Raw genomic sequence first — 57335 nt, 5'->3', positions numbered from 1 at the left:
CGCAATATTGTGACGACCCTGGGCAATATCGGGATATAACCCGAAACCAAGCCAAACGCAGAACCAAAATGTGGGAGGGGGCTTGCTCCCGATAGCGGAGTGTCAGGCACAGTATTTGTGCCTGACCCACTGCAATCGGGAGCAAGCCCCCTCCCACATTTTTTTGTATTAAGGCTACTGACGTGCCAGGCGCACGTTCTGGAACGGCATGTCTTCCGTGCTGCGATACGGGTTGATGTCCAACCCACCGCGCCGCACATACCGCGCATACACCGTCAATTTTTCCGGCTTGAGCAAGCGCTGCAGGTCGAGAAAGATCCGCTCCACGCACTGCTCATGGAAGTCCGAGTGCTGGCGAAAGCTTACGATGTATTCCAGCAGGCTGGCGTGATCCAGGGCCGAACCACGGTATTGCACCGCCACACTGCCCCAATCGGGCTGGCTGGTAACCGGGCAGTTGGATTTGAGCAGGTGGCTGTGCACGCTCTCCTCGACAATGCGCAAATCATCGCAGCGCAGCAGTTCCGGGCGCGGGTGTTCGTAGTTGCTGACGCTGATGTCCAGGTCATCAATGCACACGCCCGGCAGGGCCTGCACACCTTCGGCCTCAACCTCGGCCAAACGGCGGATACGCACGCTCACCGGTTTGCCGGCGGCGGCGCTGAGGTCGGTGCGCAAGGTCGCTTCCAGGCTTGCCGTATCGGCAAACGCGGTCTGGTTCAGCGAGTTGAGGTACAGCTTGAAGGACTTGGACTCGATGATGTTCGGCGAGTCGGCCGGAATGCTGAATTCACCGATGGCCACCACCGGCTTGCCCGACGGCAGCAGCCAGGACAATTCGAAGCAGTTCCAGAAATCCACGCCTTTGTAAGGCAGGGTTTCGGCGCTCAGGCCCAGCTCGGCCCATTTGGCGGCGCGAGGGATCGGGAACAGCAACGACGGGGTGTAAGTGGAGATGTATTCACTGGACTTGCCCAGCGGCGAATGTTCGGCTGCGGGATGCATGGCGGAAACCTGGCTAAATAAACCGCGCCAGTCTACCAGCCTTTGCCCCCGCCCCTAAAAAACACCCGATCAATCGACGTTGAGCTTGCCGACCATGCCCGCCTGATAGTGCCCGGGGATATTACAGGCGAATTCCAGACCCGTGGCCTTGGTGAAGGTCCAGGTCAGCTCGGCCGTTTTGCCGGGCTCTACCAGCACACTGTTGGGGTCGTCATGTTTCATGCCGCCCATGTCACCGTGGCCCATGGCGCTGTGGTCCATCTTGCCCATGCCGGTGGCGGTGAGCATGCCGCTGGCCTGCATCTGCAACATTTCCTTCTGGTGTGCGGCATGCATCGCCGCGTCGCCCAGGTTGAATTCATGCAGCAACTGGCCCTTGTTGACCAGCACAAAGCGCACGGTCTCACCGGCTTTTACGTCCAGCGACTTGGGTGAAAAGGAAATATCCTGCAGCACCACTTCCACGCTGCGCGTGGCTTTGTCAGCCGACGCCGCATGGCCGAAGGCAAATGTGTGGGCCGTGTCAGCCACCGCATCGAAACTCAAGGCCAACAGGCAACCCGCCAGCAATAGGGGTGTACGCAACGCCATCTCGGTTCTCCAAAAGTGTGTGAACAGCTTGGGCAGCACTCTAAGATGGCGCCGCTGCCAGCCAGCTGACTGCTAGATTACAACTTTGTCAGGTTACGCCCCTGCCCTGGCGCCCACGGTATAAAGCCCGCTGCTCCCGCTGCCAAGAGTTGCCCATGAAACTGCTGATCGTCGAAGACCAACCGAAAACCGGCCATTACCTGCGCCAGGGCCTGACCGAGGCGGGCTTTACCACCGAATTGGTGGCCGACGGCACCACCGGGCAACATCTGGCATTGACCGGTGATTACGACCTGCTGATCCTCGATGTGATGCTGCCGGGCCGCGACGGCTGGCAAATCCTGCAAGCCGTGCGCAGCGCCGGCCTGGACATCCCGGTGCTGTTCCTCACCGCCCGCGATGCCGTCGAAGACCGCGTGCACGGCCTGGAGCTGGGCGCCGACGATTACCTGGTCAAGCCCTTCGCCTTTTCCGAACTGTTGGCCCGGGTGCGCAGCCTGTTGCGCCGTGGCAGCAGCACACCGCAGGAAACCGCGCTGCAACTGGCCGACCTGCGCCTGGACCTGATCCGCCGCCGCGTCGAGCGGGACGGTCAGCGCATCGACCTCACCGCCAAGGAATTCTCCCTGCTGGAACTGCTGCTGCGCCGCCAGGGCGAAGTGCTGCCCAAGTCGCTGATCGCCTCTCAAGTGTGGGACATGAATTTCGACAGCGACACCAACATCATCGAAGTGGCGATTCGCCGATTGCGCCTGAAAGTCGACGACCATTTCCCCAACAAGCTGATCCACACCGTGCGCGGCATGGGCTATGTGCTGGAGGAACGGTGCAATTGATCAAGCGCCTGTCCCTGGCCAGCCGACTGGCGCTGCTGTTTGCGGCGTGCACGGCGGTGGTCTCGCTGATCGCAGGCGTGTTGTTCAACCAGGCCAGTGAGGCGCACTTTGTCGAACTCGACCAACAGTTGCTCGACGGCAAACTGGTGGCCTTGCGCAGCACGTTGCAGGGTGTGGATACGCCGCAGTTGTTCGCCCAGCGCGAAGCGCAATTGCGCACCGAACTCAACCGGCAACCCGACCTTGCGTTGCGCATCACTGCCGACGGCCAGCGCTGGTATGACGGCGCACCGGGCGTCGCACTGCCCGCAGCGCCCGGCCTGCACAGCCTGCAAAACGCCGGCACCGACTATCGCGTGTACAACGTGCCGTTGCTGCCAAACCAGCCGGGCTCGCCGCAACTGAGCCTGATGCTCGACATCACCCATCACCAGCACTTCCTGCAACGCATGCAGCATCTGATCTGGCTGACCGTCGGCCTCTCGGCCCTGGCCACCGCGCTACTCGGCGCCTGGGCGGCACGCAGTGGCTTGCGGCCGTTGCGGCGCATGAGTGAAGTGGCTGCCGGAGTATCTGCTCAGTCATTGACCCAACGCCTGCCCCAGCAGCAAATGCCGGTGGAACTGGCCGAGCTGGCCCAGGCCTTCAACGCGATGCTGGGCCGCCTGGACGACTCGTTCCAGCGCCTCTCGGCCTTCTCTGCTGACATCGCCCACGAACTGCGCACGCCGCTGTCGAACCTGCTGACCCACACCCAAGTCATCCTCACCCAGCCGCGCCCGCTGGAGGATTACCGCGAGGCGCTGCACAGCAACCTGGAGGAGCTGCAATGGATGGCGCAGTTGGTGAATGACATGTTGTACCTGGCCAAGGCGGATCACGGGCTGCTCATGCCCAAGCGCGAAGCCTTGGTGCTGGAAGATGAAGTGGAGGCGCTGCTGGAATTCTTCGCCTTGTTGGCGGAGGACGCCCACGTGAGCCTGGTGCGCGAAGGCACCGCCCATACGGCGGGTGATCGCGGCATGTTGCGCCGGGCATTGTCGAATTTGCTCGATAACGCACTCAGGTTTACCCCGGCCGGTGGCGAAGTGCGGGTGCGGATGGTTGAAAGCAAACGGGGCGTGAGGCTGACGGTGGAGAATACGGGGGAAGGCATTCCGGCGGCGTTGTTACCGCGGTTGTTTGACCGGTTCTACCGGGCGGACCCGGCGCGCCGTGAAGGCAGCAGCGAGCATGCAGGGCTGGGGTTGGCGATTACCCAGTCGATTGTGCGGGCGCATGGGGGGAGGATTTATTGTGAGTCTGGGGCGGGGTGGACCAGGTTTGTGATTGAGTTGCCAACAGCAGATTGATGCAGGCCGGGCCGGCCCCTTCGCGAGCAAGCCCGCTCCCACATTCGACCGCATTCCAAAGGATGTACGCGGACAAATGTGGGAGCGGGCTTGCTCGCGAAAGCGGTCTTGAACGTTACGAATATCTCAAAGCATGCGCCGGCTCAATCTTCGCCGCCCGATACGCCGGGTACAGTGTCGCCAAAAAGCTCAGCACAAACCCCGCCGAGCAAATCAGCAGCACGTCGCCGCCCTGCAGTTCCGAAGGCAGGTTGCTGACAAAGTATACGTCCGAACTGAAGATATGCTGGCCGCTCACGCGCTCCAGCCACCCCACCAGTTCACTCACGTTCAACGCCGCGATCACGCCCAACACGCCGCCGATCAAGGTGCCGACGATGCCGATCACCGTGCCCTGCACCATGAAGATCGCCATGATCTGCCGTGGCGTGGCGCCGATGGTGCGCAAAATCGCGATGTCAGCGCCCTTGTCGTTCACCACCATGATCAAGGTGGCAATGATGTTGAACGCGGCGACGGCGACGATCATCAGCAACAGCAGGCCGATCATGGTCTTTTCCATCTTCATCGCGCTGAACAGGCTGCCCTGGGTGTGGGTCCAGTCATCCGGCTTGTAGGCCGCGCCCAGGCTGGCGGCGATGTCCGCCGAGACCTTGGACGCTGCGTACAGGTCCTTCACCGCCAGGCGCACGCTTTGCACCTGGTTCGGCTGCCAGTGCTGGATCTCGGCGGCGTCGGCCATGTTGATCAAGGCCATGGAGCCATCCAGCTCGGCGCCGACCTTGAAGATACCGACCACGTTCAAGCGCTGCATACGCGGGGTGATGCCGCCCGGCGCGGTGCTGATTTCCGGGACGATCAGGGTGAGCTTGTCGCCCACGTTCAGGCGGAAACGCCGTGCGGTGATGTCGCCGATGACCACGCCGAATTCGCCGGCTTTCAGGTCTTCCAGCTTGCCGCGCACGATATGCTGGGCCACGATCGACACCTTGCCTTCCTGGGCCGGGTCGACGCCGCTGATCTCGATCGGCTGCATCGCGCCTTTGTAGGAGAACATGCCGTCCATCTGCGTGAAAGGCACCGCTGCGGTGACTTCCGGGTTCTTCAACGCGGCAGTGGCCACGGGCTGCCAATCATCAATCGGGTTTACGCCGACGATGGTGGCGTGGGGCACCATGCCGAGAATGCGCGTGCTCATTTCGCGCTGGAAGCCGTTCATCACCGACAACACCACGATCATCGCCAGCACGCCCAGGGCGAGGCCGATCATCGAGGTCATCGAGATAAACGAAACAAAACGGTTGCGGCGCTTGGCGCGGGTATAGCGCGTGCCGATGAAAATCGATAACGGTCTGAACATTCGCGGGCACCGTTTAAAAAAATGAAAAAGCCCAGCGCCAGGCGCCGGGCTTGAAACGGGTCAGATGGCGACCAAGTGACCTTCCTGCAGGTGCAACACACGGTCCATCTGGCGGGCCATGCTCATGTCATGGGTCACCACCAGGAACGCGGTGCGCATCTGGGTGCTCAGTTCCAGCATCAAATCCTTGATGCCCTGGGCGGTGTGGGAGTCGAGGTTGCCGGTCGGCTCGTCGAGCATCACCAGGCCTGGGTTGTTCACCAGGGCGCGGGCAATCGCCACACGCTGGCGCTCACCGCCGGACAGCTCGGCCGGCTTGTGCTCCAGGCGATGGCCGAGGCCGACGCGCTCCAGCAACGCCTTGGCGCGCTGGCGGGCTTCCGGGATCGCGGTCTTGCCGATCAGCAGCGGCATGCACACGTTTTCCAGTGCAGTGAATTCCGCCAGCAAATGGTGGAACTGGTAGACAAAACCCAACGAACGGTTGCGCAGTTGACCGCGCGCCTTCTCACCGAGGGCCGACAACTCTTCGCCAGCCAGCCATACGCTGCCCTGGGACGGCGTATCCAGGCCGCCCAACAGGTTGAGCAAGGTACTTTTGCCCGAACCGGAACTGCCGACGATCGCCACGCGCTCGCCCGGGTGCAGTTCCAGCTGCAGGTTGGACAACACCACCACCGACTCCGGACCTTCCTCGTAGGATTTGCCCAGGTTGCGGCAGCTCAAAATCGCTTTTTCACTCATGCCCGATTCACTCATAACGTAAGGCCTGTGCTGGCTGGGTACGTGCCGCGCGCCAGGCTGGATACAGGGTGGCAAGGAAACTCAATAGCAACGCGGCGCCGCCCACCATCAACACGTCCTGGGCCTGAACCTGGGACGGCAGGTAGTCGATGAAGTAGACGTCGGCGTTGAGAAACTTGTGGCCGATGACTTTTTCCAGCGCGGCGATGGCGGCACTGACATTCAACGCGGCCAAAATGCCGACGGCGGTGCCGATCAAGGTGCCGACCACGCCAATCACGGTGCCCTGCACCATGAAGATCGCCATGATCTGCCCCGGCGTGGCGCCAAGGGTACGCAGGATGGCAATGTCGCCCTTCTTGTCGTTCACCACCATCACCAGGGTGGAGATGATGTTGAACGCGGCCACGGCAACGATCAGCAGCAACAACAGGCCGATCATGGCTTTTTCCATGCGGATGGCCTGGTACAGGTTGCCGTGGGTACGGGTCCAGTCGCGGGCGTAGTACTTGGATTCACCCAGGTGTTGGGCGATTTCCCAGGCGCCGCGCGGTGCGTCGAACAGGTCGTTGAACTTGAGGCGCAGGCCCTGCACCTGGTCCGGCTGCCAGCGATGCAGGCGCGCCAGGTCGGTGAGGTTGGTCAGGCCGAGGTAGCCGTCGATCTCGCCGGCGCCCACGTGGAACGTGCCGACCACGGTAAAGCGCTTCATGCGCGGGAACATGCCGGCCGGGGTCACGGTGACTTCCGGCGCGACGAAGGTCAGCTTGTCGCCGATGCCCACGCCGAGCTTGGCCGCGGCCTTGTCGCCGATCACGATGCCGAAGCTGCCGGGCGCGAGGTCGTCGAGTTTGCCCTGCAACATGAACTTGTCGATGATCGACACGTTACGTTCCTGGGCCGGATCGATGCCATTGAGCAGGATTTTCTGCACCTTGCCGTCGTTGGTCAGCAACCCCTGCATCTGGGTAAACGGCGCAACGGCCACCACCTTGGGGTTCTGCTTGACCTTGTCGGCCAGGCTTGGCCAGTCACTGATGGGCTCATCGGACTCGATGGTCGCGTGGGGCACCATGCCCAGCACGCGGGTGCGCATCTCATGATCGAAGCCGTTCATCACCGACAGCACCACGATCATCACGACCACGCCCAAGGCGAGCCCAATCATCGAGGTTAGGGAAATGAACGACACAAAATGATTGCGGCGCTTTGCACGGGTATAACGCGTGCCGATAAATACGAAGAGAGGTCTGAACATGTCGGGGCTTGTTCGGAGGAAAAGAAGACGTCCCGGTGGCGGGGTCAGGTAAGCAGCTTTACACTCAGACCATTACCGCTACTTTGGGTTCGCCATGTCGACATTAGATGAAGAAGAACGCCGCGAATACTACCGTATCGACGACATGATCGCACTTCAAATCAGCACACTGTCTGCCCCGGAGGCGGCGAGCAAGGAAGTGTTGCTGGATGATTCCCCGCTGTTCAATCTGCTCAGCGAACTGCACCTCAGCGAATTCGAAGCCCAGCACCTGCTGCGCCAGATCAGCGAGAAAGATCGCAGCCTGGCAGCCTTCCTCAAAGTCCAGAACAAACGCGTGGACCTGCTCAGCCAGATCATGGCCCGCGGCCTGCTGGATGAGGTGGGCGCGCCGCAGCCGGTGATCATTTCCGAGGGCGGCATTGACTTCATGCACCCCACGCCCCTCGCGCCCGGCGCTCACCTGGCCGTCAAGCTGGTGCTGATGCCTCAGGCGCTCGGCTTGCTGCTGCGCGCCCGCGTCACCCATTGTGACCCCAAGGGTGACGCATTTGAGGTGGGCACTGAGTTCGAATCCATGACCGACGCCCAACGCCAGTTGCTGGCACGCTATATCTTGCAGAAACAAGCCCAGGAACGACGCCTGGCACGGGAACAGAGCGACGCCCAAGACACCTGAATTCGTATTCACCCCGCCAGACAACCTGGCGCAAAGGAGCAACTGTGACCCTGATTTACGGCCACCGCGGTGCCAAAGGCGAAGCACCGGAAAACACCCTGACCAGCTTCCAGGAGTGCCTCAAGCACGGTGTACGCCGCTGCGAACTGGATTTGCACCTGTCCATGGACGGCGAGCTGATGGTCATCCACGACCCCACCCTCAAGCGCACGGCCGACCGGCGCGGCAAAGTCGTCGAGTATTCGGCGGCCGATCTTGTGAAGATGGACGCGCGCAAAGGCGGCCCAGGCTGGGTCAGCCCGTGCCCGATCCCGCGCCTGGAAGAACTGTTCGAGAAATGCGACTTCGATCACTGGCAACTGGAAGTCAAAAGCGCCTCACGCACCCGCGCCGCGACCACGGTGTTGGCGATTCGGGAGATGGCCGTACGTTTCGGCCTGATGGACAAGGTCACGGTGACCTCAAGCTCGCGGGAAGTGCTCAAAGCCGCCGTCGAACTCACCCCGGACCTGTCACGCGGACTGGTCGCCGAATACGCCTGGCTCGACCCGTTGAAGGTCGCGCAAAACTACGGCTGTGAATTTCTGGCGTTGAACTGGACGTTGTGCACCCCCGAGCGTCTGGAAAAAGCCCAGCGCCAGGGTTTGCATGTGTCCGTGTGGACAGTCAACGAACCTGCGCTGATGCGCAGGCTCGCCGACTTCGGCGTAGATAGCCTGATTACAGACTTTCCCGGTTTGGCCACTGCCACCCTCGAGAATTACTGAAATCGGTCTCCCCGGCCGGCTCAGGCCACCGGCCGGAGCCGCTCAAAAAAGCCGGTTGAGGCCGTCGTAGGCCGCTACCCGATAGGCTTCGGCCATGGTCGGGTAGTTGAACGTGGTGTTCACAAAATACTTGAGGGTATTTTGCTCACCCGGCTGACTCATGATCGCTTGGCCGATGTGCACGATTTCCGAGGCCTGGTAGCCGAAGCAATGCACGCCGAGGACTTCCAGGGTTTCGCGGTGAAACAGGATCTTCAGCATGCCTTGCGGCTCGCCGGCGATCTGCGCACGCGCCATGCTCTTGAAGAACGCCTTGCCGACTTCGTAAGGCACCTTGGCCTTGGTCAGTTCGTGTTCGTTTTTACCGATCGAGCTGATCTCGGGAATCGTGTAAATCCCGGTCGGCACATCGTTCACGTAACGCCAGCTGCCGTTGTCGACAATGCTGCCGGCCGCCGAACGGCCTTGGTCATGCGCGGCACTTGCCAGGCTTGGCCAGCCGATCACGTCACCGGCGCCGTAGATGTTGGTCACGCAGGTGCGGTAGTTCTCGTCCACTTCGATCTGGCCACGGCTGTTGACCTTGACCCCGATGTTTTCCATGCCCAGCTTGTCGGTGTTGCCGGTACGGCCGTTGCACCACAGCAAGGCGTCGGCCTTGATCTTCTTGCCGGACTTGAGGTGCAGGATCACGCCGTTGTCCAGGCCTTCGACCCGCTCGTACTCTTCGTTGTGGCGCACGGTGATGTTGTTGTTGCTGAAGTGGTAGCTCAACGCCTGGGAAATTTCCGAGTCGAGGAAGCTCAGCAACTGATCACGGTTATCCACCAGCTCCACCAGCACACCCAGGCCGCTGAAGATCGAGGCGTATTCACAGCCAATCACGCCGGCGCCATAGATGATCAGTTTGCGCGGGGTGTGGCCCAGGCTCAGGATGGTGTCGCTATCGTAGATACGCGGGTGGTGGAAATCGATATCGGCCGGGCGATACGGGCGCGAACCGGTGGCGATGATGATGTGCTTGGCCACCAGCTTCTCGACCACGCCGTTGGCGCAGACCACTTCGACGGTCTGCTCGTCGGCGAAACTGCCGGTGCCGAAGAACAGGTCGACACGGTTGCGGGCGTAGTAACCGGTGCGCGACGCCACTTGTTTGGAGATGACTTTCTCGGCGCTTTTCAACACGTCCGGGAACGAGAACCAGCGCGGCTCACCAATGGCCCGGAACATCGGGTTGGTGTTGAACTGCATGATCTGGCGCACCGAGTGACGCAAGGCCTTGGACGGGATGGTACCCAGGTGGGTGCAGTTACCGCCGACCTGGCGACGGCTATCGACCATCGCCACCTTGCGCCCAGCTTTGGCGGCGTTCATCGCCGCACCTTCTCCAGCCGGGCCGGAACCCAGTACCACCACGTCGTAGTTGTAGACAGCCATGCGTACTCCTCAGAACAGGCCAGGCGCACGGTTGGACGCCTGGCTAAATCATGCCGCGGCCAGCGGGCATGAAGGACAATTTGGCTCAAGTGTGTGAGCCGGGGCACAGTCTATATAAGCCTCAACGCCGCGAACATTAACCCTTGGTCGCGTCGTAGGCCAGTCTTGCCTTTACTACAGAACACGGAATTTGGAATTAGACTACTGACACTCACCTTTGCAGGACGAACCATTATGCGGCATGTCGTTTTCTGTTTAATGATGATTTTTTCGCTTGCGGTGCAGGCCAGTGAGGCTGATCGGCTCAGGCAGGCCGCTTTCCCCGCGCAATCTCATGAACTGGTGCTGAAAAACCAGGCCGTGCTGGTCTATCTGTGGGCCGATGTGTACGCCGCAGCGCTCTACACCCCGGCTGACCTGCGCGCAAAACAGGCCTGGGACCAGCAAAAGGACCTGCGCCTGGCGCTGTTCTACTTTCGCGACATCGATCGTAATGATGTGATCAAGGCTGCCAACACGGCGCTGGAACGCCAGCAAAGCAGCGCCACCCTGGCCCGCTTGAAGCCTGAACTGGACCAACTGCATGCCAGCTTTCGAAACATCCGCAGCGGTGATCGTTATGCCCTCGACTTTCGTCCTGGCCGTGGGTTGAACCTGGAGATCAACGAGCAGGTGGTGTTCAGCAGTCGCGATGATGAGTTGGCAAAAGCCTACCTTGGCATCTGGCTGGCGCCGAAAGGCCTGTCGGACAGCCTGCGCAAAAGCCTCCTGAATTAAACGCAAATCCCGTGTGGGAGCGGGCTTGCTCGCGAAAGCGGTGGGTCAGTTATTCATAAGTTGACTGACACACCGCTTTCGCGAGCAAGCCCGCTCCCACATTGTTTTTTCGCTGCCCTCTGATGTTGCGGCAATTAGTCAGCTTGCTATCAGTTTTTATTGCCTGTAGTAGCCAATACACATATGGTTACAAAACTGCAGGCAGGACGAATGATGACCAAGGATCACTAATAAGACAGCCAAAATGAGTGCATGACATGTCCACTACAACGGGCAAAGGCAAAGCGATTTTTCGCGTTGTCAGCGGCAACTTCCTAGAGATGTTCGACTTCATGGTCTATGGCTTCTATGCCACGGCCATCGCCAAAACCTTCTTCCCCAGCGACAGCGCCTTTGCTTCGCTGATGCTGTCCCTGGCGACCTTCGGCGCCGGGTTCCTGATGCGGCCCCTGGGCGCAATCTTCCTCGGTGCCTACATCGACCGCCACGGCCGCAAGAAAGGCCTGGTCATCACCTTGGCCTTGATGGCCGCCGGCACCGTCCTCATCGCCTGCGTACCCGGCTATGCCACATTGGGTGTGGCCGCGCCGCTGATCGTGCTGTTCGGTCGACTGCTCCAGGGTTTCTCGGCAGGCGTCGAGTTGGGCGGCGTGTCGGTGTACCTGGCGGAAATCGCCACACCGGGCCGCAAGGGCTTCTTCGTCAGTTGGCAGTCCGCCAGCCAGCAAGCCGCCGTGGTGTTCGCCGGTTTGCTCGGCGTGGGCTTGAACCACTGGCTAAGCCCCGAAGAAATGGGTGACTGGGGCTGGCGCGTGCCGTTCCTGATCGGCTGCCTGATCGTGCCGGTGATTTTCGTGATTCGTCGCTCGCTGGAAGAAACGCCTGAGTTCCAGGCGCGCAAACACCGCCCTACCCTGCAGGAAATCGTCCGCTCTATCGGTCAGAACTTTGGCATCGTCATCGCCGGTATGGCCCTGGTAGTAATGACCACTGTGTCGTTCTACCTGATCACCGCCTACACCCCGACCTTCGGCAAGGCCGAATTGCACCTCTCGGATTTCGATGCGTTGCTGGTGACGGTGTGCGTGGGCATTTCCAACTTCATCTGGCTGCCGGTGATGGGCGCGGTGTCGGACAAGATCGGGCGCAAGCCGCTGCTGCTGGGTGCGACGATTCTGGCGATCCTCACGGCTTACCCGGCGCTGTCCTGGCTGGTGGCCAACCCGAGCTTTAACCACCTGCTGATTGTGTTGTTGTGGTTGTCGTTCCTGTACGGCTCGTACAACGGTGCGATGGTCGTAGCGCTGACCGAGATCATGCCGGTGGAAGTTCGCACAACCGGCTTCTCCCTGGCCTACAGTTTGGCAACCGCAACGTTCGGTGGCTTCACGCCGGCGGCCTGCACCTATCTGATCCATGTGCTGGACAACAAGGCGGCACCGGGAATCTGGCTCAGTGGGGCGGCGGTGTTGGGGTTGATTGCCACACTGATCCTGTTCAAGGGCAATCGGCATGAACTGCGCACGGCGCAGGCTTCGATGGTGGGTGGCGCCTGATAAATCGCCTTCGCGAGCAAGCCCGCTCCCACATTTAGCCGCGTATATCCTGAAGAAATGCGGTCGAATGTGGGAGCGGGCTTGCTCGCGAAGAGGCCCTGCCAGCCACTACACAACCCGCAGGCACAAAAAAGCCCCGAACCAGTCGGGGCTTTTTCATTCACCGCAGAGGCTTAGCGCGGGAACGCAGGCGGGTTAACCCCAGCCATGTCTTCCATCACACGAACCACCTGGCAGCTGTAGCCGAACTCGTTGTCGTACCAGACGTACAGTACAACGCGGTTGTCCTGGGTGATGGTCGCCTCAGCGTCCACCACACCGGCGTGGCGCGAGCCAACGAAGTCGGTGGAGACCACTTCCTGCGAATTAACGAAGTCGATCTGCTTATGCAGGTCGGAGTGCAGCGCCATGTAGCGCAGGTACTCGTTCATCTCTTCACGGGTGGCGGCTTTCTCAAGGTTCAGGTTGAGAATGGCCATCGACACGTTTGGCGTCGGAACGCGGATCGCGTTACCGGTCAGCTTGCCGGCCAGCTCAGGCAGGGCCTTGGCAGCAGCGGTGGCAGCACCGGTCTCGGTGATAACCATGTTCAGCGCGGCGCTACGGCCACGGCGATCGCCTTTGTGGAAGTTGTCGATCAGGTTCTGGTCGTTGGTGTACGAGTGAACCGTTTCAACGTGACCGTTAACGATACCGAACTTGTCATTCACAGCCTTCAGCACCGGCACGATGGCGTTGGTGGTGCAGGAAGCAGCGGACACGATCTTGTCGTCGGCGGTGATTTCAACGTGGTTGATGCCGTGAACGATGTTCTTCAGCTTGCCTTTGCCAGGCGCCGTCAGCACAACGCGATCGATACCCGGGCAAGCCAGGTGCTGGCCCAGGCCTTCGGCATCACGCCATACGCCGGTGTTGTCCACCAGCAGGGCGTCCTTGATGCCGTACTGGGTGTAATCCACCTCAGCCGGGTTCTTCGCGTAGATCACCTGGATCAGGTTACCGTTGGCGGTGATGGTGTTGTTTTCTTCGTCGATGACGATGGTGCCGTTGAACGGACCGTGTACCGAGTCGCGACGCAGCAGGCTGGCGCGCTTGGTCAGGTCGTTCTCGGCGCCTTTACGTACCACAATGGCACGCAGGCGCAGGCCGTCGCCGCCACCGGTTTTTTCGATCAGGATGCGCGCCAGCAGACGGCCGATACGACCGAAACCGTACAGCACGACATCAGTGCCTTTGCGGGCAGCAGCGTTTTGCTGGCCAACCACATCGGCCATTTCTTCACGCACGAACTGCTCGGCGCTGCGGCCAGCACCTTCTTTGCGAAACTTGTAAGCCAGCTTGCCCAGGTCTACCGAGGCCGCGCCGAGCTTGAGCTCGCTCATGGCTTTAAGCAGAGGGAATGTTTCGTGGACGGAGAGTTCGCTGTCGTCGGCAGAACGATGGCGAGCAAAGCGATGCGCTTTGAGAATCGCGATGACTGACTGGTTGATCAGGCTGCGGCCATAGATCGAGCTCACCACATTGTTATTGCGGTACAGCTGACCGATAAGCGGAATCATCGCTTCAGCGAGCGCTTCACGGTCGATCCATTCACCAAGACACTGGTCGGGCTTCTGAGTCACGGGAACCTTCCACATGTAGGGGCAGAAAAAAGGGGCTACATTATGCCGCCCGACCGGCCTCGGAGCAATGCGCGTCAGGCAACAAAAAGTGCTTGCGAAAAAATCACACCCCGCTGCAGCCCAGTAAATACGCGGGTTCCAGAAGGCCGTTCGTTGAGCGCCAACCCCGACTTGTCCGTAACCCTCCGAAACATCTGCACAAAATGGCACTACATATTGAGTCAAAACACGCCATTGTTTGTCTTAGCCACTACATTTCCTACAAACCGTAATAGGCTCAGTCAGCAACTGACAGGCGGCACCTCAGGCCGTTACAATTACCGACTTTGTCGCAACGCTTGGAGCTCAACCTTCCGTGCCCGTTCTGCGTCTACCGCTTCTCCCTGCCGCGGCAGGTAAACAGCACTGGGGCAACCTGCCCGGTGCCGCCCTGAGCCTGGCCATTGCCGAGGCTGCCAGCGCAGCCAAGCGCTTTACCCTGCTGCTCACCGCCGACAGCCAAAGCGCCGAGCGGCTGGAGCAGGAGCTGAGCTTCTTCGCCCCCGATTTACCGGTGCTGCATTTTCCCGACTGGGAAACCCTGCCCTATGATCTGTTCTCGCCGCACCAGGACATCATCTCCCAGCGCATCGCCAGCCTTTACCGCTTGCCGGAACTGGCTCACGGCGTGCTGGTGGTGCCGATCACCACGGCCCTGCATCGCCTGGCACCGACCAAGTTCCTGCTGGGCAGCAGCCTGGTGCTGGATGTCGGCCAGAAGCTCGACGTGGAACAGATGCGCACGCGCCTCGAGGCCAGCGGCTACCGCTGCGTCGACACGGTGTACGAACACGGCGAGTTCGCCGTGCGCGGGGCGTTGATCGACCTGTTCCCGATGGGCAGCAAATTGCCGTACCGCATCGACCTGTTCGATGACGAAATCGAAACGCTGCGCACCTTCGATCCGGACAACCAACGCTCCATAGATAAAGTGGACTCGATCAAGCTGCTGCCGGCACGGGAATTCCCGCTGCAAAAAGACGCGGTCACGCGCTTCAAGGCACGTTTTCGTGAACGCTTCGACGTGGACTTCCGCCGTTGCCCGATCTTCCAGGACTTGAGCAGCGGGATCACACCGGCCGGTATCGAGTACTACCTGCCGCTGTTCTTTGACGAAACCTCCACCCTGTTCGATTACCTGCCCCAGGACACCCAAGTGTTCTCGCTGCCGGGCATCGAGCAGGCAGCGGAAAACTTCTGGAACGACGTGCGCAGTCGCTATGAAGAGCGCCGCGTCGATCCGTCGCGTCCTTTATTGCCGCCCGCCGAGCTGTTCCTGCCGGTGGAAGACTGCTTCGCCCGCCTGAAAAACTGGCCGCGCGTGGTTGCCAGCCAACAGGACGTGGACACCGGCAGCGGCCGCGAGCGCTTCCCGGCGGGCACACTGCCGGATCTGGCGATCCAGGCCAAAGCCACGCAACCGCTGGAGGCGCTGTCCAACTTCCTCGGTGATTTCCCCGGCCGCGTGCTGTTTACCGCCGAATCCGCCGGCCGTCGCGAAGTGCTGCTGGAATTGCTCGAACGCCTGAAGCTGCGCCCGAAAACCGTCGACAGCTGGCCGGATTTCGTCGCGAGCAAAGAGCGCCTGGCGATCACCATCGCGCCGCTGGATGAAGGTTTGTTGCTGGACGACCCGGCCCTGGCGCTGATCGCCGAAAGCCCGCTGTTCGGCCAGCGCGTGATGCAGCGCCGTCGCCGTGAAAAACGCGCGGACGCCAACAACGACGCGGTCATCAAAAACCTGACCGAGCTGCGCGAAGGCGCGCCGGTGGTGCATATCGACCACGGCGTGGGCCGCTACCTGGGCCTGCAGACCCTGGAGATCGATAACCAAGCCGCCGAATTCCTCACCATGGAATACGCCGAAGGCGCCAAGCTTTATGTGCCGGTAGCCAGCCTGCACTTGATCGCCCGCTACACCGGCAGCGACGATGCCCTGGCGCCGTTGCACCGCCTGGGCTCCGAGACCTGGCAGAAAGCCAAGCGCAAAGCCGCCGAACAAGTGCGCGATGTGGCTGCCGAATTGCTCGACATCTATGCGCGCCGTGCGGCCCGTGAAGGTTACGCCTTCGCGGACCCGAAGGCCGACTACGCCACCTTCAGCGCCGGCTTCGCCTTCGAAGAAACTCCGGACCAGCAAACCACCATCGAAGCGGTGCGCGCCGACATGCTCGCGCCCAAGCCGATGGACCGCCTGGTGTGTGGCGACGTGGGCTTCGGCAAGACCGAAGTGGCCATGCGCGCCGCCTTTATTGCGGTGCACGGCGGCAAGCAGGTGGCGATTCTGGTGCCGACCACCCTGCTCGCCCAGCAGCACTACAACAGCTTCCGCGACCGCTTTGCCGACTGGCCGGTGAGCGTCGAAGTGATGAGCCGCTTCAAGTCCGCCAAGGAAGTGAATGCTGCCGTCGCCGATTTAGCTGAAGGCAAGATCGACATCGTGATCGGCACGCACAAGCTGCTGTCGGACGACGTGAAGATCAAAAACCTGGGCCTGGTGATCATCGACGAAGAGCACCGCTTTGGTGTGCGTCAGAAAGAACAACTGAAGAACCTGCGCAGCGAAGTCGACATCCTCACCCTCACCGCCACGCCGATTCCGCGCACGCTGAATATGGCCGTGTCGGGCATGCGCGACCTGTCGATCATCGCCACGCCGCCCGCCCGTCGCTTGTCGGTGCGCACGTTCGTGATGGAGCAGAACAAAAGCACGGTCAAGGAAGCACTGCTGCGGGAATTGCTGCGCGGCGGGCAGGTGTACTACCTGCACAACGACGTGAAGACCATCGAGAAGTGCGCCGCCGACCTCGCCGAGCTGGTGCCGGAAGCACGCATCGCCATCGGCCACGGGCAGATGCGCGAACGCGACCTCGAACAGGTGATGAGCGATTTCTACCACAAGCGCTTCAACGTGCTGATCGCCTCGACCATCATCGAGACCGGCATCGACGTGCCGAGCGCCAACACCATCATCATCGAGCGTGCCGACAAGTTCGGCCTGGCGCAGCTGCATCAACTGCGTGGCCGCGTCGGGCGTAGCCACCACCAAGCGTATGCCTATTTGCTGACGCCACCGCGCCAGCAAATTACCGGCGACGCCGAAAAGCGTTTGGAAGCCATCGCCAACACCCAGGACCTCGGTGCCGGGTTTGTACTCGCCACCAACGACCTGGAAATCCGTGGCGCAGGCGAACTGTTGGGCGACGGCCAGAGCGGGCAGATCCAGGCCGTGGGTTTCACCCTTTATATGGAGATGCTCGAGCGCGCGGTGAAAGCCATCCGTAAAGGCGAGCAACCGAACCTCGATCAACCCTTGGGCGGCGGCCCGGAAATCAACCTGCGCTTGCCGGCATTGATTCCGGAAGACTACCTGCCGGACGTACACGCGCGACTGATCCTGTACAAGCGCATCGCTTCGGCCACCGACGAAGACGGTCTCAAGGACCTGCAAGTGGAGATGATCGACCGCTTCGGCCTGTTGCCCGAGCCGACCAAGAACCTGGTGCGCCTGACCCTGCTCAAATTGCAGGCCGAGCAGCTTGGCATCAAGAAGGTCGATGCCGGACCGCAAGGCGGGCGTATCGAGTTCGAAGCGCAAACGCCGGTGGACCCGCTGGTGTTGATCAAGCTGATTCAGGGCCAGCCCAACCGCTACAAGTTTGAAGGGGCTACGCTGTTCAAGTTCATGGTGCCGATGGAACGCGCCGAAGAACGCTTTAATACATTGGAGGCGCTGTTTGAGCGCCTCATCCCGAAATCTGCTTGAAGGACGCCCCAATGCGCCTGTTCCGCATTTTGAGCTTGTTATTGGTGGTCGTTGCCCCTTCGGCGTTTGCCGACAGCCCGTACCTGGTGGAAATGATCCTGGTCCGCCAGAACGCCGAGCCGGTTATCAGTAGCCGCGCGGCACCGGAAAACTGGGACGCCGGGGCTTCACGGTTGCCTGCGGACAAAATCAGCCCGCCGCGGTTGGGCAACATCGTCGACAAACTCAGTGCCGACAACAGTTACACCGTGCTGCTGCACCGGGCCTGGGACCAAAACCTGGGCGAACAACCGGTGAAACTGGCCATCAGCGATGGCCAAGAACAGTTCGGCCAGTTTCCCATCGAAGGTACCCTGAACCTGCAACTGGGGCGCTTTACCGACATCGACGCCGACTTCTGGATCAACCAGTTCGACGCCAACGGTAGCGTCATTGCCAGCGAACACCTGAGCCAGCAAGACGTGCGCACCAAAAACAATCAGCTCAACTACCTGGACGGCGGCCACCTCGCCCTGCTGATCAAGATCACTTCGCTGACCGCCAAACCACCCAGTGCGCCACCGCCCGACATTCAGGACTGATCCAGCGCCATGCCCCTGACGTCGTCGTTGACCAAACCCCTGGCCCCTTCGTGGGCCAATCGCTTTAAAGAGCAAAGCCTTGAGCGCGGGCGGCGCTACGCCCTGGAAAACCGCGTGCGCATCGTCGAGTCCGGCGACAGCACCATCGTGGCCAGTTGCGAAGGCTCGGGCGGTAACGTTTACCGGCAGACCATCTCGCTGCGCGAATCGGCCAAAGGCACGCTGATCCTGGTGGACAGCCGCTGCACGTGCCCGGTGCACACCAACTGCAAACATATTGCGGCAGTGTTGCTCAAGGTCCAGGAAACCCTGGCCTACCCGGCGGCGGCGCAGGATGCCGAACTGCTGGAAAAGCTCCAGGCCGTGCTGGATAACCGCGTGGTGTTGCCGCAAGTGGTGATGGAAGAGGTGCGGCCCGTGCCGCGCCTGTGGCTGGCCAGTGTTGAGTTCAGCGCGTTTGAACCGCGCAATGGCAAGATGCAGCGCTATATCCAGCACCGTGCCGCGCTGTCATTCAACTACCTGGGTAACTATGTCAGCGGGCAGAAGAACGCCGATATCGTCGTGCGCCAGGACACCCAGAGCCTGCGCATCAAGCGCCACCCGGAGCTGGAGCAGCCTTATCGCGAGCAATTGCGCCTGCTGGGCTTCAAGATCGCCACGCGCCAGAGCAAGGCGTTGCCGGAGAGTGCCGGTGAATTGTTTGAGATGGTCAATGACAGCGCCTGGCTGAACTTTACCCTTAACGCATCGCCAGCCCTGCGCGCCGAGGGTTGGGAGCTGCAGATCGATGAGGATTTCGGCTTCGACCTGAGCGCCGTCGACGACTGGTACGCGACGGTCGACGAGGGCCCGGAGCGTGACTGGTTCGACCTGGAACTGGGCATCATCGTCAATGGTGAGCGCCTGAGCCTGTTGCCGATCCTGCTGAACCTGATGCGTTCGCACACCGAGATCCTCAACCCGGAAAAACTTGCCCGGCGCCGCGATGACGAGCTGATCCTGGTGAATATTCCCGGCCTGCCCAACGGCCACGGCCCGCTGCAGGTGGCACTGCCCTACGGCCGATTGAAACCGGTGCTGGCCACCCTCGGCGAGTTTTACCTGCAGGAAACCGGCACCACCACCTTGCGCCTGGCCAAGGCCGATGCGATTCGCCTCAACCCGCTGGAAGACCTGCCGCTGCAATGGGAAGGCGGCGAGAAGATCCGCAACTTCGCCCAGCGCCTGCGCGACATCAAGGATTTCAGCTGTGTGGCGCCCGAGGGTTTAAACGCGACCTTACGCCCCTACCAGCTGGAAGGTTTGAGCTGGATGCAGTCGCTGCGCCAACTCGAGGTGGGCGGGATTCTCGCGGATGACATGGGCCTGGGTAAAACCCTGCAAACCCTGGCGCATATTCTTACTGAGAAAGCCGCCGGGCGCCTCGACCGGCCATGCATGGTGGTGATGCCCACCAGCCTGATCCCGAACTGGCTCGACGAAGCGGCGCACTTCACGCCGCAACTCAAGGTGCAGGCGCTGTATGGCGCCACGCGCAAAAAGCACTTCGCCAACCTGCAGGACTATGACCTGCTGCTGACCACATATGCATTGCTGCCCAAGGACATCGAACCACTCGCTGCCCTGCCCTTGCACATACTGATTCTCGATGAAGCCCAATACATCAAGAACCCCAACAGCAAGGCCGCCCAGGCGGCCCGCGAACTGAATGCGCGCCAGCGCCTGTGCCTGAGTGGCACACCGCTGGAAAACCACTTGGGCGAACTGTGGTCGCTGTTTCACTTCCTGCTGCCGGGCTGGCTGGGTGACGTAAAAAGCTTCAATCGCGATTACCGCGTGCCCATCGAAAAACGCGCCAGTGACGTGCGCTTGCAGCACCTCAACGGTCGGATAAAACCCTTCCTGCTGCGGCGCACCAAGGAACAGGTGGCAACGGAACTGCCGCCCAAGACCGAGATCATCCATTGGGTTGACCTCAATGAGGCCCAGCGCGACGTGTACGAGACCATGCGCCTGGCCATGGATAAAAAAGTGCGCGACGAAATCACCCGTAAAGGCGTCGCGCGCAGCCAGATCATCATTCTTGAAGCGCTGCTCAAGCTGCGCCAGGTGTGCTGCGACCTGCGCCTGGTCAACGACGCCACCCTGCCTGCCCGGGGCAGCAGTTCGGGCAAGCTGGACAGCCTGATGGAAATGCTCGAAGAGCTGTTTGCCGAAGGGCGCCGGATTCTGCTGTTCTCCCAGTTCACCTCAATGCTCAGCCTGATCGAAGCCGAACTGAAAAAACGCGGCGTGGCCTACGCACTGCTGACCGGCCAGACCCGCGACCGGCGCACGCCAGTGAAGGATTTCCAGAGCGGCAAGCTGCAGATTTTTCTGATCAGCTTGAAGGCTGGCGGCGTGGGCTTGAACCTGACCGAAGCCGACACGGTGATCCACTACGACCCATGGTGGAACCCGGCCACGGAAAACCAGGCCACCGACCGAGCGTATCGCATCGGGCAGGAGAAGCCGGTGTTCGTCTACAAGATGATTGCCCGGGGCACGGTGGAGGAGAAAATCCAACACCTGCAGAAGGAAAAATCCGACCTGGCGGCAGGTGTGCTGGACGGACGCAAGACGGGGGATTGGCAGTTGGGTAACGAGGATATCGAGGCGTTGTTTGCGCCGTTGCCCCACAAGCAAGAGAAGCGCTGACTGACACACCGCCTTCGCGAGCAAGCCCGCTCCCACATTTAATCGCGTACATCCTTTTGGAATGCGGTCGAATGTGGGAGCGGGCTTGCTCGCGAAGGGCGCGCCACGGTTATCAGTCGATCAACTGAGCATCCCGCAACGCAGTAAGCGCCGCCAACCAACGCGGGTCCTGCTTATAGTCCGTAGAGGCAATCGCCTGCCCACGCATACGCGCGATTCGGGCAGACGCCGTGACCTTCATGCGTTGCGCAGCCGTCAGCGCCAGTTCGGCAGCCGCGCGGTCATTGCACACCAGGCCCATATCACAGCCGGCCGTCAACGCCGCCTCGATTCGACTGGCCGCATCACCGACCACATGCGCACCCGCCATAGACAGGTCGTCGCTGAAAATAACCCCATCGAACTGCAACTCGCCACGCAAAATATCCTGCAACCAGCGACGCGAGAAACCGGCTGGCTGGGCGTCAACCTGTGGGTAGATGACGTGGGCAGGCATCACGGCCGCCAACTGTTTGCTCAGGCGCGCGAAAGGCACCAGGTCATTCGCGCGAATCTGTTCCAGGCTGCGCTCATCATTGGGAATCGCGACGTGGGAATCGGCCTCAGCCCAACCGTGGCCAGGGAAGTGTTTACCGGTAGCGGCCATGCCGGCGCTGTTCATGCCGCGAATGAAGGCGCCTGCGAGCACGGCGGCGCGCTCGGGGTCGCCTTCGAACGAACGCGTGCCGACCACGGCGCTGCGCTGGTAATCCAGGTCCAGCACCGGGGCGAAACTCAGGTCAAGGCCGACCGCCAGCACTTCAGTGGCCATGATCCAGCCGCATTGCTCGGCAAGGTATTCGGCATTCGGTTTATCCGCCAATAAACGCATGGCTGGCAGGCGCACAAAGCCCTGGCGCAGGCGCTGCACGCGGCCGCCTTCCTGGTCGACGGCCAGCAGCAGGTCCGGGCGCACGGCACGGATCGCCGCGCTCAATTCGCGCACCTGGCGTGGGTGCTCGATATTGCGTGCAAAAATGATCAGCCCGCCCACTTCAGGCTGGCGCAACAGGTGGCGATCCTCGGCCGTCAGCCAAGTACCGGCCACATCGACCATTAAAGAACCTTGCAGGGCAGCAGTCATAAACCTTCCTTAAATAACGCACACAACCCGTTGCCCTCACGTGGCGCCCTTAATAACGGGTGCTCGGTGAAAACAACGGGTTGCGAGTAAATAGCTGAAATCGGCATGGCGGCTAGCTTAGCGGATGCAAGCGGCCGCGCACACCCGGGCAGGTCACGCCTTGGCGACAGCCGGTGTCGATTTGCTGCGTGGGCGCAATTGCGCGGCGGCCATGGCCTGGTCGGTCACGCCGGTTTCGGCGCGCATGCCGGCGGCAAGGAACGGCACCATCAGGCGCATCACTTGCTCGATGGACGTGTTCACGCCGAAATCGGTTTCGGCGATCGCTCGCAACGCCTTGATCCCGGACATGCTGAACGCGGCCGCGCCGAGCATGAAGTGCACGCGCCAGAACAGCTCAATCGGCGGAATACGCGGGGCAGCTTCGTTGACCAGCAACATATAGCGGCGGAAAACCTTGCCGTACATGTCTTCCAGGTAACGCCGCAGGTGACCCTGGCTCTGGCTGAAGGCCAGGCCCAACAGACGCATGAAGATCGACAGGTCGTTGCCGCTGCGTGGTTGCACCACCAGCGCCTGCTCGACCAGGATTTCCAGCAGGTCTTCCAGGCTTGGCTTGTTTTCAGGCTTGGTCTGGCGGCGCTCCAGCTCACGGTCGAGGCTGGCGCAGAATGGCCCCAGAAAGCGCGAGAACACAGCCTGGATCAGGGCTTTTTTCGAGCCGAAATGGTAGTTCACTGCGGCAAGGTTGACCCCAGCCTTGCTGGTGATCAGCCGCAATGAAGTTTCAGCAAATCCTTTTTCCGCGAACAATTGCTCGGCAGCATCGAGAATGCGTTCAACGGTTTCCGACTGGGCCATGGCTACTCCGCCTGACAAACACTTGTTTGAAACATACGTTTCAGTGTGTGTCTTGTCAAGCCTGCGAGTCCGTTTTCCGGCCGGGCAGTCATCTAATTCGCCGCTATTTAATCACATCCTTTCCGGTCTGTAGGCAGCGCTGTCTCTGCCTTGCAGGACGGGTGACGAATGACCGTCCAGCGGAGTGCCAAAAAAGGATGATTGCCAAGTGCAGTTCACTGTATATAATCCCAGTCACTGTATAAAAAGACAGAGCGATCAACATGCTAAAACTGACGCCACGCCAAGCTGAGATTCTGGCTTTTATCAAGCGCTGCCTCGATGACAACGGCTACCCGCCGACACGAGCGGAAATTGCGCTGGAACTGGGGTTCAAATCCCCCAACGCTGCCGAAGAACACCTCAAGGCCCTCGCTCGCAAAGGCGCGATCGAGATGACCCCAGGGGCTTCACGCGGCATTCGCATCCCTGGCTTCGAAGCCAAGGCCGACGAGTCGACGCTGCCGATCATCGGTCGCGTCGCCGCCGGTGCGCCGATCCTGGCGCAACAGCACGTCGAGGAATCCTGCAACATCAACCCGACCTTCTTCCATCCGCGTGCCGACTACCTGTTGCGCGTACACGGCATGAGCATGAAGGACGTGGGGATATTCGACGGCGACCTGCTGGCCGTCCACACCACCCGCGAAGCCCGTAATGGCCAGATCGTCGTCGCGCGTATCGGCGATGAAGTCACCGTCAAACGCTTCAAGCGCGAAGGCAGCAAGGTCTGGCTGATGGCCGAGAACCCTGAGTTCGCCCCGATTGAAGTGAACCTGAAAGATCAGGACCTGGTGATCGAAGGCTTGAGCGTTGGCGTCATTCGCCGCTAAAGGAGGCACCATGCAGCTCGTGCACACCCCACAACACACACAACTGTCGCTGTTCGAGGCCTTTATGGCCCAACCCCTTGCGCCCATCCTCAAGGAAACGGTCGAAGCCCCTTGGGGCTCCGAACCTGAGGCGTTCAGTGAGCTGTCGTTGCGCGGTGCTGCCGGGAGCTGCCTGAGCCTGCTGGCGCCGATCCTTCGCGAATTGAGCGAGGAGCAGGACGCGCGCTGGCTGACGCTGATCGCCCCGCCAGCCAGCCTGACCCAGGCGTGGCTGCGGGATGCCGGCCTCAACCGTGAGCGCATCCTGCTGCTGCAACCGCGCGGCACGCAAAGCGCCCAGCAATTGACTTGCGAGGCCTTGCGCCTAGGCCGCAGCCACACCGTGGTGAGCTGGCTGAACCCGCTGAACGCTACCGCCAAGCAGCAGTTGATCAGCGCCGCACGTACGGGCGATGCACAGAGCTTGAATATTCGATTGGGGTAATCAGGCTAGCTGCTTGCCTATGTGGCAGAGGTACGCCTGTGGCAATGGGGTTTACCATGGAATGTAGGCTTGCTGTGGCGAGCGGGCTTGCCCCGCATTGGGCTGCGAAACGGCCCCAAAACCAAGCACCGTGGAATACCTGATACACCGCATTAAATCTATTTAGGGTCGCTTTGCAGCCCATCGCGGGGCAAGCCCGCTCGCCACAAAAGGCCAACTGCAGCAGCAAGCCCCTTCACTGGAACGAGCCAACGCGCCACAAAAACTCAGTGAAGAACCCGCGGGCCGTCATCCTTCTCCGGTTCGCCTTCTGCCAGGCGACCTGCCATCTGCACGCCCACGCTCAACATGGCTTTCGCTACTTCCACGTGCTGGCCTTGCAGGAACGCTTTTGCGTCCTCGGAAAAATCCAAGATAACCAGAGAACCCTCGTCCTCAGCCCGGCGCAGCTCGATTCGGCCGTCAGGCAATTCAACAATTTCCAGAAAGGACGTTGGCATAAAAGTCTGTTCTCCACGAAAGGCCGGGATTATATCAGTCATCCACCCCGCCTCGCTGCGGATCTGAACAGGTTTCTTTACGGCTTGATGAATGGTGCTTATTGAAGGTTGCGAGCCCTGTGCCGGATGTACTGCCTGCTCGGTTCAACTGTGGGAGCGGGCTTGCTCGCGAATGCGGTGGGTCAGTAATGAAACTGTTGACTGATACTCCGCTTTCGCGAGCAAGCCCGCTCCCACAGTTTTGAATGCAGCTTAGCGAAAACGCCTCAGCACTCGTTCAACCCTTCACGAAACCGCAGCGCCATCTTTTTGAGCGCCTGACGCCAGCTCTCCAGCTCTTCCCGGCTCAATGGCTTGGGCTCATCTTCTTCCAGAGCCACTGCCACGATCAGCGGCTGTGTCACATCGCCCTTGGGCACATGGGGAACACGTGGCGGCTGGAACATATCGGCATGCGCCTTGAGCAGACGGGCTACCCAACTGTCGGGGCTTTGGGCCATTTCTACCAACTCGGCCAGTTCAGGGATGGCCATGCTCGCCAGCACGTCGTGATTCATGATCATTTCTGCACGCGGCGAACCAGCCTGGGGCAGACGGTAGAACCCGGCAATCTCATGACACAACCCCAACAGCGCGCCGTACAGGTGGAACAACGCCGCTTCACGCCCGGCCTGGACCAGCGCGATGGCATTCATCTCCTTCCCTTCCTCGGCCCGGCCAAGGGCTTCCAGGGACAAACCCGCGAAGTAAATTTTCTGATTGGTACGGGTATAGAGTTCGTTGGCCATAACGGCAATCTCCACAACGAATAAGCGTGATGCTGGCTGAACAGTGTCACGGATCAGCCGAACGCACTGCAAGCGCAAAAAAAGGCCGCCTATGCAGGCGGCCTTTTTATTTCGCAGATGAGCCGATCAAGCGCCCTGGCGCTTGTCCTCGACCTTCCACTTGCCACCGTCGTAGAACGCTTTCCAGCCGGTAGGCTTGCCGTCCACTTCGGTCTGCACGTACTGCTCCTTGGTTTTACGGCTGTAACGGATCACCGCCGGACGACCGTCGGGGTCCTTCTTCGGCGCTTCACACAGGAAGTGGTACTTAGGATCGATTTCGTCCTTGTGCGGCACGATCTCCAGCACCAGCGGCGCGCGGGTCTCGCGGTTTTTCGGGAACTGGCTTGCGGCCAGGAACAGCCCCGATGCGCCGTCACGCAGGATGTAGGTGTCGTTGACCTTCTCGCACTTGAGTTCGGGCATCTTCACCGGGTCCATCTTCGGCGGCGCCGCGTCACCGCTTTTCAGCAGTTTGCGGGTGTTCTTGCAGGTCGGGTTGGTGCAACCAAAGAACTTGCCGAAACGGCCGGTCTTGAGCTGCATCTCGCTGCCGCACTTGTCGCATTCCAGGCTCGGGCCTTCGTAGCCCTTGATGCGGTAGCTGCCCTCTTCGATCTCGTAGCCGTCGCAATCCGGATTGTTACCGCAGATGTGCAACTTGTGCTTCTCGTCGAGCAGGTAGGCATCCATTGCCGTGCTGCAGATCGGGCAACGGTGCTTGCCGCGCAGTACCAGCGACTCGGATTCACCCTCGTCGTCTGCCGCGATTTCGTCACCCGGCACCAGATTGACGGTGGCCTTGCAGCGCTCTTTCGGCGGCAGGCTATAGCCCGAGCAACCGAGGAACACACCGGTGGACGCCGTACGAATCTGCATCGGGCGCCCGCAGGTCAGGCACGGGATGTCAGTCATTACCGGCTGGTTGGCACGCATGCCGCTCTCAGGGCTTTCGGCCACTTCGAGTTTCTTTTTGAAGTCGCCGTAGAACTCGTCGAGCACGTTTTTCCAGTCGCGCTCGCCCTGGGCCACGTCATCGAGGTTCTCTTCCATGCCGGCGGTGAAGCCGTAGTCCATCAGGTTGGAGAAACTCTCGGACAGGCGCTCAGTGACGATGTCGCCCATCTTTTCCGAATAGAAACGACGGTTGTGCAGGGCCACGTAGCCACGGTCCTGAATGGTCGAGATGATCGCCGCATAGGTCGAAGGACGACCGATACCGCGCTTTTCCATCTCTTTCACCAGGCTGGCTTCGGAGTAACGCGCCGGCGGCTTGGTGAAGTGCTGGGACGGGTCGAGCTTGATCAGCTTGAGCGTATCGCCCTGGGCCATGTCCGGCAGCACGTCGTCATCGCCTGGCTTGGCAATTTGCGGCATGACGCGGGTGTAGCCGTCGAACTTGAGGATACGGCCCTTGGCACGTAGCTCGAAGTCGGAAGCCGCCACACTGACGGTGGTGGACAGGTATTGCGCCGGCAGCATCTGGCACGCCAGGAATTGGCGCCAGATCAGCTCGTAGAGGCGCTCAGCGTCGCGTTCCATGCCACTCAGCTTGCTTGGCTCGGTGTTGGCGTCAGAAGGACGAATCGCTTCGTGAGCCTCCTGGGCGCCTTCTTTGCTGCTGTAGACGTTCGGCTTCTCCGGCAGGTATTTCTTGCCGAACTCGCTTTCAATATAAGTGCGCGCCATCGCCACCGCGTCTTGCGACAGGTTGGTGGAGTCGGTACGCATATAAGTGATGTAGCCGGCTTCGTACAGACGCTGGGCCATCATCATGGTTTTCTTCACACCGAAACCCAGGCGGTTGCTCGCGGCCTGTTGCAGGGTGGAGGTGATGAACGGCGCCGACGGCTTGCTGCTGGTCGGTTTGTCTTCACGCTTGACGATGCTGTAGCTGGAAGATTTGAGCTTCTCCAGCGCAGCCATGGCCTGGGCTTCATTCAGCGGCTTGAACGCCTCGCCTTTCTCACGGGCCACTTCAAAGCGCACGTTGGCGCCCTTGGCAGTGCCGAGGTCAGCGTGCACTTCCCAGTATTCTTCGGGGTTGAACGCACGAATCTCGCGCTCACGCTCTACCACCAGCTTGACCGCTACCGATTGCACACGGCCGGCGGACAGGCCACGGGCGATCTTGGCCCACAGCAATGGCGAGACCATGTAGCCCACGACGCGGTCGAGGAAGCGACGGGCCTGCTGGGCGTTTACACGGTCGATGTCCAGCTCGCCCGGCTTGGAGAAGGCTTCCTGGATGGCTTTCTTGGTGATTTCGTTGAACACCACACGCTTGTAGCGGCTGTCGTCACCGCCGATGGCTTCCCGCAGGTGCCAGGCAATGGCTTCCCCTTCGCGGTCCAAGTCCGTCGCGAGATAGATGGTGTCAGCATCTTTGGCGAGCCGGCGCAGCTCTTCGATGACCTTTTCCTTGCCGGGAAGGATTTCGTACTTGGCCTTCCAGCCATGTTCCGGGTCCACACCCATGCGGGAGACCAGCTGCTTGCGCGCTTTCTCTTTAGGGGTGAGCACCGGACCTTCGCCCGCAGCCGCCTTGCCGCGCTTGGCGGCCGGCTCCTTGCTGGCGCTAGCCGAACCGCTGGTGGGCAGGTCTCGGATATGGCCGATACTCGACTTCACCACGTACTCGTTACCCAAGTACTTGTTGATGGTCTTGGCCTTAGCCGGGGATTCCACAATGACCAGCGATTTGCCCATGGATCGGAAAATTCCTGAATTCGAGAAGTGAAAGGCAGTTGGCGCCTGTCGCGGCAACGCTATATATAGTGGCAACAAGGTGAGGTCAAGCGCAGCATTCTGCGGGACCTGCCGTTATTGCCTTGAAAAAAGACTGGGTTCGGCCTGGACCAAAGCAAAGCGCGGGACCTGCTCGCCGTCAACTTCGACGGTCTCCAGGAACATGCTCAAAGGGCGCACCCAAAAGCCGTAATCGCCATACAGTGCTTGGTAAAACACGACTTCTTCTTCGGTCTCGGAGTGCCGCGCCACGTTAAAAACGCGGTACTGCGGCCCCTTATAATGTTGGTAGAGCCCGGGTTCGACTTTCATGCTCTGGCCCTCTTACAAAATTTGTTGAAAAAAAATATTAAAAATTCCAAAAAACAAAAACCGGGGCACTGGGCCCCGGCTTCCGTCAACTCAACGCTTAGAGGCGTTCGAAGACGGTGGAAATGCCTTGGCCGAGGCCAATGCACATGGTTGCAACCCCAAGGTTGCCGCCATTTTGCTTCATCACGTTAAGCAAAGTGCCGGAGATACGAGCACCGGAGCAACCGAATGGGTGGCCCAGGGCAATCGCACCGCCGTGCAGGTTAACCTTCTCGTTCATCTTGTCGAGCACTTTCAAATCTTTCAGCACTGGCAGGGCCTGTGCGGCGAAAGCTTCGTTGAGCTCGAAGAAGTCGATATCGGAGATGGTCAGGCCCGCGCGCTTCAAGGCTTTTTGTGTGGCCGGTACTGGACCATAGCCCATGATTGCCGGGTCCACACCCGCAACGGCCATCGAACGAATCACGGCCATCGGCTGAATACCCAAGTCCTGGGCACGCTGCGCCGACATCACGATCATGCATGAGGCACCGTCGGTGATTTGCGACGAACTACCGGCAGTCACGGTGCCGCCCTTTGGATTGAAGGCAGGCTTGAGGGCCGCCAGGCTTTCCAGGGTGGTATCCGGACGAATGGTTTCGTCGTAATCGAACAGTTTCAGGAAGCCGTTCTCGTCGTAGCCGTTCATCGGGATGATTTCATCCTTGAACTTGCCTTCCACGGTCGCCTTCTGGGCGAGTTGGTGGGAACGCAGGGCGAACGCGTCCTGGGCTTCACGGGTAATGCCGTGCATTTTGCCGAGCATTTCTGCGGTGAGGCCCATCATGCCCGACGCTTTTGCCGCGTACAGCGACATGTGCGGGTTAGGGTCGACGCCGTGCATCATGCTGACGTGGCCCATGTGCTCCACGCCGCCGACGACGAACACATCACCGTTACCGGTCATGATCGCTTGCGCAGCGGTGTGCAGCGCGCTCATCGACGAACCGCACAGGCGGCTTACAGTCTGACCGGCCGCCGTGTGCGGGATCTGCGTCATCAAGGAGGCCATGCGCGCGATGTTCCAGCCCTGCTCCAGGGTCTGGTTGACGCAGCCCCAGATCACGTCTTCGACTTCGTTCGGGTCGACCTTGACGTTGCGTTCCAGCAACTTGCTGATCAGGTGCGCCGACATGTCTTCGGCACGGGTGTTGCGGTGCATGCCGCCCTTGGAGCGGCCCATTGGCGTGCGACCGAAGTCGACAATCACCACGTCTCTTGGATTCAAGCTCATAAATATTCTCGCTCTAGTCGTCTGGGCGCTTAACCGAAGAAGCTCTGGCCATTTTTGGCCATCTCACGCAGCTTCGCGGTCGGGTGGTACAGCGGGCCCAAATCAGCGTATTTGTCAGCCAGGGCAACGAACTCGGCCAGACCGATCGAGTCGATGTAACGCAGCGCACCACCACGGAATGGAGGGAAGCCAATACCGTACACCAGGCCCATATCGGCTTCGGCGGCGGTTTCAACGATGCCGTCTTCCAGGCAACGCACGGTTTCCAGGCACAGGGCGATCATCATCCAGTTGATGATGTCCTCGTCGGACACCTCACGCTGTTCGTAGATAACCGGCGCGAGCACTTCGTGAACCGATGGGTCGGCCACTTTCTTCTGCTTGCCCTTCTTGTCGGCCTCGTAAGCGTAGAAGCCTTTGCCGTTCTTCTGGCCCAGGCGCTTGGCTTCGTAGAGCGCGTCGATCGCCGAACGGCGGTCGTCTTTCATGCGGTCCGGGAAGCCTTCAGCCATTACGTCGCGACCGTGGTGGCCGGTGTCGATGCCGACCACGTCCATCAGGTACGCCGGGCCCATTGGCCAGCCGAATTTTTCCATGACCTTGTCGATGCGCACAAAGTCCACACCAGCACTGACCAGCTTGGCGAAACCGCCGAAGTACGGGAACAGCACGCGGTTGACCAGGAAGCCCGGGCAGTCGTTGACCACGATCGGGTTCTTGCCCATTTTCTTGGCATAGGCAACGGTGGTGGCAACCGCCAGTTCGCTGGACTTCTCGCCACGGATCACTTCCACCAGCGGCATCATGTGCACCGGGTTGAAGAAGTGCATGCCGACGAAGTTTTCCGGACGCTTGAGGGCCTTGGCCAGCAAGCTGATGGAAATCGTCGAGGTGTTCGAGGCCAGGATGGTGTCGTCTTTAACCTGGGCTTCCACTTCAGCCAGTACAGCCTGCTTGACCTTAGGGTTCTCGACTACCGCTTCGACCACCAGGTCGACGTGACCGAAATCGCCGTAGGACAGCGTAGGACGAATACCGTTAAGCACTTCAGCCATTTTCGCAGCCGTCATACGGCCTTTATCAACGCGGCCTACCAGCAGCTTGGCGGCTTCCGCCAGGCCTTGCTCGATACCGTGCTCGTTGATGTCTTTCATCAGGATCGGCGTGCCTTTGGACGCCGACTGATAGGCGATACCGCCGCCCATGATACCGGCGCCGAGTACGGCAGCCTGTTTCACGTCTTTGGCGATTTCGTCGTAGGCCTTGGCCTTTTTCTTCAGCTCCTGATCGTTCAGGAACAGGCCGATCAGGCTCTGGGCCGCCGAGGTTTTCGCCAGTTTGACGAACCCTGCCGCTTCCACTTCCAGGGCTTTGTCGCGACCGAAGTTCGCAGCCTTCTGGATGGTCTTGATCGCTTCAACCGGCGCCGGGTAGTTCGGGCCGGCCTGGCCAGCCACGAAACCTTTGGCGGTTTCGAACGACATCATTTGTTCGATGGCGTTGAGCTTGAGTTTTTCCAGTTTCGGCTGACGCTTGGCCTTGTAGTCAAATTCGCCGCTGATGGCGCCTTTGATCAGGTTCAGTGCGGCTTCGGCCAGTTTGTCCGGAGCAACCACAGCATCGACGGCACCGACTTTCAGCGCGTCTTCAGCACGGTTTTCCTTGCCGGAGGCAATCCACTCGATGGCGTTGTCGGCACCGATGATGCGCGGCAGGCGGACGGTGCCGCCAAAACCTGGGTAGATGCCCAGTTTGACTTCAGGCAAGCCGATTTTGGCGGTGGCCGACATGACGCGGAAGTCTGCGGCCAGACACATTTCCAGGCCGCCGCCCAACGCGATGCCATTGATCGCGGCAACGGTCGGCACGTTGAGGTCTTCAAAATCGCTGAAAATCTTGTTGGCTTCGAGGTTGCCAGCCACCAGCTCGGCATCGGGCAGCTTGAAGTTGTCTACGAATTCGGTGATGTCAGCGCCGACGATAAACACGTCCTTGCCGCTGGAGACGATCACGCCCTTGACCGAAGCATCTGCTTTGATGGTGTCTACGGCCTGACGCAGTTCGTTCAGGGTTAGACGGTTGAACTTGTTGACGGACTCACCCTTGAGGTCGAATTTCAATTCGACGATGCCACTTTCAAGAGCCTTAACCGTGATGGCTTTACCTTCGTAAATCATCAACTGATCTCCACGATATGGAAGCTGAACAGTACACATTGGACGCTGGCCTATGGTTGGACATTGATGATGACGTCAATGCTCACGCCAATCCGCCAGGCACACCCGCCAATGCGATAGTCGGGGTTATGTATGAGCCGTCTGACAGACAAACGCTCAATTCATACGCCCGTTTGATTTGGGTACGCCACCTTCATCCAATTCCGAGCAATTGTCAATCGCTCGAAAGGCTAGGAAAAACGCGACTTTCCAGTCATTTCAGAACCCCACCCCCAAGCCTACGCCTAGCCGATACTCAACTATTCACGAGATCAATAATGGAAAAGATGTGGGAAAAGACTGTAAAGAACGGGATATGCCGCTAGGCTTGCGACAACCGTAACGCGCCTGGATGAACATCCGACGCATGAACACAGATTTACCGGCCTGCCTGGCCAACTCCAGCCCGATGATGATGTCGGGCTTTTTATTGCCCGCCTTTCTGTCAGGGCGAGCTTGCTTCGGACGGCGTTACGCCAAGGCTTTAAGCAACGTATCAATGTCCTTCAACACACTTGCCTCGCCCTTCTCGCCCCAATACAGGGCGATCATTTGCTTGTCGGCTTCGACCTTGTAGACGTTGGCCGGCAACGTCGCAAAATGCGGCAACAACTTTTCATCGACGCACACTTCGCGCCATTGATTGACCCAAACCCCTGGCTCCATCTGCCAATAACTCCAGATCGCCGGCGCACTGCCGCGCCGTGGCCGGCAGTACTGCGCGCAAGGGCTCGGCGGCTCCTGCTTGAGCCAATATGGCCACTCTTGAGGTGCCAACTGCATGGCCAGACCCATGCGGCGTGCCTCCATCCGCAGGGCCATCCGCCCGCTCTGATGACGCGACGGGCGCAGCCATGCCAGAGGGCTCAGAACCACCAGAAGGATTGACACCACTATCCAGACCGTCATATGTGTACTCCCGAATTTCTAGATGAGCGGATTTGTGCTGATACAACCCCATCCGCTTGAAAGCAGCCATACTGAACTTATTGCAGTCCCCTGGAGGAACGCCCCATGTCCTACGAACATATTCTGGTCGCTGTAGATCTGACCGAAGAGTGCGATCCAGTGATCAAGCGCGCCCGCGCCTTCGCCGTCGCCAGCGGCGCAAAACTCTCGCTGGTGCACATCGTCGAGCCCATGGCCATGGCCTTTGGTGGCGACGTCCCCATGGACCTTTCCCAGTTGCAGCAACAACAGTTCGACCAGGCCAAAGAGCGCCTTGACCGACTGATCCTCAAATACCCGGAAGTGACCAAGGAAAATTCCCACCTCACTTACGGCCAGCCGCGCCAGGAAATCCACCACCTGGCCAAGGAACAGGGCTGCGACCTGATTGTGGTCGGCAGCCATGGCCGCCACGGCCTGGCGTTGCTGCTGGGCTCTACCGCGAATGATGTGCTGCACGGCGCGCCGTGTGATGTGCTGGCGGTGAAGCTGGTAAAAAGCGCTTAAGAACGACGCTAACCAATTGTGGGAGCGGGCTTGCTCGCGAAAGCAGTCTGTCAGTTGACGCATCTGGCGACTGATGTACCGCTTTCGCGAGCAAGCCCGCTCCCACATTTCTAATCGCATTCCATATAAAAAGCCCGGCGTTCATACAGATGGGCGCCGGGCTTTTTTTAATGCGCTTGAATCACTCAGGCATCCAGCTCAGCCCAACGCTCAACCAGCACTTCCAACTCCTGGTTCAACGTCTCCAGGGAAGCAATGACCTTGGCAGTTTCCGCCGCCGGACGCAGGTAGAAACCTGCGTCGGCCATTTCTGCTTCTACCGCAGCAATCTGCTGCTCCTTGGCGTCAATGTCACCCGGCAAGGCTTCCAGTTCGCGTTGCAGCTTGTAGCTGAGTTTCTTCTTGGCCGCCGGCGCAGCTTCCTGGGCCGGTGCATCTGCGGCCACCGGGACTACAACGGCGGAGGTCAGGTCGGCTTTGCCGGACTTGCTCTCGGTTACGCCCAGCAGGCGCGGCGAACCGCCCTGACGCAGCCAGTCCTGATAACCACCAACGTATTCGCGCACCTTGCCTTCACCTTCGAAGACCAGGGTGCTGGTGACCACGTTGTCGAGGAATGCCCGGTCGTGGCTGACCATCAGCACGGTGCCGTTGAAAGTCAGCAGGACCTCTTCCAGCAGCTCGAGGGTTTCCACGTCGAGGTCGTTGGTCGGTTCGTCGAGCACCAACAGGTTGGCAGGCTTGCTGAACAGCTTGGCCAGCAGCAGGCGCGCACGCTCACCACCGGACAAGGCTTTCACCGGCGTACGTGCACGCTGCGGGCTGAACAGGAAGTCGCCCAGGTAACTCAGCACGTGGCGGCTCTGGCCGTCGATGTCGATAAAGTCGCGGCCTTCGGCGACGTTGTCGATCACGGTTTTTTCCAGGTCCAACTGATGGCGCAACTGGTCGAAGTAGGCCACGTCGATCTTGGTGCCTTCCTCGACCGTGCCGCTGGTCGGCTGCAGGCCATTGAGCATCAGCTTGAGCAAAGTGGTCTTGCCGGTACCGTTGGCGCCCAGCAGGCCGATACGGTCACCGCGCTGCAGGACCATGGAGAAGTCCTTGATCAGGAACGGGCCATCCGGGTGATGGAAGCTGACGTTCTCCAGCACCATAACCTGCTTGCCCGACTTGTCGGCGGTGTCGAGCTGAATATTCGCCTTGCCAGTGCGTTCGCGACGCTCGCTACGCTCATTGCGCAGAGCCTTGAGGGCACGTACGCGACCTTCGTTACGGGTGCGACGGGCCTTGATGCCCTGGCGGATCCAGACTTCTTCCTGAGCCAGCTTTTTGTCGAAGAGTGCGTTGGCGGTTTCTTCAGCGGACAGCGCAGCTTCTTTGTGCACCAGGAAACTGGCGTAGTCGCCGTTCCAGTCGATCAGGCCGCCACGGTCCAGTTCAAGGATGCGCGTTGCCAGGCTCTGCAGGAAGGCACGGTCGTGCGTGATAAACAGCACGGCGCCCTGGAAGTCCTTGATGGCTTCTTCCAGCCAGGCGATTGCGCCAATGTCCAGGTGGTTGGTGGGTTCGTCGAGCAGCAGCAGGTCCGGCTCGGACACCAATGCCTGGGCCAGCAGCACGCGACGACGCCAGCCACCGGACAATTCGGCGAGGGTCTTGTCGGCCGGCAGTTGCAGGCGGCTCAAGGTGCTGTCGACGAGTTGCTGCAAGCGCCAGCCATCACGGGCTTCGAGGTCTTGCTGGACGTGCATCAGCTTGTCCAGGTCCTCTTCGGTGACGCAGTTCTGCGCCAGGTGATGGTATTGCGCGAGCAGTTCGCCAACGCCGTCGAGGCCTTCGGCAACCACGTCGAACACTGTCCGTCCGTCGGCCACCGGCAATTCTTGCGGCAATTCGCCGATCTTGAGGCCCGGGGCGCGCCAAACAGAGCCGTCATCGGGCTTCTGGTCGCCTTTTACCAGCTTCATCATGCTGGATTTGCCGGTGCCGTTGCGGCCGATGATGCACACCCGCTCACCACGGGCGATCTGCCAGGACACCTTGTCCAACAACGGCATAGCGCCGAAAGCAAGGGACACATCGCTGAATTTGAGCAGGGTCATACGCTTCTCCAAAAACTGGGCGCGCATTCTACCTGACTTGAGGGTGGGATGCGGCCGGCATTTTCGCTATCGACACGTTCTGAAGGACATTTACAACCAACTTGAACCAACCGGCCGGCAAAGCTTTCGCCGGTCGCTGGCAAAAGGCTAAGCTAGGGGCAATCAGTGTCGGCGGTGCCGGTGCTAGTCGTGATTTCTTTGCACGGACGTCTCATGCGCAGTCGCCTTTTCAACTTTTTATCTTGTCTGCTTCTTTCCGCCACCGCCGTTCAATCCGCCCAGGCCGTGGACCTCACCACCCAACGTCAATATTACGATGAAGCCAAACGCGCCCTCGCCAAAGGCGACAGCGGCCCGTACATGCAATACAGCCAGGCCCTGGCCGACTACCCGCTCACGCCGTACCTGGCCTATGACGAACTGACCGCCCGCCTGAAAACCGCGAGCAACGAGGAAATCGAACAGTTCCTCGCCAAAAACGGCGACCTGCCCCAGGCCAACTGGATGAAGCTGCGCTGGTTGCGCTGGCTGGCCGACCGTGGCGACTGGCAGACGTTTGAAAAGTACTACGACGCCAAGCTTAATTTCGTCGAACTGGACTGCCTGCATGGCCAGTACCAACTCACCCACAATCTGAAAGCCGAAGGCTACAAGACCACCGAAAAACTCTGGCTGACCGGCAAATCCCAACCCGCCGCCTGTGATGCCACCTTCGGCCAGTGGGCCGCCGATGGCCAACTCACCGAACAGAAAATCTGGGACCGCGCCAAGCTTGCCGCCGAAGCCCGCAACTACGCGCTGGCCAATAGCCTGGTGAAAACCCTGCCGACCCTCGGTGCCCAAGGCCGCCTGATGGTGGACGTAGCGCAAAAGCCCGACATGCTCGGTGACCCGTCACGCTTCCTGCCGGCCAACGAAGCCATGTCTGACGCCGTAGGCCTGGGCCTGCGCCGCCTGGCACGCCAGGACCCGGACAAGGCGATGGCCCTGCTCGACGGTTACGCCAGCAGCATGCACTTCTCCCGTGACGAAAAAGTGTCGATCGCCCGCGAAATCGGCCTGACCCTGGCCCGCCGCTACGATCCGCGCGCCCTGGACGTGATGACCAAATACGACCCAGAGCTGCGTGACAACACCGTTTCCGAATGGCGCCTGCGTCTGCTATTGCGCCTGGCCCGCTGGGAAGATGCCTACCAGCTCACCCGCAAACTCCCACAAGACCTGGCCACCACCAATCGCTGGCGTTACTGGCAAGCGCGCAGTCTTGAACTGGCCGAGCCGAAAAACCCGCAACCGTTGGTGCTGTACAAAAACCTCGCGCAGGAACGTGATTTCTACGGTTTCCTCGCCGCTGACCGTTCCAAAGCGCCGTATCAACTGAAAAACAAACCGTTGGTGATGAGCCAGGCACTGGTCAATAAGGTCCGCAACACCCCGGGTGTGCGCCGTGCGCTGGAGTTCTATGCACGTGGCCAAATCGTTGACGGCCGCCGCGAGTGGTACCACGTCAGCCGCCACTTCAACCGCGATGAAATGGTCGCCCAGGCCAAGTTGGCCTATGACATGAAGTGGTACTTCCCGGCGATCCGCACCATCAGCCAGGCGCAGTATTGGGACGACCTGGATATCCGCTTCCCAATGGCCCACCGCGACACCCTGGTGCGCGAAGCCAAGGTACGTGGCCTGCATTCCAGCTGGGTATTTGCCATTACTCGCCAGGAAAGCGCCTTCATGGATGACGCCCGCTCCGGCGTCGGCGCCAGCGGCCTGATGCAACTGATGCCCGGCACCGCCAAGGAAACCGCACGCAAGTTCAGCATCCCGCTCGCCTCCCCGGCCCAGGTGCTGGACCCGGACAAAAACATCCAGCTCGGCGCCGCCTACCTGAGCCAGGTGCACAGCCAGTTCAACGGTAACCGCGTACTCGCTTCCGCCGCCTATAACGCTGGCCCCGGTCGCGTGCGCCAATGGCTGCGTGGTGCCGATCACCTGAGTTTCGACGTGTGGGTGGAAAGCATCCCGTTCGACGAAACCCGCCAGTATGTGCAGAACGTGCTGTCTTATTCGGTGATCTACGGGCAGAAGCTCAACTCGCCACAGCCGTTGGTGGATTGGCATGAGCGCTACTTTGATGATCAGTAACAAGAGCAGCTTCAAGCTGTAAGTTTGAAGCGTCAAGAGAAATGCCCGCATTGAGAGATGCGGGCATTTTTTATGGGCGGCGCTATTCAGTGTGCAGCGCTCTCCTCGACCCCATCACTGAACTGCAATGCCGCCAACCGCGCATACAGCGGATTGCTCGCAATCAACTGCTGATGCGTGCCGACCGCTACCAACTTGCCCTGGTCCATCACCGCGATCCGATCCGCGTTCTTCACCGTGGCCAATCGGTGCGCGATGACCAGGGTGGTGCGGCCCTGCATTAATTGCGGCAGCGCCTGCTGGATCAGGTGTTCGCTCTGGGCATCGAGGGCGCTGGTGGCTTCGTCCAGCAGCAGGATCGGCGCGTCTACCAGCAACGCGCGGGCGATGGCCAGGCGTTGGCGTTGGCCGCCGGAGAGGCCCATGCCGCCGTCGCCGAGGTGGGTCTGGTAGCCGTCAGGCATTTGCAGAATGAAGTCGTGGGCATGCGCGATGCGAGCGGCGGCCTCGACCTGGGCGGTGGTGGCGGACGGATTGCCGTAGCGGATGTTTTCTTCGACGCTGCCGAAAAACAGCGCCGGGCTCTGGGACACCAGCGCGAAGTGCCGGCGCAGGTCCATGGGGTCGAGTTCCGTCAGCGCGTGGCCTTCGAGCAGGATGCGGCCTTGCTGGGGGTCGTAGAAACGCAGCAGCAGGTCGAATATCGTCGACTTACCGGCGCCGGACGGGCCTACGAGGGCCAGGGTTTCGCCGGGATTGATGGTCAGGCTCAAGCCGTCGACGGCGTAGCTGTCCGGCCGCGAAGGGTAGGAAAAGCGCAGGTCTTGCAGCTCCATACGTCCGCTGACCCGTGCCGGCAACCGCACGGTGCCATCCGTGGGCGCGTGGATTTCGTTGGTCGATTGCAACAATTCACCAATCCGCTCGGCGGCCCCCGCCGCGCGCTGCAACTCGCCGAGCACTTCGCTCAAGGTGCCGACGGCGCTGCCGACGATCAAGCTGTAAAACACGAACGCCGCCAGCTCACCGCCGGAAATGCGCCCGCCGATCACGTCCATCCCGCCCACCCACAGCATCACGCCCACGGCGCCCAGCACCAGCATGATCACCAGGGTAATCAGCCAGGCACGCTGCGCGATGCGCTTGCGCGCGGTGGCAAACGCCTCTTCCACGGTGACGGCGAACCGTTGTTCGTCCTGCACCTGGTGGTTGTAGGCCTGCACGGTCTTGATTTGGCCGAGGGTCTCGGACACGTAGCTGCCGACATCGGCGATACGGTCCTGGCTCAAGCGCGACAGGCTACGCACGCGCCGACCGAAGATCAGGATCGGCGCCAGCACCAGCGGCAGCGCAATGACCACGATGCTGGTGAGCTTGGGGTTGGTGACAAACAGCAGGACGATGCCGCCGATGACCATCAAGGCGTTGCGCAGGAACAGCGACAGCGACGAGCCGATCACCGATTGCAACAAGGTGGTGTCAGTGGTCAGCCGCGACTGGATTTCCGAGCTGCGGTTGTTCTCGTAAAAGCCTGGGTGCAGGTAGATCAGGTGGTTGAAAACTTGCCGGCGGATGTCCGCCACCACTCGCTCGCCGATCCACGACACCAAATAAAACCGTGCAAACGTACCCACGGCCAGGCCCAGCACCAGGATCATGAACAGGCCGATGGACTGGTTGAGCAGGTGCGGTGACTGGGTCATGAACCCCTGATCCACCAGCAGGCGAATGCCCTGCCCCATGGACAAAGTGATGCCCGCAGTGACGATGAGTGCCAACAACGCACCCAGCGCCTGCCAGCGGTACGGCGCAATAAAGCGGCTGGCCAGTCGAATAGCACGGCGTTGACGGACGGAGAACATGGAAGGCATCACCTGCGTGAGGGAGTTAGGTTGCTACATCCCAACATTGGGGGAACTTGGGGGAATAACAATGAGTCAGGTTAATTATGCCCGCCGAGACAGATCCCTAGAGGCTTTCGGTCTAATGCCTGGCTGGAAATTTGTATCGGTTTCTGGTGGACTGGGTGTTCGAACCGGTGGCTTTGTAAGGAGTTGTAATAGCTCGGTCACGCGGGGGAATTACAGTAGGTACACAACCTGATGAGGAGACAGGCCATGACCTTGCAAAACAGCAGCGATGCCAAGATTGAAGTGATCCGCCAACCGCAGCATCTGCCTTGCTCCGTCATCGACGCCCAAGGCCGCGAAGTGCAGATTACCGAAGAGATGATCCAGCAAGCATGTCGCGAGCTGGAACAGCGATTGGTCAAGCCTGCCAAGCAAGGCTGAAGTGCCCACGCTCTTTCAAACCCGGCCTTGATGGCCGGGTTTTTTATCGGTGCTTAAATCGCTACCGCGCCCAGCGCCGACACGATGTTCGACAACTGCGCCGATTCCCCGTTAATGCGTACTTTCAAGCCGTCAATCTCACGCCGCTCCGGGTAGTGCTTGCGCAGGAGGTCGAACGCCTTGCGTTGCTCTTGCACGGTTCCGACAAGGCTGCGACGGAAATCCGCATCATCGCGGCGCGGGTCGTACACGCTGCGGCACAACGTCGCCAAGGCCCAGGCCGGATCGGTCGACGCGTTCAGGTGCACCTCGGCCAGCCACGGTGGCGGCAGCAGATCACTTAACTGAATGCTCGGTTCGTGGCCGAGGTGCGCGCAGAGTGCCTGGTAAATCTGCGCGGTACCGCGCTGCTTGCCATCGAGGCTGTAGCCAGCGATATGCGGAGTGGCCAACACGCACAGGTCGGCCAGGTCGACGTCCACTTCGGGCTCGCCTTCCCACACATCCAGCACGGCTTGCAGGTCTTCGCGCTGCAGCAGCACCTCGCGCAGGGCGGCGTTATCCACCACCGGACCACGGCTGGCGTTGATCAGCCAAGTGCCGGGCTTGAGGCGGTTGAGCCGCTCGCGGTCAAACAGGTGCCAGGTGGAACCGTTGCCGGACTTGGTCAGCGGCGTGTGCAGGCTGATCACGTCGCACTGCTCGATAATCTGCTGCAGGCTGACGTAATCACCGTCTTCGGCGATCTGGCGCGGCGGGTCACACACCAATACGTTCCAGCCCAGGCCCTTGAGTACCTGCACCAGGCGGCCGCCCACTTCACCGGCACCCACCACACCGTAGGTGCGCTGGTTGAGGTCGGCGCCTTCGATTTCGGCCAGGGTCTGCAAGCTGCCTAGCACATAGTCCACCACGCCCCGCGCATTGCAACCGGGGGCGCTGGACCAGGTGACACCGGCCTGCTTGAAGTAATCCAGGTCCAGGTGATCGGTGCCGATGGTGCAGGTGCCGACAAAGCGCACTTGCGTGCCTTCCAGCAAGGCGCGATTAACGTTGGTCACCGAGCGCACCAGCAGCACATCGGCCTGCTCGACCGTGGCGCGGTCGATGGAACGACCGGGCACCCGGCGAATTTCGCCAAACCCCTCAAAGAAGGCATCGAGCAGCGGAATATTTTCGTCGGCAACAATCAGCATGGCAGGCTCCTTTCGCGGACCAGCAGTGTACAGGGATGCGACCTGCGTTCCAGCGCAGATGCCAGGAGGGCAGTGCTTAGGTGGGAGCTGGCTTGCCTGCGATGCAGGCGACTCATTCTGTCGCTCAAAACCGAGGTGATGCCATCGCAGGCAAGCCAGCTCCCACAGGGGGTCGGCGCCAGCCGGAAGATCGCTTACAAATCGCTAACACAGGTTTTTTCCTGACCACTGCGTCAGCGCGTAGACTGCGCCGTCCTTTGCAACTCTTTTACGGACACCCGCACGTGAACACCGCTACCGCGACCCTCTCCCGCCCCGCCCGCGTCAGTCGCGAGGTGCGCAGCCTGCTGACCCTGGCCCTGCCGATCATGATCGGCCAACTCGCCACCACTGCCATGGGCTTCGTCGATGCGGTGATGGCCGGGCGCGTGAGCCCGCGAGACCTGGCAGCGGTGGCCCTGGGCAACTCGATCTGGATTCCGGTGTACCTGCTGATGACCGGCACGCTGCTGGCCACCACGCCCAAAGTCGCCCAGCGCTTCGGCGCCGGCCACCACACCGAGATTGGCCCGCTGGTGCGCCAATCCCTGTGGCTGGCGGTGGTGGTGGGCATTACTGCCCTGCTGATGCTGATCAGCGCCGAACCGATCCTGCACGCGATGAAGGTCGACCCCGAGCTGATCAAACCCTGCATGGCCTACCTGCACGGCATCGCGTCCGGCATGCCGGCCATCGCCCTGTATTACGTGTTGCGTTGCTTCAGTGATGGCATGGGCCGTACGCGCCCAAGCATGGTCATGGGCCTGTGCGGGCTGGCGTTGAACATTCCACTGAACTACGTGTTCATTTATGGCCACTTCGGTGTGCCGGCCATGGGCGGCGTGGGCTGTGGCTGGGCCACGGCCATTGTGATGTGGGTGATGATGCTCGGCCTCGCCGCTTGGACCCGCTGGGCACCGGCGTACCAGAGCAGCGAATTGTTCAAGCGTTTCGACTGGCCGCAATGGGCAGTGATCAAGCGCGTGCTGGGCATCGGCCTGCCGATCGGGATCGCGGTGTTTGCCGAATCGAGCATTTTTGCGGTGATCGCCCTGCTGATCGGCAGCCTGGGCGCCAACGTGGTGGCCGGGCACCAGATCGCGCTGAACTTCAGCTCGCTGGTGTTCATGATCCCCTATTCGCTGAGCATGGCGGTCACGGTGCGGGTCGGCCAGGCACTGGGCCGTGGCGAGCCGCGTGAAGCACGTTTTGCCGCCGGAGTCGGCATGGGCACGGCACTCACCTACGCATGCCTGTCCTGCAGCCTGATGCTGCTGTTTCGCGAACAGATTGCCACGATTTACACACCTGACCCGCGGGTGATCCACGTGGCGTCGATGCTGATCGTGTTTGCGGCGCTGTTCCAGTTCTCCGACGCGATCCAGGTCACCGCGGCCGGCGCGCTGCGTGGTTACCAGGACACACGGGTGACCATGGTGCTGACCTTGTTTGCTTACTGGGGCGTGGGGTTGCCGGTGGGTTATGCCCTGGGGCTGACCGATTGGCTGGGCGCGGCGAGTGGGCCGAGTGGCCTGTGGCAAGGGCTGATCGTGGGCTTGAGCTGCGCCGCCGCGATGCTGGTGATCCGCCTGGCACGCAGCGCGCGCCGGCGGATTCGCCTGGTTTAAGCGGACTTCTTGCGAATCCAGTACAGGTACGTACCGGCGTGTTCCTGCTGATCCACCAGCTCGTGGTCCAGGAACACACAGAACTTGGGAATATCGCGGCGGGTCGACGGGTCGGTCGCGATCACCTTGAGCAGGCCGCCAGGCGGCAAGTCGCGGATGTGCTGGTGCAGCATCATCACTGGTTCCGGGCAGTTGAGGCCGGTGGCGTCGAGCACACCGTCTACAGGCAAGTCGAGGGTTTGATTCATACATCACTCCTGAAACGGGCGCCGCTCAACAATGTGGGAGCGGGCTTGCTCGCGAAGACGCGGGCACATTCAATATAAATTTCGACTGTTATACCGCTTTCGCGAGCAAGCCCGCTCCCACATTTGAACTGTACCAGGCACACCTTCAGCGAGATTTCGGTTTCTTTGTATCTACCAGCCGACGCAGGTGACAGGTGACTTCCTCACGGTCGTGGTACAGCTGCTTGCAGCCGATTTCCACGCGAATACCACGCGCCTTGAAACCGTCTTCAATGCGCTCCAGCAAGCGTTTCACTTCGGCGTAACGCTGCTTCATCGGCAACTTCAGGTTCACCACCGCCTCGCGGCAATAGCCCTCGCCGATCCAGGTTTCCAGCAGGGCCGCGTTACGCGCCGGTTTTTCGACGATATCGCAGACCATCCAGTCTACCGGCTGCTTGGGCACGAAGGTAAAGCCGTCAGCCATCAAATGCTGCACCAGGCCGGTGTCCATCAGGCTTTCGGCCATCGGGCCGTTGTCGATGGCGGTCACCAGCATGCCGCGGTTGACCAGTTGCCAGGTCCAGCCGCCGGGGGCTGCGCCGAGGTCAACACCGGTCATGTCACCGTGCAGGCGCTCGTCCCACTGGTCGCGGGGGATGAAGTGGTGCCAGGCCTCTTCCAGTTTCAGGGTCGAACGGCTGGGCGCGTCACGCGGGAATTTCAGGCGCGGGATGCCCATGGGCCACATCGCCGAGTTGTTCGACTCGGCCAGGCCCATGAACACTTCACGGCCGCTTTTGAAGGTCAGCAGCAGGCGCGGCTTGCTCGGGTCATCCACCAGCTTGCCGGCGTTCAACAAGGCTTTGCGCAAGTGCACTTCAAACTTCTTGCAGAAGTTCGAGAGCTCCTTGCCGTCGTTGGTGTCGACCATCTCCAGCCACAGGCTGCCACACACCGGGAAGCCTTGCAGGTGGGCGAGGATCACGCTGATGCGGTCGGTTTCCGGCAGGTCGATGAACACCCCGCGCGCCCACTGCCTCGGGAAGATCAGCTCGGCAAAGCGCTGGCCGTGCATCAGGCGCTGGGCGCCGTCTTCTTCGGTGCAGACAAATTCGGCGCAGGCGCTGCCGGTCTTGGTCTTGGCATAGCCGGAAACGTTCAGGCGCGCGGCGTGTTCCGCGATCTCGGAACAGACTTCGCCTTCAAAACCCGGGCGGCAGTGCATAAAAAGGGTGTTCATCAACTCTCCTGGTGACTCAACCGGCATTGCTCTATCGCAATACCTGTCATGAAAACGCGCGCATGATAGCCGAGTTCGGAACCTTGGACTTAACGATAGAGTCCAGTTATTAGCCTGCTAATGAAAACAGGGCTAAGTTGAAAGCTCTGTTCGTCCCGTCAGGTCCGTAGCCGTGCGGACCATAAGGAGTCATGTAATGTCATCCGTTGATAGCCTGAGAACCCTTAAAACACTGGAAATAGACCGCAAGACCTACCACTACTTCAGTCTGCCCGAAGCGGCCAAGAGCCTGGGTGACCTGGACACGCTGCCGATGTCGCTCAAAGTGCTGCTGGAAAACCTGCTGCGCTGGGAAGACAACAAGACCGTCACCGGCGCCGACCTCAAGGCCATCGCTGCCTGGCTCAAAGAGCGCCAGTCCGACCGCGAAATCCAATACCGCCCCGCCCGCGTGCTGATGCAGGACTTCACCGGCGTGCCCGCCGTGGTCGACCTGGCCGCCATGCGCGCCGCCGTGGCCAAGGCAGGAGGCGACCCGCAGCGTATCAACCCGCTGTCCCCCGTGGACCTGGTGATCGACCACTCGGTAATGGTCGACAAGTTCGGCAGCAACAGCGCGTTTGAGCAGAACGTCGACATCGAAATGCAGCGCAACGGCGAACGCTACGCCTTCCTGCGCTGGGGCCAAAGCGCCTTCGACAACTTCAGCGTCGTGCCACCGGGCACCGGCATCTGCCACCAGGTCAACCTCGAATACCTCGGCCGCACCGTGTGGACCAAAGACGAAGACGGCCGCACCTACGCCTTCCCCGACACCCTCGTCGGCACCGACTCCCACACCACCATGATCAATGGCCTTGGCGTACTCGGCTGGGGCGTGGGCGGCATCGAAGCGGAAGCGGCGATGCTCGGCCAGCCAGTGTCGATGCTGATCCCGGAAGTGATCGGCTTCAAGCTCACCGGCAAACTCAAGGAAGGCATCACGGCCACCGACCTGGTGCTGACCGTCACCCAGATGCTGCGTAAAAAAGGCGTGGTGGGTAAGTTCGTCGAATTCTATGGCGATGGCTTGGCCGACTTGCCCCTGGCCGACCGCGCCACCATCGCCAACATGGCCCCCGAATACGGCGCCACCTGCGGCTTTTTCCCCGTGGATGACGTGACCCTGGACTACCTGCGCCTGTCGGGCCGCCCGGCAGAAACCGTGAAGCTGGTCGAGGCCTACACCAAGGCTCAGGGCCTGTGGCGCAATGCCGGCCAGGAGCCAGTGTTCACCGATACCCTGGCGCTGGACATGGGCAGCGTCGAAGCCAGCCTTGCCGGGCCGAAACGCCCGCAGGACCGTGTTTCGTTGCCGAATGTGGCACAAGCCTTCAGTGACTTCCTCGACCTGCAATTCAAACCCACCACCAAAGAAGAAGGCCGCCTGGAAAGTGAAGGCGGTGGCGGTGTCGCCGTGGGCAACGCCGACCTGGTGGGCGAAACTGACTACGAATACGACGGCCACACCTATCGCCTGAAAAACGGCGCAGTGGTGATTGCAGCGATTACCTCGTGCACCAACACCTCCAACCCCAGTGTGATGATGGCTGCAGGCCTGGTGGCGAAAAAGGCCGTGGAAAAAGGCCTCACCAGCAAACCGTGGGTGAAAACCTCGCTGGCGCCTGGCTCCAAAGTGGTCACCGACTATTACAAGGCGGCGGGCCTCACCCACTACCTGGACAAGCTCGGTTTCGACCTGGTCGGTTATGGCTGCACCACCTGTATCGGCAACTCCGGGCCGCTGCCCGAGCCGATCGAAAAAGCTATCCAGAAAGCCGACCTCGCGGTCGCTTCGGTGCTGTCCGGCAACCGCAACTTTGAAGGCCGCGTGCACCCGCTGGTGAAAACCAACTGGCTGGCCTCGCCGCCGCTGGTGGTCGCCTATGCATTGGCCGGCACCGTGCGTATCGATATCAGCAGCGAGCCGCTGGGCGAAGGCAAGGACGGCCAACCGGTGTACCTGAAAGACATCTGGCCAAGCAGCCAGGAAATCGCTGACGCCGTCGCCCAGGTCAGCACCGGCATGTTCCACAAGGAATACGCCGAAGTATTTGCCGGTGATGAGCAGTGGCAAGCCATTGAGGTGCCGCAGGCCGCGACTTACGTGTGGCAGAAGGATTCCACCTACATCCAGCACCCGCCGTTCTTCGACGACATTGCCGGGCCACTGCCGGTTATCAAAGACGTCACAGGCGCGAATGTGCTGGCGCTGCTGGGTGATTCGGTGACCACCGACCACATCTCCCCCGCCGGCAACATCAAGACCGACAGCCCCGCCGGCCGCTACCTGCGCGAGCAAGGTGTGGAGCCGCGTGACTTCAACTCCTACGGTTCACGCCGGGGCAACCATGAAGTGATGATGCGCGGCACGTTTGCCAATATCCGCATTCGCAACGAGATGCTCGGCGGCGAGGAAGGCGGCAACACGCTGTACATCCCCACTGGCGAGAAAATGCCCATTTACGACGCGGCCATGAAGTACCAGGCGTCGGGCACGCCGCTGGTGGTGATCGCCGGTCAGGAATACGGCACCGGCTCAAGCCGCGACTGGGCGGCCAAGGGCACCAACCTGCTGGGGGTCAAGGCGGTGATCGCCGAGAGCTTCGAGCGGATTCACCGCTCCAACCTGGTGGGCATGGGCGTGCTGCCACTGCAGTTCAAGCTGGATCAGAACCGCAAGGCGCTCAAACTCACCGGCAAGGAAAAGGTCGACATTCTCGGGCTGACCGGGGCCGAGATCGAGCCACGGATGAGCCTGACGCTGGTGATTACGCGCGAGGATGGCAGCAGCGAGAAGGTCGAGGTGCTGTGCCGGATTGATACCCTCAATGAAGTCGAGTACTTCAAGGCGGGCGGGATTCTGCACTACGTACTACGGCAGTTGATCGCGTCTTAAGCAACACTGCAAAACCAAATGTGGGAGCGGGCTTGCTCGCGAATGCGGAGTGTCAGTCGATACATTCTTGACTGACCCACCGCATTCGCGAGCAAGCCCGCTCCCACATTTTTAACCGCGTTTCAAATTAGCTGAACAACCACTTCCACAGCAGCACCAGCACGATTACAGCCAGCACCGGCCGCGCAATGCGGTAGGCCTTCGGATGCTTGCGCTTCCACTGCTTGACCACACCGCTGAACTTGTCGCTGAAGGTCTTGCTCCAGGCATACGCCTGGTTGATCCCGCCCACACGCTCATCGTCGAGGTTTTGCGGCGCCGTGGCGCGGCCCAACTGCTTGCTGACCCAGCGGTTGATGCGCGTCATCAGCCGGTTGCTCAGCGGGCGTTCGATGTCGCAGAACAGAATCACGCGGGTCTTTTCAGTCTCGTTCTTCACCCAGTGCACGTAGGTTTCGTCGAACATCACGTCTTCACCGTCGCGCCAGGCGTAAACCTGGCCATCGACGAAGATGCGGCAGTCGTCGGAGTTCGGCGTGGACAAACCCAGGTGATAACGCAGCGAACCGGCAAACGGGTCGCGGTGCGGGTTGAGGTGGCTACCCCCCGGCAACAGCGCGAACATTGCGCCCTTGACGTTGGGGATGCTGCTGACCAGCGCCACGGTTTTCGGGCACAGGGCCTCGGCCGATGGCAGCGGTTTGTCGTACCACTTGAGGTAGAAGCGCTTCCAGCCCTTTTTGAAGAACGAACCGAAACCGGCGTCGTTGTTCTTTTCGGCGGCGCGGATGTACCCCTCGTCGAACAGGTGCATCGCCTCTTCGCGAATCACTTCCCAGTTGTCCTTGAGCACATCCAGCTCCGGGAACTTGCTGCGGTCCAGGTACGGTTTGGACGGCACGGCCGAGAATATATACATCAAGGCGTTGTACGGGGCGAACAGCGCCGAATGGTTGACGAACTGGCGCAACATCGGCAATCGGGCCTTGCCGCGCAGGTGCACATACAGCGTGCTGCCGATAAACAACAGCAGCACCGACAGTTTGGCGGCCAAAGAAAAGGTCATGCAGCAACTCCTGGAAATAAGCGCCTGGCCAGCGACCTCCCGTCAACGGGAAACCAGACGTAACAGCCGGCCATGATAAACAGTTGGGCCATTATGCAGAAGGCCTGGGCCGACCGGCTGACATAAATCAAAACCCTGTGGCAAGTCGAACCCTTATGGTGAGCGCTTGCCCTAATGCAGTTCAGTTAAGCGAACACGATGCTCAAAGCAGCGAAGATCAAATGTGGGAGCGGGCTTGCCCGCGAAGACGTCGGCCCCGCCCGCCACCGATAACCGATCAGGCCTGGTTTTCTTGCTCGGTGAACAAATCGCTGAACAACATGCTCGACAGGTAGCGCTCACCCGAGTCCGGCAGGATCACCACGATGGTCTTGCCCTGCATTTCCGGTTTCTCGGCCAGCCGTACCGCCACCGCCATGGCGGCGCCGCAGGAGATTCCGCACAGAATGCCTTCTTCCTGCATCAGTCGCCGAGCCATGACCTTGGATTCGTCATCGGTCACCAGCTCCACGCGGTCAACCATCGACAGGTCGAGGTTTTTCGGCACGAAACCGGCGCCGATGCCCTGGATTTTATGCGGGCTGGGTTTGATCTCTTCACCGGCCAGCGCCTGGGTAATCACGGGCGAGGCGAACGGTTCAACGGCCACCGACAGAATCGGCTTGCCGGCAATGTTCTTGATATAGCGCGACACACCGGTAATGGTGCCGCCGGTGCCCACGCCCGCGACCAGTACGTCCACGGCGCCATCGGTGTCGTTCCAGATTTCCGGGCCGGTGGTTTTCTCGTGGATTGCCGGGTTGGCCGGGTTTTCGAACTGGGCCGGCATAAAGTAGGTCGCCGGGTCGCTGGCGAGGATTTCGGCAGCTTTTTCGATAGCGCCCTTCATGCCCTTGGCCGGTTCGGTCAACACCAGTTCGGCGCCCAGTGCCTTGAGCACTTTGCGTCGCTCGATGCTCATGGACGACGGCATGGTCAGCAGCAGCTTGTAGCCACGGGCGGCGGCGACAAACGCCAGGCCAATGCCGGTATTGCCGGAGGTCGGTTCTACAATCGTCATGCCGGGCTTGAGTTTGCCGGTGCTTTCGGCGTCCCAGATCATGTTTGCGCCAATGCGGCACTTCACCGAATAACCCGGGTTACGCCCTTCGATCTTGGCCAGGATGGTCACGCCACGCGGTGCGATGCGATTGATCTGAACCAGGGGCGTGTTACCGATGGAGTGCGCGTTGTCTGCAAAGATGCGGCTCATAACGGGTCCTTAGGGCAATTTCAATAAGGCTCCAAGGGTATGCCTCAGGTTGGGAGGCGTCCAGTCAGAGGAACGTTGCGCCAATACATGCGGTCCATCGCCTATACCGTTGGAGAACCTGAACATGAAACGTCGCTACAGTGGGCTGCTATGGATCGTCGCCGTACTGGTGGTCGTACTGATCGCTCTGGACCTCGCCCTGCCCTACCTGGTGCGCAACTACCTGAACGACAAGCTCGCCGACATGGGCGATTACCGCGGCCAGGTCACGGACGTGGACGTGGCCCTGTGGCGCGGCGCTTACAAGATCAACGGCCTGCAGATCGTCAAGGTCGACGGCAAGGTGCCTGTGCCGTTCGTCAAGGCACCGTTGATCGACGTGGCGGTAAGCTGGCATTCGCTGTGGTACGACCATGCGGTGGTCGCCGAGATGCAGTTCTTCCAGCCGGAGGTGAATTTCGTCGACGGTGGCAGCCAACAGGCGTCCCAGACCGGTAAGGGCACCGACTGGCGCGAACAACTGAGCAAACTGTTGCCGATCACCCTCAACGAAGTGCGCATTCAGGACGGCAAGGTCGCCTTCCACAACTTCAATTCCAAGCCTGCGGTGAATATCTATGCCACCGCGGTCAACGCGAGCTTTTACAACCTGACCAACGTCGTCGATGTGAAGGGCAAGCGTGACGCCAGCTTCGAGGGCAAGGCGCAGTTGCTCGGGCAGGCACCGCTGGAAGCCACTGCCGCCTTCGACCCGCTGAGCAATTTCGAAGACTTCGAATTCCGCTTTCGCGCCAAAGACATCCAGCTCAAGCGCCTGAATGACTTCGCGTCGGCCTACGGCAAATTCGACTTCAAGGCCGGTACCGGCGATCTGGTGGTCGAAGCCCAGGCTGAAAAAGGCCAATTGAAAGGTTACATCAAGCCGTTGCTGCGCAATGTGGAAGTGTTCGACTGGAAACAGGATGTAGAGAACAAGGACAAAAATATCTTTCGCTCGATCTGGGAAGCCGTGGTTGGCACCAGCGAGACGGTGCTGAAGAACCAGAACAAAAACCAGTTTGCCACCCGCGTAGAACTCAGCGGCAGCGTTCACCAGCAAGATATCAGCGCGTTCTCGGCGTTTTTGGCGATTTTGCGCAACGGTTTCATCCAGGCGTTCACTGCGCGCTATGAACAGCCCAAGCCGAGTGCTGACTGAATCACACGCCCGAGGGCAACTATGGTGAAACACCGAGCCCTCGTTTATCGTACCGCCGAGTAAATTCCAACGACTAGTAAGGACACTAAAATGCGCATCTGCGGCTGGATACTGACAATTCTTGGTTATCTTTGGGCCTTTTCGGGCTGTGTGCGAATAGCGATATTCGCCATGGACGGCGGGCCGATGGCCGGCCAGATGATCCTCATAAGCCTGGGCACACTGGTTTTAGCAGCTCTCGCCCTGTGGGGCGGCAGCAAGCTCAGGGATAAAGCCGATGCGCGGGCGTATGCGTTGGAAAAAAACCGCTAGCGGTCACCCGTGACCAGCCATTCAGAGACTGAATAACCCGTCTGCGTTCACAGTCGCCGGGGCTGCGCGGTATAGTCCGGGCATTGATGAATGCGAGGAATGACCGATGAAGTTCGAAGGCACCCAGGCCTACGTTGCTACCGATGACCTGAAATTGGCCGTGAACGCCGCCATCACCCTGGAACGGCCATTGCTGGTCAAGGGCGAGCCCGGCACCGGCAAGACCATGCTCGCCGAACAACTGGCCGAATCCTTCGGCGCCAAGCTGATCACTTGGCACATCAAGTCCACCACCAAGGCGCATCAGGGCCTCTACGAGTATGACGCGGTAAGCCGTCTGCGCGACTCGCAGCTGGGCGTGGACAAAGTGCACGACGTGCGCAACTACCTGAAGAAGGGCAAGCTCTGGGAGGCCTTCGAGTCCGAGGAGCGGGTGATTCTGCTGATCGATGAAATCGACAAGGCTGACATCGAGTTCCCTAACGACCTGTTGCAAGAACTCGACAAGATGGAGTTCTACGTCTATGAAATCGACGAGACCATCAAGGCCAAGAAACGCCCGATCATCATCATTACCTCCAACAACGAAAAAGAGCTGCCGGACGCGTTCCTGCGCCGCTGCTTCTTCCATTACATCGCCTTCCCCGACCGTACGACCCTGCAAAAGATCGTCGATGTGCACTACCCCGACATCAAGAAAGACCTGGTCAGCGAAGCGCTGGACGTGTTTTTCGACGTGCGCAAAGTGCCAGGCCTGAAGAAAAAGCCGTCCACCTCCGAACTGGTCGACTGGCTCAAACTGCTGATGGCCGACAATATCGGTGAAGCCGTGCTGCGCGAACGCGACCCCACCAAAGCCATCCCGCCGCTGGCCGGGGCCTTGGTGAAGAACGAGCAAGACGTGCAATTGCTGGAGCGTCTGGCGTTCATGAGCCGTCGCGGTAATCGATAATGCTGCTCAACCTGTTCAATGAGATGCGTGCAGCCAAGGTGCCGGTGTCGGTGCGCGAGCTGCTCGACTTGATCAATGCGCTGAAACAGCGCGTGGTCTTCGCCGACATGGACGAGTTTTACTACTTGGCCCGGGCAATCCTGGTGAAGGACGAACGGCATTTCGACAAGTTCGACCGGGCGTTCGGCGCCTACTTCAACGGCCTCGAAAAGCTCGACGACCACCTGCAGGCGCTGATCCCCGAGGACTGGCTGCGCAAGGAGTTCGAACGCTCGCTGACCGATGAAGAACGCGCGCAGATCCAGTCCCTCGGCGGCCTGGACAAGCTGATTGAAGAATTCAAGAAACGCCTGGAAGAACAGAAAGAACGCCATGCCGGCGGCAACAAGTGGATCGGCACCGGTGGCACCAGCCCGTTCGGCTCCGGCGGCTACAACCCGGAAGGCATTCGCGTCGGCGACGCCGGCAAGCGCCAGGGCAAAGCGGTGAAAGTCTGGGACCAGCGCGAGTACAAGAACCTCGACGACCAAGTGGAACTGGGCACGCGCAACATCAAGATCGCCCTGCGCCGCCTGCGCAAATTCGCGCGCCAGGGTGCGGCCGAAGAGCTGGATATCGACGGCACTATCGACCACACCGCCCGCGACGCCGGGTTGCTGAATATCCAGATGCGCCCGGAGCGGCGTAACACCATCAAGCTATTGCTGCTGTTCGACATCGGCGGCTCGATGGACGCCCATGTGAAGATCTGCGAAGAATTGTTCTCGGCCTGCAAGACCGAGTTCAAGCACCTGGAGTACTTCTACTTTCACAACTTCGTGTACGAATCGGTGTGGAAGAACAACCAGCGCCGCACATCGGAGCGCACCTCCACCCAGGATTTGCTGCACAAGTACGGCGCTGACTACAAAGTGATTTTTATCGGCGATGCGTCGATGGCGCCCTACGAAATCACCCAGGCCGGCGGCAGCGTCGAGCACTGGAATGAAGAGCCTGGGTATGTGTGGATGCAGCGCTTCATGGCCAAGTACAAGAAGCTGATCTGGATAAACCCGTACCCGAAGGACACGTGGGGGTATACGGCGTCGACAGGGATTGTGCGGGAGTTGGTGGAGGATCAGATGTATCCGCTGACCTTGCGCGGCTTGGAAGAAGGGATGCGCTTTCTCTCCAAGTAAACGCAGAGGCAAATGTGGGAGCGGGCTTGCTCGCGAAAGCGGTGGGTCAGTTATTGATGGACTGACTGACACCCTGCATTCGCGAGCAAGCCCGCTCCCACATGTTGGGTTGCGGTGATCTTTAGCCCGCGGTGAAGCGCTGCAAAAACTCCACATGCTGCCGATGCGCCGTCTCCTGCACCACCGGCACCAAGCGCACCTTCTCCCCTGGCAGGCACTGCGCCAGCCGCGCCAGCGCCAACGGCGTCAACGCGCCCAATCGCGGATAGCCACCAATGGTCTGCCGGTCATTGAGCAACACAATCGGCTGCCCATCCGGCGGCACCTGGATGGCCCCCAGCGGAATGCCCTCAGAGATCAACGAGGGCCCCTGATACTGCAACGGCGTGCCCAGCAAACGCATGCCCATGCGGTCTGCACGGCTGTCGAGGACCCATTCAGTATTGAACGCATCGAACAAACTCTGCCCGCTGAACTGGCCGATCTGTGCGCCGACTATCACCTCCAGTGGCGCCTTGGCTGGCAAATCAGGCGCACTCAGCACTTTCATCGCCCCGCCCACACCGGAATAAGCCAACCGCCCGCCCACGGCCAACGCCTTGCCGAAACCGTCCACCCCGCCCAACTCTTCACGTACCACCGTGGCACAACTGCCGAGCACAGCCGGCGCATCAAAACCGCCCGGTGCCGCCAGATAAGCGCGCGCACCGTTGAACGGCTGGGTAAAGCGCAAACGCTGACCCTTTTGCAGGATAAAACTGCGCCCGGGGCTGATCGCACGCTCATCGATATACGCGCCCAAATCCGCACCGGCCAACGCCAGCAAGCAATACTCCTCGGCTTGCACGGTAAACCCGCCCAAGGTGATTTCCACCACTGGCCTATCCAGGGCATTACCCAGCAGCCAATTGGCCCAGGACATCGACACCCAATCCAGCGCGCCACCCTGGGTCACGCCCAGGTGCCGCACGCCAAAACGGCCGGTGTCCTGCAACAGGCACAGCGGCGTGCTGGCCTCGATCGACAAGCGGCTCATGCCTGCGCCTCCAACGGCGTGTCATCGCCACCCAGGTTGATAAATTCGGCGTGGCCGACGGCTTCGAAGCGCACCGTATCGCCGGGCTGCATCAGGCTGTAGCCGTCGCGTTCGCGGTCGAACAGCTTGGCCGGGGTGCGGCCGATCAGGTTCCAGCCACCGGGGGATACCACCGGGTAGGCGGCAGTTTGCCGTTCGGCAATGCCGACGCTGCCGGCGGCCACGCGTTTACGTGGGGTGTTCAGCCGTGGCGTGGCAAGGATCTCGTCCACCAGCCCCATAAAGGCGAAACCGGGAGCAAAACCGAGGGCAAACACTTGGTATTCGTGGGCACTGTGGCGACGGATTACATCGTCGACCGCCAGGCCGCTGCGCTGGCTGAGCAGGTTCAGTTCAGGGCCGACACTCAGGTCGTACCACACCGGCAGCACGTGGCACTGGCCGCTGCCCTGGGCCTGGGGTTGCAGGTCGGTCAGCGCCTGGCCAATCAGTTCCCGTGCCTGGGCCGGGCTCAACGCAGTGAGGTCGTAATGCACCATCAGCGTGGTGTAGGACGGCACCAGATCCACCAGCGCCGCGCCGAACCCCTCGCGCAGACGCTGGGTGGCGGCGAGCATCCACGGCATATTGGCTTCGGCAATCACATCGAACAGACGCACCATCAGGCAATCAATCGCCACCACTTCAATGCGTGGCTTCATGCTGGCTTCAACGCCTCGCGAATGCGCTGCACCGCGGCGACCGAACTGGCGTTATCGCCGTGCACGCACAGGGTATTGGCCTGCAACACCAGGGCGCTGCCGTCGCTGGCGGTCAAGGCTTCGCCACGGGAAATAGTCAGGGCTTGCTGCACGATGATGTCGGAGTCGTGGTGCACGGCGCCCGGCAACTGGCGGGAAACCAGGTGCCCCTTGTGGTCGTAGGCACGGTCGGCGAAGGCTTCGAACCACAGGATCACGCCGTATTCGTCGCCCAACGCCTGGGCGGCGCTGTTGTCGCGGGTGGCCAGCAGCATCAGCGGCAAGTCGCCATAGGCAGCCACGGCCTGGATCACCGCACGCAATTGCGCCGGGTTGGCCATCATGTCGTTGTACATCGCACCATGGGGTTTGACGTAGCTGACCCGCCCGCCTTGCGCCCGGCAGATGCCGTCGAGGGCACCGATCTGGTAGTGCAACAGGTCCTGGATTTCATCGGCGGTATAAGCCATTGAGCGCCGACCGAACCCTTGCAGGTCCTGGTACGCCGGGTGCGCCCCTACTTGCACGCCGTGCTTGAGGGCCAGGCTGACGGTCTTGCGCATGATGCTCGGGTCACCGGCATGGAAGCCGCAGGCCACGTTGGCACAATCAATGAACGGCATGACCTCGGCGTCCAGACCCATGGTCCAGTTGCCAAAGCTTTCGCCGATGTCGCAATTCAGTAGCAGACGGCTCACGGTGGGTGCTCCTGTAGGCTTTATAGTTTTTGTAGTGTGGGATTTTTTACGCAAAACGCGCAACTTGTCCTCACACCCCAACGACGCTTATCGTGGAATAGCTCGATTTTTGGCGTTTGCCCGGTGCGGCGTCCAACTAATAAAAACCGATCCATGCATAAGAAAAGTTGATCCCATGAATTTGAAGTTCCTCGAAACCTTCGTCTGGGTGGCCAAGCTCAAGAGCTTTCGCCTGACGGCCGAGAAGCTGTTCACCACCCAGGCCTCGATTTCCAGCCGTATCGCCGTGCTCGAAAGCGAGCTGGGCGTGAAGCTGTTTCTGCGCGATTCGCGCGGCGTGAGCCTGACCCCGGACGGCTTGAAGGTGCTCGATTACGCCGAGCAGATGATGGTGACCATGCAGGGCCTGAAGCAGTCCCTGGAAACCACCAGCAGCAAGGTCGGGCGGATTCGGATCGGCGCGATGGACACGGTCATCCACACCTGGCTGAGCCCGCTGGTCGCTGAATTGATGGACCACTTTCCCCTGGTGGAAATCGAATTAGTCGCCGATACCGCGCTTAACCTCAGCGATCAGCTGCAAAAAGGCTTCCTCGACCTGATCCTGCAAACCGACTTGCTGCGCCTCGAAACGGTGCGCAGCCTGGAACTGGCCAGCCATCCCATGGCCTGGATCGTCGCCAGCCACTCCCTCTACAACCGCGACTACGCCTCCCTCGCCGAACTGGCCCAGGAGCGCATCATCACCTACTCGAAAAACTCCCACCCGCACCAGGACGTACTGAGCCTGATGCAGGCCAACGGCGTCGCCGCCCCACGCATGAACTGTGTGAATTCGGTGTCGGCCATCACCCGCTTGCTGCGCGATGGTTTCGGGATTGGCGCATTGCCGCCGGTGCTGGTCAGCGAGGAATTGGCACGCGGGGAATTGGTGATGTTGCCGATGGCGCAGAAGCTGCCGAACTTGCAGGTCGTGGTGTCGTGGCGTGTCGGGGTGGAGCTGGTGGAGGAGATTGTCGGGCTGTGCCAGAAGGTCGTGGCGCGGTATGCCGAGGAGGTGGGTGAACAGCACATGGTGCTAAGCCACTGAAGAAACCGGATACAAATGTGGGAGCGGGCTTGCTCGCGAAAGCGGTGTATCAGTCAACACATGAATTAACTGACAGACCGCATTCGCGAGCAAGCCCGCTCCCACAGTTAGATTTGCGACAGTCTTTAGAGGCCTTTGAGGTCACGCTCTTCAATCGGCCGGCTCTGGCGCAGGCGCTTGCCGCCCAACACCACCCAGTCGATCAAGCGGAACAGGCACTCGATGCCGAACGACAACAACATCGCCCCGCCCAGGCCCCAGCC

Annotated in this window: 49 protein-coding genes (2 of these 49 running past the window's edge); 22 read left to right on the top strand and 27 right to left on the bottom strand. The window is 60.6% G+C overall.

Translation table 11 applies throughout. The annotated features are described in order from the left end of the window. On the top strand, positions 1-39 hold the final stretch of the coding sequence (locus tag ACLBW8_RS14675) for a DUF4404 family protein (RefSeq protein ID WP_221294227.1). Its footprint begins 228 nt before the window's first position; 39 of the gene's 267 nt are visible here — the last part of the coding sequence; its start codon lies off the left edge, out of view; the stop codon is at positions 37-39. A 135-nt stretch (positions 40-174) separates the two neighbouring features. On the opposite strand, the gene queF is transcribed toward ACLBW8_RS14675, so the two are convergent. Next, positions 175-1005, bottom strand: a complete 831-nt coding sequence (gene queF / locus ACLBW8_RS14670) for an NADPH-dependent 7-cyano-7-deazaguanine reductase QueF (RefSeq protein WP_447805648.1) — start codon at positions 1003-1005, stop codon at positions 175-177. 69 nt (positions 1006-1074) lie between these two features. Further along, the gene (gene copI, locus ACLBW8_RS14665) at positions 1075-1596 is read right to left on the bottom strand and encodes a copper-resistant cuproprotein CopI (RefSeq protein WP_447805647.1); all 522 of its coding nucleotides are present in this window, start codon (positions 1594-1596) and stop codon (positions 1075-1077) included. 155 nt (positions 1597-1751) lie between these two features. Here copI and ACLBW8_RS14660 point away from each other — a divergent pair, with 155 nt between their 5' ends. Next, positions 1752-2432 (top strand): heavy metal response regulator transcription factor, encoded by a 681-nt coding sequence (locus ACLBW8_RS14660; RefSeq protein ID WP_407016445.1) that lies wholly within the window; start codon positions 1752-1754, stop codon positions 2430-2432. Continuing rightward, entirely contained in the window at positions 2429-3784 is a 1356-nt protein-coding gene (locus tag ACLBW8_RS14655) for a heavy metal sensor histidine kinase (protein ID WP_447805664.1), read from the top strand. The genes ACLBW8_RS14660 and ACLBW8_RS14655 overlap by 4 nt, the downstream gene beginning before the upstream one ends. A gap of 115 nt (positions 3785-3899) precedes the next feature. On the opposite strand, the gene ACLBW8_RS14650 is transcribed toward ACLBW8_RS14655, so the two are convergent. From ACLBW8_RS14650 to ACLBW8_RS14640, 3 genes are read right to left on the bottom strand one after another with little or no spacing between them, the layout of a single operon-like run. Further along, positions 3900-5144: a lipoprotein-releasing ABC transporter permease subunit gene (locus tag ACLBW8_RS14650; protein WP_447805646.1), complete on the bottom strand. Its 1245-nt coding sequence runs from the start codon at positions 5142-5144 to the stop codon at positions 3900-3902. A gap of 60 nt (positions 5145-5204) precedes the next feature. Beyond that, on the bottom strand, positions 5205-5888 hold the full coding sequence (lolD, locus tag ACLBW8_RS14645) for a lipoprotein-releasing ABC transporter ATP-binding protein LolD (RefSeq protein ID WP_447805645.1): 684 nt from the start codon (positions 5886-5888) through the stop codon (positions 5205-5207). 7 nt (positions 5889-5895) lie between these two features. Next, the gene (locus ACLBW8_RS14640; RefSeq protein WP_064451396.1) at positions 5896-7146 is read right to left on the bottom strand and encodes a lipoprotein-releasing ABC transporter permease subunit; all 1251 of its coding nucleotides are present in this window, start codon (positions 7144-7146) and stop codon (positions 5896-5898) included. Positions 7147-7240: 94 nt separating this feature from the next. On the opposite strand from ACLBW8_RS14640, the gene ACLBW8_RS14635 reads away from it, so the two are divergent. Further along, positions 7241-7825: a PilZ domain-containing protein gene (locus ACLBW8_RS14635; protein WP_064451395.1), complete on the top strand. Its 585-nt coding sequence runs from the start codon at positions 7241-7243 to the stop codon at positions 7823-7825. A 44-nt stretch (positions 7826-7869) separates the two neighbouring features. After that, complete coding sequence (locus ACLBW8_RS14630) at positions 7870-8592, top strand: glycerophosphodiester phosphodiesterase (protein ID WP_064451394.1); 723 nt, start codon at positions 7870-7872, stop codon at positions 8590-8592. Positions 8593-8634: 42 nt separating this feature from the next. Here ACLBW8_RS14630 and sthA read toward each other — a convergent pair whose 3' ends face one another. Further along, entirely contained in the window at positions 8635-10029 is a 1395-nt protein-coding gene (gene sthA / locus ACLBW8_RS14625; RefSeq protein ID WP_012722857.1) for a Si-specific NAD(P)(+) transhydrogenase, read from the bottom strand. A 234-nt stretch (positions 10030-10263) separates the two neighbouring features. Between sthA and ACLBW8_RS14620 the strand changes: the two genes are divergently transcribed. Both ACLBW8_RS14620 and tcuC read left to right on the top strand, forming a co-directional pair. Then, positions 10264-10806 (top strand): chalcone isomerase family protein, encoded by a 543-nt coding sequence (locus tag ACLBW8_RS14620; RefSeq protein WP_221294224.1) that lies wholly within the window; start codon positions 10264-10266, stop codon positions 10804-10806. A 257-nt stretch (positions 10807-11063) separates the two neighbouring features. Continuing rightward, positions 11064-12362 (top strand): MFS transporter, encoded by a 1299-nt coding sequence (tcuC, locus tag ACLBW8_RS14615; RefSeq protein WP_432750477.1) that lies wholly within the window; start codon positions 11064-11066, stop codon positions 12360-12362. A 173-nt stretch (positions 12363-12535) separates the two neighbouring features. Here tcuC and ACLBW8_RS14610 read toward each other — a convergent pair whose 3' ends face one another. Beyond that, complete coding sequence (locus ACLBW8_RS14610; RefSeq protein ID WP_447805644.1) at positions 12536-13999, bottom strand: glyceraldehyde-3-phosphate dehydrogenase; 1464 nt, start codon at positions 13997-13999, stop codon at positions 12536-12538. Between the two features lie 340 nt (positions 14000-14339). Between ACLBW8_RS14610 and mfd the strand changes: the two genes are divergently transcribed. Genes mfd through ACLBW8_RS14595 form a run of 3 tightly spaced genes read left to right on the top strand, consistent with a single transcriptional unit; the run spans position 14340 to position 21070 of the window. Further along, on the top strand, positions 14340-17789 hold the full coding sequence (gene mfd / locus ACLBW8_RS14605) for a transcription-repair coupling factor (RefSeq protein ID WP_407016449.1): 3450 nt from the start codon (positions 14340-14342) through the stop codon (positions 17787-17789). Positions 17790-17800: 11 nt separating this feature from the next. After that, the gene (locus ACLBW8_RS14600; RefSeq protein ID WP_064451390.1) at positions 17801-18370 is read left to right on the top strand and encodes a CsiV family protein; all 570 of its coding nucleotides are present in this window, start codon (positions 17801-17803) and stop codon (positions 18368-18370) included. Positions 18371-18379: 9 nt separating this feature from the next. Continuing rightward, a complete protein-coding gene (locus tag ACLBW8_RS14595) occupies positions 18380-21070 on the top strand; it encodes a DEAD/DEAH box helicase (RefSeq protein WP_128586655.1) in 2691 nt (896 codons plus the stop codon). Between the two features lie 112 nt (positions 21071-21182). Here the strand turns inward: ACLBW8_RS14595 and nagZ are convergent, their stop codons facing one another. Together nagZ and ACLBW8_RS14585 are read right to left on the bottom strand one after the other, a co-directional pair. Next, positions 21183-22193 carry a beta-N-acetylhexosaminidase gene (nagZ, locus tag ACLBW8_RS14590; RefSeq protein WP_447805643.1) on the bottom strand — a complete coding sequence of 337 codons (1011 nt, stop codon included), beginning with the start codon at positions 22191-22193 and terminating at the stop codon, positions 21183-21185. 153 nt (positions 22194-22346) lie between these two features. Then, positions 22347-23054, bottom strand: coding sequence for a TetR/AcrR family transcriptional regulator (locus tag ACLBW8_RS14585; protein ID WP_053255043.1), 708 nt, complete (start codon positions 23052-23054; stop codon positions 22347-22349). A 263-nt stretch (positions 23055-23317) separates the two neighbouring features. Between ACLBW8_RS14585 and lexA the strand changes: the two genes are divergently transcribed. Beyond that, a complete protein-coding gene (gene lexA, locus ACLBW8_RS14580; RefSeq protein ID WP_017137423.1) occupies positions 23318-23926 on the top strand; it encodes a transcriptional repressor LexA in 609 nt (202 codons plus the stop codon). A gap of 10 nt (positions 23927-23936) precedes the next feature. Then, entirely contained in the window at positions 23937-24410 is a 474-nt protein-coding gene (gene sulA, locus ACLBW8_RS14575; protein ID WP_064451387.1) for an SOS-induced cell division inhibitor SulA, read from the top strand. Between the two features lie 266 nt (positions 24411-24676). Here the strand turns inward: sulA and ACLBW8_RS14570 are convergent, their stop codons facing one another. The 7 genes from ACLBW8_RS14570 to ACLBW8_RS14540 form a co-directional block, all read right to left on the bottom strand. Further along, positions 24677-24910: a hypothetical protein gene (locus ACLBW8_RS14570; protein WP_053255041.1), complete on the bottom strand. Its 234-nt coding sequence runs from the start codon at positions 24908-24910 to the stop codon at positions 24677-24679. Between the two features lie 266 nt (positions 24911-25176). Beyond that, entirely contained in the window at positions 25177-25698 is a 522-nt protein-coding gene (locus ACLBW8_RS14565) for a DUF6586 family protein (RefSeq protein WP_128586657.1), read from the bottom strand. Between the two features lie 126 nt (positions 25699-25824). After that, positions 25825-28446 carry a type I DNA topoisomerase gene (gene topA / locus ACLBW8_RS14560; protein ID WP_447805642.1) on the bottom strand — a complete coding sequence of 874 codons (2622 nt, stop codon included), beginning with the start codon at positions 28444-28446 and terminating at the stop codon, positions 25825-25827. Between the two features lie 114 nt (positions 28447-28560). After that, positions 28561-28797 carry a DUF1653 domain-containing protein gene (locus tag ACLBW8_RS14555; protein WP_064451384.1) on the bottom strand — a complete coding sequence of 79 codons (237 nt, stop codon included), beginning with the start codon at positions 28795-28797 and terminating at the stop codon, positions 28561-28563. A gap of 97 nt (positions 28798-28894) precedes the next feature. Next, complete coding sequence (gene fadA / locus ACLBW8_RS14550; RefSeq protein WP_053255037.1) at positions 28895-30070, bottom strand: acetyl-CoA C-acyltransferase FadA; 1176 nt, start codon at positions 30068-30070, stop codon at positions 28895-28897. Positions 30071-30099: 29 nt separating this feature from the next. After that, positions 30100-32247 carry a fatty acid oxidation complex subunit alpha FadB gene (gene fadB, locus ACLBW8_RS14545; RefSeq protein WP_447805641.1) on the bottom strand — a complete coding sequence of 716 codons (2148 nt, stop codon included), beginning with the start codon at positions 32245-32247 and terminating at the stop codon, positions 30100-30102. A gap of 510 nt (positions 32248-32757) precedes the next feature. After that, positions 32758-33195, bottom strand: a complete 438-nt coding sequence (locus ACLBW8_RS14540; RefSeq protein WP_064451382.1) for a hypothetical protein — start codon at positions 33193-33195, stop codon at positions 32758-32760. Positions 33196-33300: 105 nt separating this feature from the next. Here ACLBW8_RS14540 and ACLBW8_RS14535 point away from each other — a divergent pair, with 105 nt between their 5' ends. Beyond that, a complete protein-coding gene (locus ACLBW8_RS14535; protein ID WP_447805640.1) occupies positions 33301-33741 on the top strand; it encodes a universal stress protein in 441 nt (146 codons plus the stop codon). Positions 33742-33926: 185 nt separating this feature from the next. Here ACLBW8_RS14535 and ACLBW8_RS14530 read toward each other — a convergent pair whose 3' ends face one another. Next, positions 33927-35846, bottom strand: a complete 1920-nt coding sequence (locus ACLBW8_RS14530) for an ATP-binding cassette domain-containing protein (protein WP_447805639.1) — start codon at positions 35844-35846, stop codon at positions 33927-33929. Between the two features lie 213 nt (positions 35847-36059). On the opposite strand from ACLBW8_RS14530, the gene ACLBW8_RS14525 reads away from it, so the two are divergent. Further along, a complete protein-coding gene (locus ACLBW8_RS14525; protein WP_064451380.1) occupies positions 36060-37988 on the top strand; it encodes a transglycosylase SLT domain-containing protein in 1929 nt (642 codons plus the stop codon). 86 nt (positions 37989-38074) lie between these two features. Here the strand turns inward: ACLBW8_RS14525 and ACLBW8_RS14520 are convergent, their stop codons facing one another. Beyond that, a complete protein-coding gene (locus ACLBW8_RS14520; RefSeq protein WP_447805638.1) occupies positions 38075-39859 on the bottom strand; it encodes an ABC transporter transmembrane domain-containing protein in 1785 nt (594 codons plus the stop codon). A gap of 246 nt (positions 39860-40105) precedes the next feature. Between ACLBW8_RS14520 and ACLBW8_RS14515 the strand changes: the two genes are divergently transcribed. Further along, positions 40106-40279, top strand: a complete 174-nt coding sequence (locus ACLBW8_RS14515) for a PA1571 family protein (RefSeq protein WP_053255030.1) — start codon at positions 40106-40108, stop codon at positions 40277-40279. Positions 40280-40332: 53 nt separating this feature from the next. Here the strand turns inward: ACLBW8_RS14515 and pdxB are convergent, their stop codons facing one another. Next, entirely contained in the window at positions 40333-41475 is a 1143-nt protein-coding gene (gene pdxB, locus ACLBW8_RS14510) for a 4-phosphoerythronate dehydrogenase PdxB (RefSeq protein ID WP_064451377.1), read from the bottom strand. A gap of 284 nt (positions 41476-41759) precedes the next feature. On the opposite strand from pdxB, the gene ACLBW8_RS14505 reads away from it, so the two are divergent. Further along, on the top strand, positions 41760-43142 hold the full coding sequence (locus ACLBW8_RS14505; RefSeq protein WP_447805637.1) for an MATE family efflux transporter: 1383 nt from the start codon (positions 41760-41762) through the stop codon (positions 43140-43142). Here ACLBW8_RS14505 and tusA read toward each other — a convergent pair. Both tusA and rlmM read right to left on the bottom strand, forming a co-directional pair. Continuing rightward, a complete protein-coding gene (gene tusA / locus ACLBW8_RS14500) occupies positions 43139-43390 on the bottom strand; it encodes a sulfurtransferase TusA (RefSeq protein WP_447805636.1) in 252 nt (83 codons plus the stop codon). The genes ACLBW8_RS14505 and tusA overlap by 4 nt on opposite strands. A 145-nt stretch (positions 43391-43535) precedes the next feature. Beyond that, positions 43536-44612 carry a 23S rRNA (cytidine(2498)-2'-O)-methyltransferase RlmM gene (gene rlmM, locus ACLBW8_RS14495; RefSeq protein ID WP_447805635.1) on the bottom strand — a complete coding sequence of 359 codons (1077 nt, stop codon included), beginning with the start codon at positions 44610-44612 and terminating at the stop codon, positions 43536-43538. A 196-nt stretch (positions 44613-44808) separates the two neighbouring features. Between rlmM and acnA the strand changes: the two genes are divergently transcribed. Continuing rightward, positions 44809-47550 carry an aconitate hydratase AcnA gene (gene acnA / locus ACLBW8_RS14490; protein ID WP_447805634.1) on the top strand — a complete coding sequence of 914 codons (2742 nt, stop codon included), beginning with the start codon at positions 44809-44811 and terminating at the stop codon, positions 47548-47550. A 127-nt stretch (positions 47551-47677) separates the two neighbouring features. Here acnA and ACLBW8_RS14485 read toward each other — a convergent pair whose 3' ends face one another. After that, positions 47678-48616, bottom strand: a complete 939-nt coding sequence (locus ACLBW8_RS14485) for an aspartyl/asparaginyl beta-hydroxylase domain-containing protein (protein ID WP_064451372.1) — start codon at positions 48614-48616, stop codon at positions 47678-47680. Between the two features lie 277 nt (positions 48617-48893). Then, entirely contained in the window at positions 48894-49868 is a 975-nt protein-coding gene (gene cysK / locus ACLBW8_RS14480; RefSeq protein WP_064451371.1) for a cysteine synthase A, read from the bottom strand. Positions 49869-49992: 124 nt separating this feature from the next. Between cysK and ACLBW8_RS14475 the strand changes: the two genes are divergently transcribed. From ACLBW8_RS14475 to ACLBW8_RS14460, 4 genes are all read left to right on the top strand, one after another. Further along, positions 49993-51066 (top strand): DUF748 domain-containing protein, encoded by a 1074-nt coding sequence (locus tag ACLBW8_RS14475; protein WP_262667307.1) that lies wholly within the window; start codon positions 49993-49995, stop codon positions 51064-51066. Positions 51067-51156: 90 nt separating this feature from the next. Beyond that, positions 51157-51378 (top strand): hypothetical protein, encoded by a 222-nt coding sequence (locus ACLBW8_RS14470; RefSeq protein ID WP_064451369.1) that lies wholly within the window; start codon positions 51157-51159, stop codon positions 51376-51378. A gap of 106 nt (positions 51379-51484) precedes the next feature. Further along, complete coding sequence (locus tag ACLBW8_RS14465) at positions 51485-52330, top strand: AAA family ATPase (protein WP_003210690.1); 846 nt, start codon at positions 51485-51487, stop codon at positions 52328-52330. Beyond that, positions 52330-53508 (top strand): vWA domain-containing protein, encoded by a 1179-nt coding sequence (locus ACLBW8_RS14460; RefSeq protein WP_064451368.1) that lies wholly within the window; start codon positions 52330-52332, stop codon positions 53506-53508. Before ACLBW8_RS14465 ends, ACLBW8_RS14460 begins: the two co-directional genes overlap by 1 nt. A 121-nt stretch (positions 53509-53629) precedes the next feature. On the opposite strand, the gene ACLBW8_RS14455 is transcribed toward ACLBW8_RS14460, so the two are convergent. From ACLBW8_RS14455 to ACLBW8_RS14445, 3 genes are read right to left on the bottom strand one after another with little or no spacing between them, the layout of a single operon-like run. After that, positions 53630-54544 (bottom strand): 5-oxoprolinase subunit C family protein, encoded by a 915-nt coding sequence (locus ACLBW8_RS14455; RefSeq protein ID WP_447805633.1) that lies wholly within the window; start codon positions 54542-54544, stop codon positions 53630-53632. Further along, positions 54541-55245: a 5-oxoprolinase subunit B family protein gene (locus ACLBW8_RS14450; RefSeq protein WP_262667304.1), complete on the bottom strand. Its 705-nt coding sequence runs from the start codon at positions 55243-55245 to the stop codon at positions 54541-54543. Before ACLBW8_RS14450 ends, ACLBW8_RS14455 begins: the two co-directional genes overlap by 4 nt. Then, entirely contained in the window at positions 55242-55982 is a 741-nt protein-coding gene (locus tag ACLBW8_RS14445) for a 5-oxoprolinase subunit PxpA (RefSeq protein WP_064451365.1), read from the bottom strand. The genes ACLBW8_RS14450 and ACLBW8_RS14445 overlap by 4 nt, the downstream gene beginning before the upstream one ends. A 175-nt stretch (positions 55983-56157) precedes the next feature. On the opposite strand from ACLBW8_RS14445, the gene ACLBW8_RS14440 reads away from it, so the two are divergent. Continuing rightward, positions 56158-57072 (top strand): LysR family transcriptional regulator, encoded by a 915-nt coding sequence (locus tag ACLBW8_RS14440; RefSeq protein WP_414188450.1) that lies wholly within the window; start codon positions 56158-56160, stop codon positions 57070-57072. 125 nt (positions 57073-57197) lie between these two features. Here the strand turns inward: ACLBW8_RS14440 and ACLBW8_RS14435 are convergent, their stop codons facing one another. Beyond that, positions 57198-57335 carry the final stretch of a DUF2937 family protein gene (locus ACLBW8_RS14435; protein WP_064451363.1) on the bottom strand. 405 nt of this gene lie beyond the right edge of the window, so the window shows 138 of its 543 coding nt (coding positions 406-543); its start codon lies beyond the right edge, outside the window — the gene reads right to left on this strand; it ends in the stop codon at positions 57198-57200.

The organism is Pseudomonas sp. M5A4_2d, from assembly GCF_053345295.1.
This window is presented reverse-complemented; position numbering and strand designations above follow the sequence as displayed.

Coding starts and splice junctions, on each gene's coding strand:
- ACLBW8_RS14635 (WP_064451395.1), top strand. CDS start 7,241: ATGTCGACATTAGATGAAGAAGAACGCCGCGAATACTACCGTATCGAC.
- ACLBW8_RS14610 (WP_447805644.1), bottom strand. CDS start 13,999: ATGTGGAAGGTTCCCGTGACTCAGAAGCCCGACCAGTGTCTTGGTGAA.
- tcuC (WP_432750477.1), top strand. CDS start 11,064: ATGTCCACTACAACGGGCAAAGGCAAAGCGATTTTTCGCGTTGTCAGC.
- ACLBW8_RS14450 (WP_262667304.1), bottom strand. CDS start 55,245: ATGAAGCCACGCATTGAAGTGGTGGCGATTGATTGCCTGATGGTGCGT.
- ACLBW8_RS14465 (WP_003210690.1), top strand. CDS start 51,485: ATGAAGTTCGAAGGCACCCAGGCCTACGTTGCTACCGATGACCTGAAA.
- ACLBW8_RS14660 (WP_407016445.1), top strand. CDS start 1,752: ATGAAACTGCTGATCGTCGAAGACCAACCGAAAACCGGCCATTACCTG.
- ACLBW8_RS14455 (WP_447805633.1), bottom strand. CDS start 54,544: ATGAGCCGCTTGTCGATCGAGGCCAGCACGCCGCTGTGCCTGTTGCAG.
- copI (WP_447805647.1), bottom strand. CDS start 1,596: ATGGCGTTGCGTACACCCCTATTGCTGGCGGGTTGCCTGTTGGCCTTG.
- ACLBW8_RS14530 (WP_447805639.1), bottom strand. CDS start 35,846: ATGACCCTGCTCAAATTCAGCGATGTGTCCCTTGCTTTCGGCGCTATG.
- acnA (WP_447805634.1), top strand. CDS start 44,809: ATGTCATCCGTTGATAGCCTGAGAACCCTTAAAACACTGGAAATAGAC.
- fadB (WP_447805641.1), bottom strand. CDS start 32,247: ATGATTTACGAAGGTAAAGCCATCACGGTTAAGGCTCTTGAAAGTGGC.
- queF (WP_447805648.1), bottom strand. CDS start 1,005: ATGCATCCCGCAGCCGAACATTCGCCGCTGGGCAAGTCCAGTGAATAC.
- cysK (WP_064451371.1), bottom strand. CDS start 49,868: ATGAGCCGCATCTTTGCAGACAACGCGCACTCCATCGGTAACACGCCC.
- sthA (WP_012722857.1), bottom strand. CDS start 10,029: ATGGCTGTCTACAACTACGACGTGGTGGTACTGGGTTCCGGCCCGGCT.
- ACLBW8_RS14640 (WP_064451396.1), bottom strand. CDS start 7,146: ATGTTCAGACCTCTCTTCGTATTTATCGGCACGCGTTATACCCGTGCA.
- ACLBW8_RS14555 (WP_064451384.1), bottom strand. CDS start 28,797: ATGAAAGTCGAACCCGGGCTCTACCAACATTATAAGGGGCCGCAGTAC.
- sulA (WP_064451387.1), top strand. CDS start 23,937: ATGCAGCTCGTGCACACCCCACAACACACACAACTGTCGCTGTTCGAG.
- topA (WP_447805642.1), bottom strand. CDS start 28,446: ATGGGCAAATCGCTGGTCATTGTGGAATCCCCGGCTAAGGCCAAGACC.
- ACLBW8_RS14515 (WP_053255030.1), top strand. CDS start 40,106: ATGACCTTGCAAAACAGCAGCGATGCCAAGATTGAAGTGATCCGCCAA.
- ACLBW8_RS14535 (WP_447805640.1), top strand. CDS start 33,301: ATGTCCTACGAACATATTCTGGTCGCTGTAGATCTGACCGAAGAGTGC.
- lexA (WP_017137423.1), top strand. CDS start 23,318: ATGCTAAAACTGACGCCACGCCAAGCTGAGATTCTGGCTTTTATCAAG.
- ACLBW8_RS14565 (WP_128586657.1), bottom strand. CDS start 25,698: ATGGCCAACGAACTCTATACCCGTACCAATCAGAAAATTTACTTCGCG.
- ACLBW8_RS14570 (WP_053255041.1), bottom strand. CDS start 24,910: ATGCCAACGTCCTTTCTGGAAATTGTTGAATTGCCTGACGGCCGAATC.
- ACLBW8_RS14440 (WP_414188450.1), top strand. CDS start 56,158: ATGAATTTGAAGTTCCTCGAAACCTTCGTCTGGGTGGCCAAGCTCAAG.
- ACLBW8_RS14525 (WP_064451380.1), top strand. CDS start 36,060: ATGCGCAGTCGCCTTTTCAACTTTTTATCTTGTCTGCTTCTTTCCGCC.
- ACLBW8_RS14585 (WP_053255043.1), bottom strand. CDS start 23,054: ATGGCCCAGTCGGAAACCGTTGAACGCATTCTCGATGCTGCCGAGCAA.
- fadA (WP_053255037.1), bottom strand. CDS start 30,070: ATGAGCTTGAATCCAAGAGACGTGGTGATTGTCGACTTCGGTCGCACG.
- ACLBW8_RS14475 (WP_262667307.1), top strand. CDS start 49,993: ATGAAACGTCGCTACAGTGGGCTGCTATGGATCGTCGCCGTACTGGTG.
- ACLBW8_RS14520 (WP_447805638.1), bottom strand. CDS start 39,859: ATGCCTTCCATGTTCTCCGTCCGTCAACGCCGTGCTATTCGACTGGCC.
- ACLBW8_RS14460 (WP_064451368.1), top strand. CDS start 52,330: ATGCTGCTCAACCTGTTCAATGAGATGCGTGCAGCCAAGGTGCCGGTG.
- ACLBW8_RS14620 (WP_221294224.1), top strand. CDS start 10,264: ATGCGGCATGTCGTTTTCTGTTTAATGATGATTTTTTCGCTTGCGGTG.
- ACLBW8_RS14650 (WP_447805646.1), bottom strand. CDS start 5,144: ATGTTCAGACCGTTATCGATTTTCATCGGCACGCGCTATACCCGCGCC.
- ACLBW8_RS14485 (WP_064451372.1), bottom strand. CDS start 48,616: ATGACCTTTTCTTTGGCCGCCAAACTGTCGGTGCTGCTGTTGTTTATC.
- tusA (WP_447805636.1), bottom strand. CDS start 43,390: ATGAATCAAACCCTCGACTTGCCTGTAGACGGTGTGCTCGACGCCACC.
- ACLBW8_RS14540 (WP_064451382.1), bottom strand. CDS start 33,195: ATGACGGTCTGGATAGTGGTGTCAATCCTTCTGGTGGTTCTGAGCCCT.
- nagZ (WP_447805643.1), bottom strand. CDS start 22,193: ATGACTGCTGCCCTGCAAGGTTCTTTAATGGTCGATGTGGCCGGTACT.
- ACLBW8_RS14470 (WP_064451369.1), top strand. CDS start 51,157: ATGCGCATCTGCGGCTGGATACTGACAATTCTTGGTTATCTTTGGGCC.
- ACLBW8_RS14595 (WP_128586655.1), top strand. CDS start 18,380: ATGCCCCTGACGTCGTCGTTGACCAAACCCCTGGCCCCTTCGTGGGCC.
- pdxB (WP_064451377.1), bottom strand. CDS start 41,475: ATGCTGATTGTTGCCGACGAAAATATTCCGCTGCTCGATGCCTTCTTT.
- lolD (WP_447805645.1), bottom strand. CDS start 5,888: ATGAGTGAAAAAGCGATTTTGAGCTGCCGCAACCTGGGCAAATCCTAC.
- ACLBW8_RS14600 (WP_064451390.1), top strand. CDS start 17,801: ATGCGCCTGTTCCGCATTTTGAGCTTGTTATTGGTGGTCGTTGCCCCT.
- rlmM (WP_447805635.1), bottom strand. CDS start 44,612: ATGAACACCCTTTTTATGCACTGCCGCCCGGGTTTTGAAGGCGAAGTC.